The organism is Mesorhizobium sp. P2_E6, from assembly GCF_056403835.1.
This window is the reverse complement of the sequence record NZ_JBFUEQ010000008.1, coordinates 1-55,390: the sequence shown is the minus strand read 5'-3', so window position 1 is coordinate 55,390 and position 55,390 is coordinate 1. Positions and strand designations below refer to the sequence as shown.

55 protein-coding genes, 1 tRNA gene and 1 pseudogene (1 of these 57 cut by a window edge) are annotated in these 55,390 nt (G+C 63.0%); 36 read left to right on the top strand and 21 right to left on the bottom strand.

From position 1 onward, the window contains the following. Window positions 1–738, bottom strand: the 5' portion of a protein-coding gene (iolE, locus tag AC1D08_RS20635) for a myo-inosose-2 dehydratase (RefSeq protein ID WP_457152544.1). The gene continues 162 nt to the left of window position 1, outside the view; only the first 738 of its 900 coding nucleotides appear in the window; the start codon lies at window positions 736–738; its stop codon lies beyond the left edge, outside the window. Continuing rightward, window positions 735–1,853, bottom strand: a complete 1,119-nt coding sequence (locus AC1D08_RS20630) for a Gfo/Idh/MocA family protein (protein WP_477423882.1) — start codon at window positions 1,851–1,853, stop codon at window positions 735–737. The genes iolE and AC1D08_RS20630 overlap by 4 nt, the downstream gene beginning before the upstream one ends. A gap of 98 nt (window positions 1,854–1,951) precedes the next feature. On the opposite strand from AC1D08_RS20630, the gene mocR reads away from it, so the two are divergent. Further along, window positions 1,952–3,403, top strand: a complete 1,452-nt coding sequence (mocR, locus tag AC1D08_RS20625; RefSeq protein WP_457153877.1) for a rhizopine catabolism transcriptional regulator MocR — start codon at window positions 1,952–1,954, stop codon at window positions 3,401–3,403. Between the two features lie 10 nt (window positions 3,404–3,413). Here the strand turns inward: mocR and AC1D08_RS20620 are convergent, their stop codons facing one another. Continuing rightward, a complete protein-coding gene (locus AC1D08_RS20620; protein ID WP_457153878.1) occupies window positions 3,414–4,616 on the bottom strand; it encodes an MFS transporter in 1,203 nt (400 codons plus the stop codon). Between the two features lie 246 nt (window positions 4,617–4,862). Beyond that, the gene (locus AC1D08_RS20615) at window positions 4,863–5,321 is read right to left on the bottom strand and encodes an Lrp/AsnC family transcriptional regulator (RefSeq protein WP_095090987.1); all 459 of its coding nucleotides are present in this window, start codon (window positions 5,319–5,321) and stop codon (window positions 4,863–4,865) included. Between the two features lie 171 nt (window positions 5,322–5,492). Between AC1D08_RS20615 and AC1D08_RS20610 the strand changes: the two genes are divergently transcribed. Next, window positions 5,493–6,227, top strand: coding sequence for an AzlC family ABC transporter permease (locus AC1D08_RS20610; RefSeq protein WP_457153879.1), 735 nt, complete (start codon window positions 5,493–5,495; stop codon window positions 6,225–6,227). Continuing rightward, a complete protein-coding gene (locus tag AC1D08_RS20605; RefSeq protein ID WP_095090988.1) occupies window positions 6,224–6,523 on the top strand; it encodes an AzlD family protein in 300 nt (99 codons plus the stop codon). Before AC1D08_RS20610 ends, AC1D08_RS20605 begins: the two co-directional genes overlap by 4 nt. A 62-nt stretch (window positions 6,524–6,585) precedes the next feature. On the opposite strand, the gene AC1D08_RS20600 is transcribed toward AC1D08_RS20605, so the two are convergent. From AC1D08_RS20600 to AC1D08_RS20580, 5 genes are read right to left on the bottom strand one after another with little or no spacing between them, the layout of a single operon-like run. Then, a complete protein-coding gene (locus AC1D08_RS20600) occupies window positions 6,586–7,644 on the bottom strand; it encodes an ABC transporter ATP-binding protein (protein WP_477423880.1) in 1,059 nt (352 codons plus the stop codon). 46 nt (window positions 7,645–7,690) lie between these two features. After that, entirely contained in the window at window positions 7,691–8,623 is a 933-nt protein-coding gene (kce, locus tag AC1D08_RS20595; RefSeq protein ID WP_457155612.1) for a 3,5-dioxohexanoate:acetyl-CoA acetone transferase, read from the bottom strand. A gap of 31 nt (window positions 8,624–8,654) precedes the next feature. Next, a complete protein-coding gene (locus tag AC1D08_RS20590; RefSeq protein ID WP_095090991.1) occupies window positions 8,655–9,503 on the bottom strand; it encodes a carbohydrate ABC transporter permease in 849 nt (282 codons plus the stop codon). After that, on the bottom strand, window positions 9,500–10,435 hold the full coding sequence (locus tag AC1D08_RS20585; protein WP_477398704.1) for a carbohydrate ABC transporter permease: 936 nt from the start codon (window positions 10,433–10,435) through the stop codon (window positions 9,500–9,502). Before AC1D08_RS20585 ends, AC1D08_RS20590 begins: the two co-directional genes overlap by 4 nt. A 1-nt stretch (window position 10,436) precedes the next feature. Continuing rightward, on the bottom strand, window positions 10,437–11,687 hold the full coding sequence (locus tag AC1D08_RS20580) for an extracellular solute-binding protein (RefSeq protein WP_457155289.1): 1,251 nt from the start codon (window positions 11,685–11,687) through the stop codon (window positions 10,437–10,439). Window positions 11,688–11,836: 149 nt separating this feature from the next. Between AC1D08_RS20580 and AC1D08_RS20575 the strand changes: the two genes are divergently transcribed. The 3 genes from AC1D08_RS20575 to AC1D08_RS20565 all read left to right on the top strand — a co-directional run bounded on the left by AC1D08_RS20575 (window position 11,837) and on the right by AC1D08_RS20565 (window position 15,127). Next, window positions 11,837–12,763, top strand: a complete 927-nt coding sequence (locus AC1D08_RS20575; RefSeq protein ID WP_477423878.1) for a BadF/BadG/BcrA/BcrD ATPase family protein — start codon at window positions 11,837–11,839, stop codon at window positions 12,761–12,763. Beyond that, a complete protein-coding gene (locus AC1D08_RS20570; RefSeq protein ID WP_457152456.1) occupies window positions 12,764–13,786 on the top strand; it encodes an SIS domain-containing protein in 1,023 nt (340 codons plus the stop codon). It begins immediately after the preceding gene. Between the two features lie 114 nt (window positions 13,787–13,900). Then, window positions 13,901–15,127, top strand: a complete 1,227-nt coding sequence (locus AC1D08_RS20565; protein ID WP_457152455.1) for an ROK family transcriptional regulator — start codon at window positions 13,901–13,903, stop codon at window positions 15,125–15,127. A gap of 54 nt (window positions 15,128–15,181) precedes the next feature. On the opposite strand, the gene AC1D08_RS20560 is transcribed toward AC1D08_RS20565, so the two are convergent. After that, a complete protein-coding gene (locus tag AC1D08_RS20560) occupies window positions 15,182–15,817 on the bottom strand; it encodes an FMN-dependent NADH-azoreductase (protein ID WP_457152454.1) in 636 nt (211 codons plus the stop codon). A 113-nt stretch (window positions 15,818–15,930) separates the two neighbouring features. Here AC1D08_RS20560 and AC1D08_RS20555 point away from each other — a divergent pair, with 113 nt between their 5' ends. Further along, on the top strand, window positions 15,931–16,893 hold the full coding sequence (locus tag AC1D08_RS20555; RefSeq protein WP_457152453.1) for a LysR family transcriptional regulator: 963 nt from the start codon (window positions 15,931–15,933) through the stop codon (window positions 16,891–16,893). Here AC1D08_RS20555 and AC1D08_RS20550 read toward each other — a convergent pair. Beyond that, on the bottom strand, window positions 16,823–17,452 hold the full coding sequence (locus AC1D08_RS20550; RefSeq protein WP_095090997.1) for a TetR/AcrR family transcriptional regulator: 630 nt from the start codon (window positions 17,450–17,452) through the stop codon (window positions 16,823–16,825). The genes AC1D08_RS20555 and AC1D08_RS20550 overlap by 71 nt on opposite strands. A gap of 66 nt (window positions 17,453–17,518) precedes the next feature. Here AC1D08_RS20550 and AC1D08_RS20545 point away from each other — a divergent pair, with 66 nt between their 5' ends. Together AC1D08_RS20545 and AC1D08_RS20540 are read left to right on the top strand one after the other, a co-directional pair. Then, window positions 17,519–17,935, top strand: coding sequence for a VOC family protein (locus AC1D08_RS20545; protein ID WP_457152452.1), 417 nt, complete (start codon window positions 17,519–17,521; stop codon window positions 17,933–17,935). 107 nt (window positions 17,936–18,042) lie between these two features. After that, window positions 18,043–18,987: an arginase family protein gene (locus tag AC1D08_RS20540; RefSeq protein WP_457152451.1), complete on the top strand. Its 945-nt coding sequence runs from the start codon at window positions 18,043–18,045 to the stop codon at window positions 18,985–18,987. Here the strand turns inward: AC1D08_RS20540 and AC1D08_RS20535 are convergent. Beyond that, a complete protein-coding gene (locus AC1D08_RS20535; RefSeq protein WP_457152450.1) occupies window positions 18,950–19,897 on the bottom strand; it encodes a S1C family serine protease in 948 nt (315 codons plus the stop codon). The two genes, AC1D08_RS20540 and AC1D08_RS20535, sit on opposite strands and share 38 nt — an antisense overlap. A gap of 214 nt (window positions 19,898–20,111) precedes the next feature. On the opposite strand from AC1D08_RS20535, the gene AC1D08_RS20530 reads away from it, so the two are divergent. From AC1D08_RS20530 to AC1D08_RS20520, 3 genes are all read left to right on the top strand, one after another. Further along, a complete protein-coding gene (locus tag AC1D08_RS20530; protein ID WP_457152449.1) occupies window positions 20,112–20,984 on the top strand; it encodes a S1C family serine protease in 873 nt (290 codons plus the stop codon). An 8-nt stretch (window positions 20,985–20,992) separates the two neighbouring features. Then, on the top strand, window positions 20,993–21,637 hold the full coding sequence (locus AC1D08_RS20525; RefSeq protein WP_457152448.1) for a response regulator transcription factor: 645 nt from the start codon (window positions 20,993–20,995) through the stop codon (window positions 21,635–21,637). A 110-nt stretch (window positions 21,638–21,747) separates the two neighbouring features. Next, window positions 21,748–22,614 carry an SDR family oxidoreductase gene (locus AC1D08_RS20520; RefSeq protein ID WP_457152447.1) on the top strand — a complete coding sequence of 289 codons (867 nt, stop codon included), beginning with the start codon at window positions 21,748–21,750 and terminating at the stop codon, window positions 22,612–22,614. A gap of 108 nt (window positions 22,615–22,722) precedes the next feature. On the opposite strand, the gene AC1D08_RS20515 is transcribed toward AC1D08_RS20520, so the two are convergent. Further along, on the bottom strand, window positions 22,723–23,238 hold the full coding sequence (locus AC1D08_RS20515; RefSeq protein WP_457152446.1) for a TIGR00645 family protein: 516 nt from the start codon (window positions 23,236–23,238) through the stop codon (window positions 22,723–22,725). A 319-nt stretch (window positions 23,239–23,557) separates the two neighbouring features. After that, window positions 23,558–25,792, bottom strand: a complete 2,235-nt coding sequence (locus tag AC1D08_RS20510; protein ID WP_477228102.1) for an OmpA family protein — start codon at window positions 25,790–25,792, stop codon at window positions 23,558–23,560. Between the two features lie 197 nt (window positions 25,793–25,989). Here AC1D08_RS20510 and AC1D08_RS20505 point away from each other — a divergent pair, with 197 nt between their 5' ends. Continuing rightward, window positions 25,990–26,436, top strand: a complete 447-nt coding sequence (locus AC1D08_RS20505; protein WP_095091722.1) for a YcgN family cysteine cluster protein — start codon at window positions 25,990–25,992, stop codon at window positions 26,434–26,436. A 299-nt stretch (window positions 26,437–26,735) separates the two neighbouring features. Continuing rightward, entirely contained in the window at window positions 26,736–27,113 is a 378-nt protein-coding gene (locus AC1D08_RS20500) for a hypothetical protein (RefSeq protein WP_457154048.1), read from the top strand. A 254-nt stretch (window positions 27,114–27,367) separates the two neighbouring features. Here the strand turns inward: AC1D08_RS20500 and AC1D08_RS20495 are convergent, their stop codons facing one another. Continuing rightward, window positions 27,368–28,081 (bottom strand): SIMPL domain-containing protein, encoded by a 714-nt coding sequence (locus AC1D08_RS20495; protein ID WP_457154047.1) that lies wholly within the window; start codon window positions 28,079–28,081, stop codon window positions 27,368–27,370. Window positions 28,082–28,216: 135 nt separating this feature from the next. Here AC1D08_RS20495 and AC1D08_RS20490 point away from each other — a divergent pair. Continuing rightward, a tRNA-Ile gene (locus AC1D08_RS20490) sits at window positions 28,217–28,292 on the top strand. Between the two features lie 387 nt (window positions 28,293–28,679). Here the strand turns inward: AC1D08_RS20490 and AC1D08_RS20485 are convergent. Continuing rightward, window positions 28,680–28,946, bottom strand: a pseudogene (locus tag AC1D08_RS20485) (AtaL-like protein); the annotation flags it as partial. A gap of 30 nt (window positions 28,947–28,976) precedes the next feature. Next, window positions 28,977–29,846, bottom strand: coding sequence for an NmrA/HSCARG family protein (locus AC1D08_RS20480; protein ID WP_477423875.1), 870 nt, complete (start codon window positions 29,844–29,846; stop codon window positions 28,977–28,979). A gap of 103 nt (window positions 29,847–29,949) precedes the next feature. Between AC1D08_RS20480 and AC1D08_RS20475 the strand changes: the two genes are divergently transcribed. Continuing rightward, window positions 29,950–30,840, top strand: coding sequence for a LysR family transcriptional regulator (locus tag AC1D08_RS20475; protein ID WP_477423873.1), 891 nt, complete (start codon window positions 29,950–29,952; stop codon window positions 30,838–30,840). Between the two features lie 21 nt (window positions 30,841–30,861). Here AC1D08_RS20475 and AC1D08_RS20470 read toward each other — a convergent pair whose 3' ends face one another. Further along, window positions 30,862–31,863 (bottom strand): NADP-dependent oxidoreductase, encoded by a 1,002-nt coding sequence (locus AC1D08_RS20470; RefSeq protein WP_477423871.1) that lies wholly within the window; start codon window positions 31,861–31,863, stop codon window positions 30,862–30,864. A gap of 110 nt (window positions 31,864–31,973) precedes the next feature. Continuing rightward, a complete protein-coding gene (locus AC1D08_RS20465; RefSeq protein WP_477423869.1) occupies window positions 31,974–32,789 on the bottom strand; it encodes an oxidoreductase in 816 nt (271 codons plus the stop codon). Between the two features lie 103 nt (window positions 32,790–32,892). Between AC1D08_RS20465 and AC1D08_RS20460 the strand changes: the two genes are divergently transcribed. Then, window positions 32,893–33,459 (top strand): TetR/AcrR family transcriptional regulator, encoded by a 567-nt coding sequence (locus AC1D08_RS20460; protein WP_477423867.1) that lies wholly within the window; start codon window positions 32,893–32,895, stop codon window positions 33,457–33,459. Between the two features lie 140 nt (window positions 33,460–33,599). Here AC1D08_RS20460 and AC1D08_RS20455 read toward each other — a convergent pair whose 3' ends face one another. Then, window positions 33,600–34,622 carry a LacI family DNA-binding transcriptional regulator gene (locus tag AC1D08_RS20455; protein WP_477423865.1) on the bottom strand — a complete coding sequence of 341 codons (1,023 nt, stop codon included), beginning with the start codon at window positions 34,620–34,622 and terminating at the stop codon, window positions 33,600–33,602. A gap of 214 nt (window positions 34,623–34,836) precedes the next feature. On the opposite strand from AC1D08_RS20455, the gene AC1D08_RS20450 reads away from it, so the two are divergent. From AC1D08_RS20450 to AC1D08_RS20430, 5 genes are read left to right on the top strand one after another with little or no spacing between them, the layout of a single operon-like run. Next, window positions 34,837–35,880 (top strand): ABC transporter substrate-binding protein, encoded by a 1,044-nt coding sequence (locus AC1D08_RS20450; protein WP_477423863.1) that lies wholly within the window; start codon window positions 34,837–34,839, stop codon window positions 35,878–35,880. Window positions 35,881–35,914: 34 nt separating this feature from the next. Further along, window positions 35,915–36,952: an ABC transporter ATP-binding protein gene (locus AC1D08_RS20445; protein ID WP_477423861.1), complete on the top strand. Its 1,038-nt coding sequence runs from the start codon at window positions 35,915–35,917 to the stop codon at window positions 36,950–36,952. After that, complete coding sequence (locus AC1D08_RS20440) at window positions 36,949–37,836, top strand: ABC transporter permease (RefSeq protein WP_477423859.1); 888 nt, start codon at window positions 36,949–36,951, stop codon at window positions 37,834–37,836. The genes AC1D08_RS20445 and AC1D08_RS20440 overlap by 4 nt, the downstream gene beginning before the upstream one ends. Next, window positions 37,829–38,620: an ABC transporter permease gene (locus tag AC1D08_RS20435; protein ID WP_477423857.1), complete on the top strand. Its 792-nt coding sequence runs from the start codon at window positions 37,829–37,831 to the stop codon at window positions 38,618–38,620. Before AC1D08_RS20440 ends, AC1D08_RS20435 begins: the two co-directional genes overlap by 8 nt. Window positions 38,621–38,634: 14 nt before the next feature. Beyond that, the gene (locus AC1D08_RS20430) at window positions 38,635–39,555 is read left to right on the top strand and encodes a phosphorylase family protein (RefSeq protein ID WP_477423855.1); all 921 of its coding nucleotides are present in this window, start codon (window positions 38,635–38,637) and stop codon (window positions 39,553–39,555) included. Window positions 39,556–39,905: 350 nt separating this feature from the next. Here the strand turns inward: AC1D08_RS20430 and AC1D08_RS20425 are convergent, their stop codons facing one another. Further along, the gene (locus AC1D08_RS20425) at window positions 39,906–40,934 is read right to left on the bottom strand and encodes a LacI family DNA-binding transcriptional regulator (protein ID WP_477423853.1); all 1,029 of its coding nucleotides are present in this window, start codon (window positions 40,932–40,934) and stop codon (window positions 39,906–39,908) included. Between the two features lie 356 nt (window positions 40,935–41,290). On the opposite strand from AC1D08_RS20425, the gene AC1D08_RS20420 reads away from it, so the two are divergent. The 14 genes from AC1D08_RS20420 to AC1D08_RS20355 all read left to right on the top strand — a co-directional run. Beyond that, window positions 41,291–42,904, top strand: coding sequence for an extracellular solute-binding protein (locus AC1D08_RS20420; protein WP_477423851.1), 1,614 nt, complete (start codon window positions 41,291–41,293; stop codon window positions 42,902–42,904). A gap of 182 nt (window positions 42,905–43,086) precedes the next feature. Continuing rightward, complete coding sequence (locus AC1D08_RS20415; protein ID WP_477423849.1) at window positions 43,087–43,947, top strand: carbohydrate ABC transporter permease; 861 nt, start codon at window positions 43,087–43,089, stop codon at window positions 43,945–43,947. After that, a complete protein-coding gene (locus AC1D08_RS20410) occupies window positions 43,944–44,903 on the top strand; it encodes a carbohydrate ABC transporter permease (protein ID WP_477423847.1) in 960 nt (319 codons plus the stop codon). The genes AC1D08_RS20415 and AC1D08_RS20410 overlap by 4 nt, the downstream gene beginning before the upstream one ends. Continuing rightward, complete coding sequence (locus AC1D08_RS20405; protein WP_477423845.1) at window positions 44,900–45,991, top strand: ABC transporter ATP-binding protein; 1,092 nt, start codon at window positions 44,900–44,902, stop codon at window positions 45,989–45,991. Before AC1D08_RS20410 ends, AC1D08_RS20405 begins: the two co-directional genes overlap by 4 nt. Window position 45,992: 1 nt before the next feature. Then, a complete protein-coding gene (locus AC1D08_RS20400; protein WP_477423843.1) occupies window positions 45,993–47,054 on the top strand; it encodes an ABC transporter ATP-binding protein in 1,062 nt (353 codons plus the stop codon). Between the two features lie 35 nt (window positions 47,055–47,089). Then, a complete protein-coding gene (locus AC1D08_RS20395) occupies window positions 47,090–48,175 on the top strand; it encodes a Gfo/Idh/MocA family protein (protein ID WP_477423841.1) in 1,086 nt (361 codons plus the stop codon). A 56-nt stretch (window positions 48,176–48,231) separates the two neighbouring features. After that, window positions 48,232–49,146 (top strand): sugar phosphate isomerase/epimerase family protein, encoded by a 915-nt coding sequence (locus AC1D08_RS20390; protein ID WP_477423839.1) that lies wholly within the window; start codon window positions 48,232–48,234, stop codon window positions 49,144–49,146. A gap of 25 nt (window positions 49,147–49,171) precedes the next feature. Continuing rightward, window positions 49,172–50,116 carry a sugar ABC transporter substrate-binding protein gene (locus tag AC1D08_RS20385; protein ID WP_477423837.1) on the top strand — a complete coding sequence of 315 codons (945 nt, stop codon included), beginning with the start codon at window positions 49,172–49,174 and terminating at the stop codon, window positions 50,114–50,116. Between the two features lie 58 nt (window positions 50,117–50,174). Further along, window positions 50,175–51,179, top strand: a complete 1,005-nt coding sequence (locus tag AC1D08_RS20380) for an ABC transporter permease (RefSeq protein WP_477424025.1) — start codon at window positions 50,175–50,177, stop codon at window positions 51,177–51,179. Further along, window positions 51,176–51,958: an ATP-binding cassette domain-containing protein gene (locus tag AC1D08_RS20375; protein ID WP_477424023.1), complete on the top strand. Its 783-nt coding sequence runs from the start codon at window positions 51,176–51,178 to the stop codon at window positions 51,956–51,958. The genes AC1D08_RS20380 and AC1D08_RS20375 overlap by 4 nt, the downstream gene beginning before the upstream one ends. Before the next feature lie 10 nt (window positions 51,959–51,968). Next, the gene (locus AC1D08_RS20370) at window positions 51,969–53,150 is read left to right on the top strand and encodes an aldose 1-epimerase family protein (protein WP_069092853.1); all 1,182 of its coding nucleotides are present in this window, start codon (window positions 51,969–51,971) and stop codon (window positions 53,148–53,150) included. 85 nt (window positions 53,151–53,235) lie between these two features. Continuing rightward, window positions 53,236–54,318, top strand: a complete 1,083-nt coding sequence (locus AC1D08_RS20365; protein WP_477424021.1) for a fatty acid desaturase family protein — start codon at window positions 53,236–53,238, stop codon at window positions 54,316–54,318. A gap of 27 nt (window positions 54,319–54,345) precedes the next feature. Next, the gene (locus AC1D08_RS20360; protein WP_477423835.1) at window positions 54,346–54,657 is read left to right on the top strand and encodes a MocE family 2Fe-2S type ferredoxin; all 312 of its coding nucleotides are present in this window, start codon (window positions 54,346–54,348) and stop codon (window positions 54,655–54,657) included. A 40-nt stretch (window positions 54,658–54,697) separates the two neighbouring features. Next, window positions 54,698–55,390: 3-methyl-2-oxobutanoate hydroxymethyltransferase (locus AC1D08_RS20355; protein ID WP_477423833.1), on the top strand; the 693-nt coding region annotated here is incomplete at its 3' end.

Below are 55,390 nucleotides of genomic sequence, written 5' to 3'. Positions count from 1 at the left end.
GTAATCGATGAACCCGTCGCCGGGAACGGTGAATATCCCATCCATGACCGCCCCCATGAAACTCATGTCTTGCGCGCGGGCCCGATCAAGCACGGCCTTGCGCGCGTCCTTGCAATGCACGTGCACGACGCGCTTGACGTGCGCCCTGATCAAAGCCAGCGGATCGCCGCCCGAGAATATCGAATGGCCGGTGTCGTAGAGCAAGCCGACCGCCTCGCCGGTGTGGCGCATCAGCAGGGCCACCTCGGCATCGGTCTCGACGATGGTCCCCATATGGTGGTGAAAGGCCATGCGCACGCCGAAATCCGCCATCCGCTCGGCCAGCGCGGTCAGTTTGCGGCCGTAGGCCGGCCATTCCTGCGGGCTCAGTGCCGGGCGTTGCGAGATCGGTCCCCAGATGGCGTCATGGCGTCCACGCGAGGTGTCGGCATAAACGACATGCGCCGCGCCCATATCCTTCAACAGCTGGAGATGCGGCATGATCGCATCCATTTCCGCGCTGACTTCCTTCTCGTCGCAGCGGCCATCATACCAGCCCGAAATCACGGCAAGGCCATAGCGCTCCATGATCGGCTTCAGCTCGGCCGACCGGCGCGGGAACTTGCCGCCAAGTTCAGTGCCGGAATAGCCGGCCTGTTTGGTCTCGCCGAGACAGACCTCGAGTGGCGTATCGCCGCCGAGTTCCGGCACGTCATCATTGCTCCAGGTGATCGGGTTTATGCCGATGCGAACCGTCACGGGCGAGCTCCTGATTGCTTGAGCTGGGCAAGGTGGCGCCGGGTGAGCCCGGCCAGCAGCGTCATGTCGCGACGCGCCTGCTCGGCGGTGTTACGCACCGGCGTGCCTTCGACGATCGCCGACCAGAAACCCTTCAACTCCTCGACAAACGCCTCTTCGTATCCGCTGCGGATGTCGCGGCTGGATAGCGTGTGGCCGTCGCTGGTGCGCAGGGTCAGCCGTGTCGGTTGGTGGTTGAGATAGGGCGAAGGGAATTCCAGTTCGAGCGAGGCTTGGTCGAAGTAGAGCGTTATGCGCTCTCGGTAGTCGGCGAGCCCAGGTACGGCCAGATGCACCATGTTCCACAGCGCCTGGCCACCGAGCAGCCGCACGGCACCCTGGCCGCCTTCACCCCTGGCAAAAAGCGAGGCGCCGACAATGTCGCCATCCGTGACGCCGAGCGCATCGAGCAGCCCGTGGACGGCGTTAACGTCGTGCACGATCGCTGAACAATAGGCGCCGACAAAACCACGAAAGGCGTCGGGATCATCCAGTCCAGGCACCGCTCGAACCACCTGCTCGCGCTGCCTGGCTTCGGTCACGGCAACCAGATCCACCGCGACGTCGTCACCCCGGCATGTGGAATGGTGCCGGACAAAGGGCCAGGCGTCGGGATCGTTGACCTCGACCGAAATGTAGCGAAGCGTCCGCGCCGTGCCCGGCAGCATCTTCAGCGCCGCCTCGTAGCTCGGATCGAAACGCTTCATGTAGCCGACCTGAAGCACCTTGCCGGCGCGATCCCGGGCGGCGATCAGGTCGTCGATGTCCCCGGCGCTGTAGCAAAGCGGCTTTTCGCAGAAGACGTGCAGCCCCCGGGCGAAGGCGGCGAGAGCCTGTTCCCAGTGCAAGGCATCGGGGGAGGCTATGACTACGGCGTCAAGCGGCATCGCAAGAAGTCCGTCGAGATCGGCGAATGTAGCGAGGCCGAATTCCTCGCCGACAAAGGCGCGGGTTTTGCGCGAAGGATCATAGACGCCGAGGATCTTGAACTGCCGGTGCAATTTGAGCAGATTCGGGATGTGCTCGACCTGGGCGACGCCTCCCGCACCGATCACTCCCACCCTTATGCACTGCATCGGTCAGCCCCACCTGAACCTGAACGCATTTTTCTTGAGCGTAGGACTGCTTTGGTTCCATTGTTAGAACCAGTTTGCATTGATTTTTCGGAACCACGATGAAGACGAGTTTTCCAATCGACGGTATTGCGCTGGATCGCGGCAGTTCCGCCAACCTGCACAGGCAGCTCTACGTCCAGTTGCGCGGTCTGATCGAACGGCGTGTGCTGCCGAGCGGCCACGCGCTGCCCTCGACACGGGTCATGGCGCGTGATCTGCAGGTGGGCCGCAACACGGTGATTGCAGCTTGCGACCAGCTGGCGCTGGAGGGTTATCTGGCGATAAGGCCACGCCGGCCCTCGGTGGTCATGGATCTGCCGACCCGTTCGACCGCGGCGGAGCATGTATCGGTCGAGGGTGAGAATCCGATATCATTGCGCGGGCAGGCCATGCTCGCCCAACCCTATCATCACGGCCGACCCGGCATGCTCGCATTTCATCCCGGCATGCCGGACCCGGATAATTTTCCGTTCAACACCTGGTCGAAACTGCTCAGCCGCCGCGCAAAATTTGCGCATATCGACCTTTTCGGGACCTATCACGTCAAAGGCTATCCACCTCTTTGCGAGGCTATCGCTCGCTATCTCACCGCGTCGCGGGGCGTTCAGTGCACCGCCGAGCAGATCGTCGTGACCAATGGCGCGCAGTCGGCGTTCGATCTCCTGGCCCGGCTGCTGATCGACGAAGGCGACACGGTGTGGATGGAGGAGCCGGGATACTACGGGGCGGGTTCGGCTTTCGTCTCGGCTGGGGCGAAACTGGCGCCGCTGCGCGTGGGCAATGCAGGCTGGAACCTCGATCCGCCTCCTGTCATTCCGCGCATGATTTTCGTGACGCCCTCCTGCCACCATCCGCTCGGCATAACCATGCCGATGGAACAGCGGCTCAATCTCCTGCACATGGCCGAGACCTGGCGGTCATGGATCATCGAGGACGACTACGATGGCGAATACCGTTTTCAGGGGCAACCTATACCGGCGCTGCAGGGCATCGGCGCGTCGAACCGCGTGGTCTATGTCGGTACCTTCGCGAAAATCCTGTTTCCGGCCATGCGCCTCGGCTTTCTGGTGGCGCCCAAGGCGATAGACCACACAATCGTCTCGGCGCTGAGCGTGACCGGCCAGTTCGCCCCATTGCTTGCCCAGGCAGCACTGGCGGACTTCATGAACGAGGGGCACTTTACCCGCCATCTGAGGCGCATGCGACGCCTCTATGCGGACAGGCGGCAGTTCTTCCTAGAGAGCGCTCAAAGGCATCTCGGAGAATGGCTGGATTTTCATTCAACCGAATCCGGCATCCAGGTTGTCGGCATTTTCCGCGATAGATGTAACGACGCGGCGATTGCCGAGGCGTTGCTCCATCAGGGGATCAACGTCTCGGCCCTATCGATCCAGTACCGTCACGGCTCGGAACAAAACGGGCTTGTCATGGGTTTTGCGGCTGCCGATGCGCAGACAACCGAAAAGACGATGCAAAAATTTCGAGCCGTGCTGCAAGCCCATTTCGGCTAGACTCCAAAGATCACGCCGTCTGCAACTCCCGGCGCGGCAGCGGCGGGAAGGCGATCGCGATGCCGACCGCGCCTAGGCCGATGATGGCCGAGCCGATGAACAGCCAGGAATAGTTGGCATAGGCATCGAACACCATGCCGCCGGCCAGCGGACCGAGCGCCATGCCGAGGCTGGACAGCATGGTCGCGGCGCCGAACACGGTGCCCAGGATGCGCTGGCCGAAATACTCGCGCGCCAGCACCGCATAGAGCGGCATCACGCCGCCATAGGTGGCGCCGAAGATGACGGCCAGCATGTAGAACTGCTCGAGCTGGCTGATGCTGAGATAGGCGGCAATGACGATCGCCTGGATTGCCAGGCCCGCGATCAGCACCGGCTTGACGCCGAGCCGATCGGCAAGCACGCCGTAGAGAAGCCGCCCGCCAAGCCCAGCCAGGCCCTCAACGCTGTAGATCGAGACCGCCGCCATGGGCGCCACGCCGCATAGCATGGCATAGCTGACCATATGGAAGATCGGCCCGGAATGGGCAGCACAGCAGGCAAAGAAGGTCAGCCCGAGCACGATGAATTGTGGTGAGCGCAGCGCCTGGCCGGCCGTCAGGCCGGCGCCTTCGGCAACCGGTGCGGAACCGATATCGGCCACGGCTGGCTTCGGCGGCTGGCGGACCAGCAGCACGACCGGCAACAGCAGCACCCATGCGGTGATGCCGATGTCGAACATGGCCGTGCGCCATTCATAGGCCGAGATCAGCCAACGGGCGAAGGGCGAGATCGTCATCGGTGCCACGCCCATGCCGGCCGAGACCAGCGAGACGGCAAGGCTGCGGTTGGTGTCGAACCAGCCTGATGTCAGCGCGATCATCGGCGCGAAGAAGGCGCTGGCCGCGAGGCCGACCAACACGCCATAGGTGATCTGGAAGGTCAGCAGCGAGCCGGCGCGGCTGGCCAGTACCAGTGCCAGCCCGAGCAGCACCGCGCCGATTGTCACGACGATGCGGGCGCCAAAACGGTCGGACAGGGCGCCCCAGGCGAAGCCGCCAAGGCCCATCACCAGGAAGTTGAGGGTCATGGCGCTCGAAATGCCGGCGCGCGACCAGCCGGTGTCGATCGCCATCGGCTCGAGGAAGATCGCCAGCGAAAACATCGTGCCGATGGCGACACAGGACATCAGCGCGCCAGCCGCGACGATGACCCAACGATAGGAAAGGCTCATATTTTTCTCCCATGCCAGAGCGCAGCGCAGCGCGCTGCTTGCGTCCGAAGGACGCTGGCACGGATATCGATCCTACAATCCGGTTGCATTTTTTATCCAGTCTAACTGGCGCCTTTTCCGGTCGCCCCGGCCGCTTTCTACAGGCGGCGTGTCACGCTCCCAGAACCGCTTCACACTTTTGGGCGACATGGTTTTTGGACGCATGTCGTGGTCCCAAAACCGCTTCACACTCTTGGGTGACATGCGTCATAGCGGCAGTTCGGATGTGTATTTGATCGTCTGGCTGGGGACGTCGGTCTTGACGTTCTGCACACCCTTGATGCGGCTCAGATGCTCCGACTGGAAGCGGCGGTAGTCGTCGATGCCGGCCGCCACCACGCGCACCAGGGCATCGCAATCGCCGAGCATCAGATAGCATTCCATCACCTGCGGCAGCTTGGCCACTTCGGTTGCGAAATGCTCGATCGTGTCCTCGTCCTGCTGCTTCAGCCAGATGCGGGTGAAGAAGGTCAGCCCCTTGCCGATGCTGGCTGGGTTGAGCACGGCGACGTAGCGGTCGATGACGCCGGCCTCCTCCAGCAGCTTCACGCGCCGCAGGCAAGGCGATGGCGACAGCCCGACCTCGTTGGCCAGATCATTGTTGGCCATGCGGCCGTCGCGTTGCAGTGCCCGCAGGATGCGTTTGTCGATCTCATCGAGCTTCATGGCTACGGATTCCATTTCTCTGGTGATTTGCGGCACTCAATGCCAAAGATAGATGAAATACAACAATCTTCGCAACCAAATTGCTGGACGGTATCGGTATATTTGCCGCCGACATCACTGATTTCAAACGCAATTGGAAGCGGCGGCCGCGAGGCCGACCGATGGCAAAACATGAGCATTTCACAGGCAGTCGAGGCGGCAGGCGATGGTTCGACGTCCGAGTTCCGCCGTGGCGTGGCGTCATGCGCGCCGGTGTTGTTCGGCACCATCCCCTATGCGCTGGTGCTCGGCGCCCAGGCCACCCAGAAAGGCTTGAGCGTCGTCGAACTCTCGGCAATGACAGGGCTGAATTTTGCCGGCGGCTCGGAATTCGCGGCGATCCAGCTGTGGACGTCGCCGCCACACATCCTGCTCATCGTCGCCATCACCTTCCTGGTCAACAGCCGGCACCTGCTGATGGGGGCTGCATTGGCGCCGTTCCTGCGTCACCTGCCGCCGCGCAAGATGTTTCCGGCGCTGTTCTTCCTATGCGACGAGAGCTGGGCGCTCGGGCTTGCCGACGCCAGGCAGCGCGCCGCGGCTGGTATCACGCCAGCCTTCAGCCCGCGCTACTATATGGGCGCGGCACTGGCGATGTATCTCACCTGGGTGGCCTTCACCACGCTGGGTGCCTTGCTCGGCCCGATGCTGGGCCATGTCGAGACCTATGGTTTCGACATGGCGTTTCCGGCGGTCTTCCTGGTGTTGATGCGTGGCATGTGGAAGGGCGTGGCCGCCGCGCGGCCCTGGCTGGTCAGCCTTGTCGTCGCGGCGCTGACCTATCTCATGGTTCCCGGCGCCTGGTATGTCGCGGCGGGTGCGGTGTCGGGGCTGGTCTCGGCCTGGTTCTTCTGGAGAGAAACATGATCGACGCGACGACCCTTTTCACCATCGTGCTGATGGCCGGCGTCACCTATCTGACCCGGATCGGCGGCTATCTCGTGCTGCGCAACCGCACGCTCAGCGTCCGTGCCACGGCGGTGATGGAGGCTGCACCCGGCTGCGTTCTGATCTCGGTGATCGCACCGGCCTTCGTGTCGAGGAACCCGGCTGACCTTCTGGCGCTGGCCATCACTTTTGTCGCCGCAACACGGTTCTCCATGCTGCCGACCGTGCTGATCGGGGTCGCCTCGGCGGGCATTCTGAGGCATCTGATCGGCTAGGACAAAAAGGGCAGGCGCCGGCGCCTGCCTTTTCTCATCGGTGGCAATGTAGCCGCCGCGATCTATTGGATCGTGGACGTGATGCGCCGACCCTCGGCGTTGAACAGATGGAGCTGTGTCAGGTCCGGGGCCAGGAAAACCTGCTGACCCGGCATCACGCGGATCCGCTCGCGCAGCAGCGCGCTCAGCGTGTTGTTGCCGGCTTTGGCAATGACAAGGGTTTCCGAGCCGGTCGGCTCGACCACTTCGACAACTGCCGGCACGCCGCTGTCGGAAAGCCTGAGATGTTCGGGCCGGATGCCCCAGGCGACGGCGCTTTCGGTCTGTTCCGGCACAGGCAGCGGGAAGACGATGCCGTCGCCAGTGGTGAAGCCGTCGGCGGTGCTGCGCCCTTGCAGGATGTTCATCGCCGGCGAGCCGATGAACTGGGCTACGAACAGGTTGGCCGGCCGGTCGTAGAGGTCGAGCGGGGCGCCGACCTGTTCGACGATACCGCCATTCATGACGACGATCTTGTCGGCCATGGTCATGGCTTCGACCTGGTCGTGAGTGACATAGACGATGGTGGTTCCCAGGCGCTGGTGCAGCGCCTTGATTTCGGTGCGCATCTGCACACGCAGCTTGGCGTCGAGGTTGGAGAGCGGCTCGTCGAACAGGAAGACCTTCGGCTCGCGCACGATGGCGCGGCCCATGGCGACACGCTGGCGCTGGCCACCGGAAAGCTGGCGCGGATAACGCTCAAGCAGATCCTGCAGGCCCAGGATTGTCGCGGCGCGCGCAATCTTGTCGTCGATCTCGCGCTTGTTTTCCTTCTTCAGCGTCAAGGCGAAAGCCATGTTCTCGCGCACGGTCATATGCGGGTAGAGCGCATAGTTCTGGAACACCATGGCGATGTCGCGCGATTTCGGCGCGATGTCGTTGATGACCTCGCCTTCGAGCGCGATCTCGCCGGTGCTGATGTCCTCCAGCCCGGCGATCATCCTCAGTAAGGTCGACTTGCCGCAACCGGATGGGCCGACGAGGGTGACGAATTCGCCCGAAGCAATGTCCACCGACACGCCGTGGATGACCTTCGCCTTGCCGTAGGCCTTCTCGACATCGGTGATGGAAAGCGCGCTCATCGTGTCATCCTTGGGAAAGATCTGGCCTCGGGAAAAGAAAATCGTCTCAGAAAGAGACCTTGTCGCCGCCCTTGAGTTGCAGGATCTGCCGCGCTTCGTCAGGGGTTGCCACCGAGGCGCCGAGCCCCTCGATGATCTGGTGCACCTTGCGCACCTGCTCGGCGCTGGATTTCGCCAGCTGGCCCTTGCCGATCCACAATGAATCCTCCAGCCCGACCCGCACATTGCCGCCCAGGGCGATCGCCTGGGTGGCGATGGGCAACTGGCTGCGCCCGGCGCCCAGCACCGACCAGTGGTAGTCGTTGCCGAACAGGCGGTCGGCGGTGCGTTTCATATGTGCGACATCCTCCGGATGGGTGCCGATGCCGCCGAGGATGCCGAACACGCTCTGGACGAAGAACGGCGCCTTGACCAGGCCGCGCTCGACGAAATGGGCGAGCGTGTAGAGATGGCCGATGTCGTAGCACTCGATTTCGAAACGCGTGCCGTTTTCCGCGCAGGTGCGCAGGATGTATTCGATGTCGCCAAAGGTGTTGCGGAAGATGCGATCGCGCGACCCTTCGAGATATGGCCGCTCCCATTCGTGCTCGAAGGACTTGAAACGCTCCAGCATGGGATAGAGGCCGAAATTCATCGAGCCCATGTTGAGCGAGGCGACTTCCGGCGCAAAGGTCGCAGCCGGCTTGACCCTTTCCTCGACGCTCATCGTCGCGGCACCGCCGGTGGTGATGTTGATCACACAGTCCGAGCGCTGCTTGATCACCTGCAAGAAGGGTGCAAAGGCCTCGGTCGACTGGTCGGGACGGCCATCGGCGGGATTGCGCGCATGCAGATGGACGATGGCTGCACCTGCCTCGGCGGCTTCGATCGCAGCCTGTGCGATCTGCTCGGCGCTTACCGGCAGGTGCGGCGACATCGATGGCGTGTGGATCGAGCCGGTAACGGCGCAGGTGATGATGATCTTGTTCTGGTTGGCCACGTGAAAGGATCCTCGTCTATTTGACCGCGCCCTATTTGACCGCGCCTTGGGTGATGCCCGAGATGAACTGCTTCGAGAGCACGATGTAGAGCAAGGTGATGGGCAGTGCCGCCAGCGTCAGTCCGGTGAACAGCACGCCCCAGTCGGTGGTGAACTCGCCGACGAAGACGGTGAGGCCCTGCGGCAGCGTCTTGAGATCGTCCGACGTGATCAGCACCAGCGGGAAGAAGAAATCGTTCCAGATCGGAACCGCGTTCTGGATCGCGACGATGACCAGAGCCGGGCGCGCCAGCGGCAGCATGATCGAGCGCATGATGCGAAATTCGCTGGCGCCGTCCATGCGCGCCGATTCTTCCAGTTCGCGCGGCAAGGTTCTGAGGAAGCCGGTCATGATGAACACCGCAGAAGGAATGCCCATGGCGACATAGACCAGCACCAGGCCAGCATAGCTGTCGACCAGTCCCAGCGTGTCCAGCTGGATGAACAGGGGGATGATCGCCAGTTTCAACGGCACGGTCATGCCGCTCAGGAAAAACATCAGCACCAGCGCGCTCAGCCTGAACTGGTAGCGGGCGATCGCATAGGCGGCCATGGTGCTGAACAAGAGGATCAGAGCCACCGCCGCCGTGGTTATGCCGACCGAATTGGCGAGGTAGCGGACGAAGTTGGTCTCGGTCCACACACGTTCGGCATTGGTCAGCGAAAAGCTCGACGGCATGGCGAAGGGCGAACTGAATATCTCCGCATTGGTCTTGAAGGACGAGATCACCATGACGAACAGCGGATAGATCATGATGACGGCATTGAGCGCCAGCATCAGCTGGATGGCGCCGTTCTTCAACAATTCGCCGCGGTCCCGGCTGCCGGCTGCTGCGCTCACAGTTCGATCTCGCGACGGCGCAGGTAGCGAAGCGCGATTGCGGTGACGCCGGCAACGATGATGAACATCATCACGGCCAGTGCGCTGCCCTGGCCGAAATCCTGGATGCCCGTCGTCGTACTGCCGAAGGCGGTGCGGTAGAAATAGAGGCCGAGCACATCGGTGGCGCCGCCGGGTGAGCCGGTAAGGCCAGCCATGACATAGGGGATTTCGAACCAGTTGAAGCTGCCGATGAAGGTCAGGATGGTGACGATGGTGACGCTCGGCGCAATCAACGGCCAGATGATCCGGGTCATCAGCACATAGTCGCCGGCGCCGTCGAGACGGGCGGCCTCGATCACTTCCTTGCCGACGCGCTGCATGCCGGCCAGCAACACCAAAGTCGGGAAACCGAGCCAGTGCCAGATGTTGGTGAACAGGATGCTGCCCAACGCGGTCGATTCATTGCCAAGCCACGGGATGGCGCCGATGCCGACAAGCGCCAGCGTCTGGTTCACCAGCCCGAACAGCGGATGCAGGAACAGTTTCCACAGGAAGCCGACGATGACCGCCGACAGCACGACAGGAAGAAAGACGATAACCTGATGGATGCGATGGCCGGGCAACGCCTTCAACAATGCGTAGGCGAGCAGGAACGCGGTGCCATTCTCGAATACCATCAGTGCCACGAAGGCGATGATGTTGTGCTTCAGCGCATTGTAGGTCCAGTCGCTGTACGGCGTCTCGAACAATACCTTGCGGAAGTTCTCGAAGCCGACGAAGCCGGTGGGCTGCAAGCCGTTGAACTCATAGAAGGCAAGGCGGAAGGCCGACAGCAGGGGCCAGAGTACGAACAGCACCATGACCACCAGAGCCGGCGTCAGCAGTGATGCGATCCAGAGTGACCGGCGCCACGGGAAGGCTTTTGCAGTGTGGCGCCGGCCGTTGTTCATTTCACTTGCCCTGGAAAGGCTTGTACCACTTGGCGAGCCCGTTGGTCAGGTCGGCGGCCAACTGGTCCGGGGTGATCGAACCCGACATCATCTTGGTGATGTCGCCCTGCAGCAGCTCCGATCCCGTCGGCTTCTCGAAACGGAAGTAGACGACATTGATATGCGGCATGGCCGTCTCGTTCAACTTGGCGACGTGGGCGAGCAGTTCGTCCTTGATGACGACGCCTTTGATGGGCGAGATGTTGCCGAGCAAGGCCGAGAACTTGTCGCCGAACTCCTTGGTGCCCATCCAGTTGACCAGCTTGAGCGCGGCCTCCTTGTTGGCCGACTTGGCATTGACGGCATAACCGCCGTCGAAGAATTTGGTCACTTGTGGCGTGTCGCCGGCCTTGGCCATTGGTGGGGCAACGAAGTCCATGTTGATCGCCGGGTTCTGGGTCCTGTAGGTGGCGATATCAAAGCTGCCGCCGGCCAGCATCGCCGCCTTGCCGCTGATGAACAGCTGGCCCGCGGTTTCATAGTCTATGCCTTCGAAACCGGGAGGCATGTAGTCGCGCAGCTCGAGCAGCTTGCCGAGTGCAGCGACATAGCGCGGGTCCTTGAAGGTAGTCTTGCCCGAAGTCAGGTCGGTGACAAAGTCCTGGCCGAGGAAGGGGTTGGTGAAGATAGCCACGAACATCTCGTTGAACCAGCTTGTGCCCATGCCGTTGGCCAGGGGATAGATGCCCTTTTCCTTGAGCGCCTTGCTGACGGTGATGAACTCATCCCATGTAGTCGGCGGGGTCAGCCCGGCCTTGGCGAAGACATCCTTGTTGATGAACAGACCGAGCGTCTGCGAGGCGAAGGGCAGGGAATAGACCTTCTTGTCGGCGCGGTAGGTGCCGGCCACCAGTGCATCGGCGGGCTGGTTGGCGAGCGAGGGCACGGTGGTCATGTCCTGCGGCTCGAAATAGCCGGCCTTCACGAACTGCTCCAGCCAGCCATAAGCGTGGGTGTGGATGACGTCACCGCCCTTGCCGGCCGCCAGCGCCGTCGAGACGATCGTCGGATAGTTCTCGTCCGGGAAGGACTCGAACTTCACATGGATGTCCGGGTTGGCCTTGGTGAAATCGGCGAAAAGTTCGTTGTAGGCGGCCTTGTCTTCCTGGCGCCACGTCCAGAACGAGATGTCGGTAGCATGCGCCACGCTTGCTGCGAGTCCCCATGCGAAAGACGCGGCCGCGAGGGCCAGGCCAATCCTTCTCCTGCTCATGTTGCAATCTCCCAATGCGCTTGATGCGCTTTTTACGACGATTATCAAATCATAGTTCTTGCCGTCTGGAAAGATAGTTTGTAAAGTTTCCTAACTAATATGGATTGGACGCGGCAACCCGCTTCGTCCGGCTTGTGCGGTGGATGTCGTTGACCCAGAAAATGATTGCAGGCGTGGATATCGGCGGCACCAAGACGCGCATCATGGTGTGCCTGGGCGAACGTACGATCGCCGACGAGGTGCTGGTGACCGAGACCTGGCGCATCCGTGAGATGGAGGCCGATGCCACGAAGCTGGCCGGCATCGTCGTCAATCTGTGTGGCGGCATGGCGCCCGCTGCCCTGGCGGTTGGCGCACATGGCTGCGACACGGGTGAACAGTGCCTTCGCTTCCAGGCGCTGCTGGCGGCCAGGACCGGCGGCGCGGTGCAGGTCGTCAACGATGCCGAACTGATGGTGCCCGCCGCTGGCCATGTCGACGGCATCGGCGTCGTCTCGGGCACCGGCTCGATTGCGGTCGCACGCACGGCTGAAGGCAAGATGCTGGCTGCCGGCGGATGGGGCTGGATCCTCGGTGACGAAGGCAGCGCGCCTGCCCTTGTGCGTGAGGCGGCCAAGGCAATCCGCCGCGCGCTCGACCGTGGCGAGGATGCCAGCGACCCGCTGATTGGAGCGCTGATGCGCGAACTTGGTACTGACGACCAGACCAAGCTTGGCATCCTGCTCAACGAAACGCGCGGCGCGGCGGTCTGGGGCCGCCATGCCAATGCCGTGTTCGACGCGGCGATCGCCGGCTCGGCGCTGGCTGTCCGTGTGATCAGGGAAGGCGGGGCAGGGCTTGCCGCGTTGGTCGAACTGCTGATCGAGCGCGGCGCCAATCCGGCCCTTGTCGTGGCCGGCGGTGGCGTCATATCTGAGCAGCCGATGTTGATGGCGGCATTCGTCGATGCCATGGCGAAAGTCTCGCCACGGAGCAAGGTGCTGTTACTACGCGAACCGCCGGTGCTCGGCGGGGTCGCGCTGGCCAGGCGGCTACTTGCCGGCCAAGGTGTGTCCTCACAAATCGGAGCCGTTTGAATGATGAAGCGTATCGGCTACCGCCAGGCGGTGGCGCGCCAGACGGAAAGTCTCGAGATCGGCAGGCGTTCAGTGGCCAGGTCGCTCGATGGTCTCGATGTCGACGTCCTTGCCGGCAAGGCGATCGGGCTTGCCGGCATTGGCGCCAGCTATCAGGCCGCCTTTGCCGGGGCGCTTTATCTGCGCGCGTGCGGCATGCGGGCCTTCGCTTACACGCCGACCGATCTCTATGGCCACACGGATGCCGCAGCGGATGCCTTCATCGCGCTTTCGGCCTCGGGGCAGAGCCGCGAAATTTCCGATGTCATGCAAGAGGCGTCGGAGGCACCGCGGCTGGCTGTATGCCGTGGCAGCGACAATCCGCTGGCTGATCTGACCGGCGCCGTGCTTGCCACGGATTCGGGCGCCGACAATGGTGCGAGTTCGACTGGCTATACCGGCACCTTGCTGGCGCTTGGCATGCTGATCGACAGGCTCGCCGGCAACAGCTTCGACTGGGCGCGTTTGCCAATCGCGGTCGCCACTGTTCTTTCCGGTGCCGAGCAGGCGGCCGGCCATGCGGCACGGCTGCTGCAGGGCAGGACATCCATCGATATCGTCGGCGCAGGTGTCAGTTTCGCCAATGCCGGCGAGGCGGCGATGCTGATCCGTGAGGCGGTTCGGGTACCGGCATCGGGATGGGACACGCTGAACTACCTGCATGGGCCGATGGAATCGCAGGATGCGGCGACCGGACTGATCGCCATCGGCGACGGCCGCGAGGTCAAGATCGCCACCGATGTCGCCGGGTTCGGCTGCCCCTCGGTGCTGGTGACGCGGCGGACGGATGTCGCTTCTGCAGACAGGCTGGTGGTGATCTCCATTCCCGCCCTTGGCAACGCCATCGCCGACGCCATCCTGGAGATCATCGCCATCCAGCTTATCGTCGGCGACATGCAGGATGCCGCTGGCCTCACAGATATCGTTTTCCGCTACCGCCAGACCGATATCAAGCTGAAGCCTTGGTCGCCGACCGAAGTCTGACGTGCCCGCCAATTATCGAGAAAATTGCCAAACCGCCCGGCAATGAGGCATTGAAGAGGTGTGAGTCGCGGCGGTGTTCGCTCTCGCGGACAGGGCAAAGCTCGAAAGGCAGAGATGGCGGCTGCGGAAATCCCCAATCTGACCGACAGTGCCCGCGCCGTGCTGCGTGTGCTCGCCGCGCATGGGCCTGTGACGCGGCCGAAGCTCGGAGCGATGCTCGACCTGTCGAAGCCGACCATGTCGGCCGCGGTTTCGGAATTGAGCGAACTGGGGCTTGTCGCCTCGCGCGGGCTGGAGCGCGGCGCCATTGGCCGCACGGCAACCATCTATGGCATCGGTCCGGGCGCGGGCTATGCGATCGGCGTCGATGTCGGCGCGGCCCAGGTGCGCGCTGTCGCTTATTCGATGGACGGGCAGCCGTTGTCGGCGGCGGAAGAGCCGATACCGGAGGCCAAATCCAGCCATCCCGACGAGGTCGGCGCCATCGTGCTGTCGGTTACTCATGCCACCATGGGCAAGGTGGGCAAGAGTTTTCGTGCGCTCCGCGCCGTTGCCGTGGCGGTGCCGCGTATCGTTTCCAACGACCGCTTCGACCGGCCGGGCGGACCGTCGGCCGTGCTTGGCCTGCTGCGGCGCGATGTCGAAGTGCCGATCATCCTGGAAAACAACGTCAACTGCGCCGCCATTGGCGAAATGCATTACGGCGCCGCGCAGGGCCACCAGACCTTCGCCTTCCTGCAAGTTGGCGTGCGGGTTGGCCTTGGCTTCATCACCGAGGGACGGTTGTTTCGCGGCGCCGGCGGCGCCGCCGGCGAAATCGGCCGCATGCCGTTTCCGTGGTCCGTCAACGAGACGCCCTATCGTGAAGGGCTCGAACATTATCTCGGCTCGCGGGCGCTGATCGAGCGATGCCGTGTCGGCTGGCCCTTGCAGGAAGGCGCGCCGCCCGACTCGGCCAAGGATCTGTTCGCGCGCGCCCGGGAGGGTTCGGCGTCTGCGCTGGCGGCTGTCGAGCGTCATGCCGCCGATATCGGCAGACTGGCGGCCGGCTGCATCGGCATGCTCGACCCCGGCCTGATCGTGCTTGGCGGCGGCGTTGGCAGAAACCCGCTGATGACGGAAAACGTCGAGCGCGTCGCGGCAGACCTTGCGTGGCCGACACGCATCGCCGTCAGTTCGCTGGGAGACGGCGGCACCGCGCTTGGTGCGATGAAGCTGGCCGTCGACTACAGTCTCGGGCTCATGCTGCGCGAAGGCCGGCATCCGGCTGTGGTGTTGCCGCCTTTGCCCGAGATCGCGCAAGACACGACGGATATTGTCGCTGAGGCAAAGGACGCCTGACCACAATAAAGGCAGGCGCCAGGCGCCTGCCTTTCAAATTTGACGATTGATGGCTTAAGCGGCCGCAGAGACCTGCTGGCTGGCCGCCACCACGGCATCGACCTTGGCGGTCGCCTTGGCGAGCGCGGCGGTCACCGCGTCAGGGCCCATGCCGACGCCTTCGATGCGGATGACGTCGACATCGGTCATGCCGAGGAAGCCGAGCACGCCGCGCAGATAGGGAATGGCGTGATCGAGCTGCACGGCCGCGCCTTCGGAATAAATGCCGCCCGAAGCCAGCACGATATAGACCTTCTTGCCGGTGACGAGGCCCTTGGGGCCGTTCTCGCCATAGGCAAAGCTCTTGCCGGAGCGAGCGATGTGATCCACCCAAGACTTCAGCGTCGAGGAGATGTTGAAGTTGATGAAGCCGGTGGCGAGGATCACCGTGTCGGCGGCGAACAGTTCGTCGAGCACAACGTCGGAGACGCCGACGACTTCAGCCTGGCGCGGGGTGCGGGCTTCAGCCGGGGTGTAGATGCCGGTCGAATAGTCGGCGTCGATATGCGGCAACGGGTTGGCGACGAGGTCGCGCACGACAAGCGTGTTCGACGGATCGGCAGCGAGGAGCTTTTCAGCGAATTCAGTAGCAATGCGGGTCGAGTGCGAGGCAGTGCCGCGGGGGCTCGATGTAACGAGAAGGATAGACATTTTGGGGCTCTCCAGGGGGTTGGATTAATTTGTCCCGCTGGATATGGGGCCATCGACCCATTTGAAAAACTGGCATATTTTCTATACTTTCCATCTATGAAGTGGATATGGTCATGCAGCCCAACCCGACGCTCGATCAACTTCAGGTCTTTTTGACTGTCGCCGAGGCCGGCAGTTTCTCGGCCGCCGGCCGCAAGCTCAACCGCGCGCAATCCGTCATCAGCTATGGCATCGCCAATCTCGAGGCGCAGCTCGGACTGAAGCTGTTCGAGCGCGAGGGCACGCGCGAGCCGCAACTGACCGAGATCGGCCGGGCGATGCTGGAGGATGCGCGACGCATGGTCGGCGTGCTGCAGCGGATCCGCACGCGAGCCGACGGCTACCATCAGGGGCTGGAGGCGGAAGTCGCGCTGTCGGTCGATGCGGCACTGCCCTCGCCAGTATTGGTTCGGGTGCTGAAGGCATTCGAGGCCCAGTTCCCGACCGTGACGCTGCGCCTGCACATAGGCTCGCTGGGGTTGATCCCGGATCACGTCGTCAGCGGGCAGGCCGATCTCGGCATTGGCGGCCTGCTGGGCGAAGTCGACGATGTGCATCTTGTGCGCATCGGCTTCATGTCGATCGTGCTGGCTGCCGCGCCAAGTCACCCGCTGGCGTTGCTGCCGAAGCCCGTCGCAATCGAGGATGCGCGCGAACACATCCAGCTTGTCGTCACCGACCAGTCCGAACGCACCAAGGGGCGCGACTTCGGTGTCTTCGCCTACCGCACCTGGCGGCTGACGGATATGCGCACCAAGCATATGCTGATGCGCGAGGGGCTGGGCTGGGGCGGGCTGCCGCGCTGGCTGATCGCCGACGACCTGGCCAGCGGCCGGCTGGTGGAACTCGACCTCGAGCCTTTCAGGGAGGCGAACTCGCCACTGTTTGCCATGCATCGCAACGACAGCAGCCCGAAGCCGGCGGCGGCCTGGCTAATCGAGCAGTTCAAACGCCAGCTCGGCTGCTTCAACGAGTTCGAGCCGGGCCAGGTACCTGACGAGGAGGACCTGGAGAGAGCCCATCAATCAGCGCCATGAGCACGGTGCGGTAGTCTTCGGCTGACTCACCGGCCTCGGTGGCCAGGGCCGCACGGTCGAAGGCGGAAGCCAGCAGCGCGGTCAGCGCCTCGACCGGCAATCTCGTCATCGTCTGCGCCCGCATCGCCGCGACAAGCCCCTCGCGCAGCGAGCGGTTGCCATGCCGGTTGTCGATCGCGTCCATGGCGGCGCGGCCAAGCACGGCCGGCCCGTCAAGCAGCAACAGCCGCGTGCGGCCGGGCGCGCGCATGGCGACGAGATAGGCGTCCGAACCGGCGATCAGGGCGTCGCGGGCAAACAACGAGGGCGGCGAGGCGCGCTCGATTTCGTCAGCCACAACTGCCGCTTCCTGTTCAACCACGGCGGCGAACAGCGCTTGCTTGTCGGCAAAGTGGTGGTAGAGCGCGCCGCGCGTGACGCCTGCGGCTGCCACGATCTCGGGGGTGCCGGTCTCGGCATAGGATTTTTCGGTGAACAATTTGCGCGCCGCGGCGATCAAGTCGGCGCGCGTCGCCTCGGTGCGGTCGCGGTTGGAACGGCGCGCGGATTCTCGTTGCATACATGCAGCCTGTATGTTAATTCAATCTACATGCAGACTGTATGTTGTTTGACGGGAGAAGGAAAGATGAAGACCACGAGCTACTACCCGGTGCTGATGACAGGCGATGTTGCCGCCACAAAGGCTTTCTATATCAAGCATTTAGGCTTCAAGCCGCTGTTCGAGAGCGACTGGTACGTGCATTTGCAATCTGCCGATGATCGCCGCGTCAATCTTGGCATCGTCCATGGCGATCATGAAACGATCCCAGAAGAAGGGCGGGGCCGCACGTCTGGTCTGCTGATCAATTTCGAGGTCAGGAACCCAGATGCTGTCTACGAACGGATCACCGCCGCCGGCCTGCCGATCTTGTGCAGCCTGCGCGACGAACCCTTCGGCCAGCGCCATTTCATCACCAAGGACCCCAATGGCGTGTTGATCGACGTGATCAAGCCGATCCCGCCGAGCCCGGAGTTTCAGGCGCAATTTACCGAGGGTGCCTGAATGGGGTCGCTGGCAGGAACTGTCGGCAGAGATGGGCGGCGGCACCGGCTGCGTGACCTGGCGGGCATTCGCGGCCTATGGTGGGCTTGGCAAACCTAGGCTCTTCCATGCGTGAAATCTGCCTTATCCGCGCCCCGTCCAACCTTGGTCTTCGCCCGCTCCGGCCCGGCCATGTGCCAGGGACATGGCGGGCGCCGCAGGCGCTGAGCGAGGCCGGCCTGGTCAAGGTGGTTGCTCCCGCCAAGGTGGTCGATCTCGAACGGCCCGCCTACGGCACCGAACCGCAGCCTGGCACCCGACTGCGCAATGGCCCTGCGATCCGCCGGTTTAATCTGGAGCTTGCCGAGTTTGTCGCCGCCACGATCGGGCAGGGCGAATTTCCACTGATCGTCGGCGGCGATTGTTCGATCCTGCTTGGCGCGCTGGCGGCCGCACGGCGGTCCGGTCCACTGGCCCTGGTGCATGTCGACGGTCACAGCGATTTCCGTCATCCCGGCAACTACGATGCCGATGCCACGCTCGGCTCGGCCGCCGGCATGGATCTCGCGCTCGCCACCGGGCGCGGCGAACCGCTCCTGACCGAGTGGCCTGGCATTGCCGGGCCGTTGGTGGCCGACGAACGGGTGATCCAGATCGGCGAACGGGAGAGCCGTGATGCCGACTTCGCCTGGGCGGACATCAACTCCACCGCCATGACGCTGATCGACGTCTTTGCCGCGCGCGAGCTTGGCGTGGCGAGGGTGCTGGAAAAGACCCGGGCAACGCTGGCGCGGTCTCCCTACTGGCTGCATCTCGACATTGACGTGCTCGACCAGACGGTGATGCCGGCGGTGGATTCGCCCGGCAGTCCCGGCATCGATCCCGACGATCTCGTCGCTATCCTGTCCGCATTGGTTGCCGGTCCTGCCTGCATCGGCATGGACATGACGATCTTCGATCCCGACCTCGACCCGACCGGCGAACTGGCGGCGCTACTGGTGTCGCTGCTTGGGCGGGTGCTCGAGCAGCGAGACCTCAGCTGCGCGCCACCGGCGTCACCGTCACCTGACTGACGCCGGTGCGGCGCACGACGGTGCACAACGTCTCGCGGCCGATGCGCTCGGCGTCGAGCAGGCGCACCAAATCGTCGACGCCGGTGACCGGGCGGCCGTCGATGGCGGCGATGATATCGCCTTCCTTCAGGCCGGCCTTCGCCGCCGGGCCATTCTTCTCGACGCTGCGCAGCCGCACCGCCGTGCTGGTCGAGACTTGCGACAAAAGGGCTGCGCGGCGCGGCAGGTTCGTCGTGTCGGCTGAGACGCCGATGAAGGCTCGGCGCACGCGGCCGAAGCGGATGATCTCAGAGATGACGAAATTGGCGGTGTTCGAGGCGACGGCGAAAGCAATGCCTTGCGCGCCATGGATCATGGCGGTGTTGACGCCGATAACCTCGCCAGCCGAAGACACCAGCGGCCCGCCGGAATTGCCGGGGTTGAGCGCTGCGTCGGTCTGGATGACATCGTCGATCAGCCGCCCGGTGGAGGCGCGCATCGAGCGGCCGAGCGCCGAGACGACGCCTGAGGTGACGGTCCATTCGAAGCCGAGCGGATTGCCGATGGCAATGGCGATCTGGCCGCGCCGCAGCCGCTTGGAATCGCCAAGGGGGGCGACATCGGCAAAGCTGCCGTCGGCACGCACCAGCGCCATGTCGGTGTCGGGGTCGCGGCCAAGCACGCGCCCCTCGCTGGAGGCGCCGTCCGGCATCGAGACACGCACCGTCTTGGCGTCGCCGACGACATGGAAATTGGTGACGACCAGTCCGTCCGGCGCGATGACGAAGCCGGAGCCATGGCCGCCCTGACCGCCAACACGCTCGATGCGGCAGACGGCGGGGCCGATGCGGTCGACGGCGTCGGCAACCGTCGTTGAATAGGCGTCGAGCAGCGTGTCGTCGGTTTGGAGTTTGGCGGCGGCGAGGGCCATTGGCGGGCTCCGTGTTTTCAGGCTTTTTCCTGTGCGTGTCGTTATCCCAAAACCGCTGAGCACTTTTGCGCGACACGCACTATATGTGCGAAGCGGCTGGAACCGTCGCGACCTGACCAGATGGCCAGTCAAACCGCCAACTAGCCGTCAGGCGAGTACCTCCAAGCGCGCTGCCGAGCGATATCTGGGGCATGAAGAAACCCAGGAGACCAACATGAGCGATTTCAATCTGAGCGCGTTTTCCCAGGCCATCGCCGATCTCGCCGCCAAGGCGGCGCCGGCAATTGCAAGTTTCGTCACGCATCATCATCGCACGGCAAGCGCCTTCCATTGGAGCGACGGCTATTTCGTCACCGCCGAGGAAGCCGTCGAGGCTGGCGAGGAGATCGAGCTGACGCTGGCCTCTGGCAAGACGGTGAAGGCCGAACTCATCGGCCGCGATCCATCGACCGGCGTCGCCCTGCTGAAGCCGGCCGATGCGGGCACAGCGCCTGCACTTACCAAGGCCGATGCGGTACGGCCCGGCAACATCGCCATCGCCATCGGCAACAGCCAGGGTTCGGCACTGGCCGTGTCGGGCTCTGTCGGCGAGGTCGGCCCGGCCTGGCGCTCGATGCGCGGCGGCACCATCGACCGGCGCATCAATCTTGCCATCGGCGCCGGCGGCCGTTTCGAGGGCGGTCCTGTGCTCGACGCCAAGGGCGCGCTGATCGGCATGCTGTTGTTCGGGCCGCGCCACCGGGCACTGGTGATGCCTTACGAGACGATCGAGCGGGCGGTTGCGACCTTGCGCGAAAAGGGTCACGTCGCGCGCGGCTATCTCGGCGCCGGGCTGCACCCGGTGCGCGACCGCGACGCGCATGGCGCGATGGTGATGAGCCTCGACGACGAGGGCCCGGCCAAGGCCGCCGGTCTTTCGCTCGGCGACATCATCGTGGCATGGAATGGCGAGGCCGTGCATGGCCCGCGCGACCTGATCCGCAGGCTCGGGCCTGACAGCGCCGGCGTTGCCGTGACACTCGGTGTCGTGCGCGGCGGCGAACAGCGCGATGTCGCGCTGACGATCGGCGAAAAGCCGCTTTCCTGAGAGGAGTGATGGACACGATCACCAGCGACCCGATCATGCATGACGGTGCCGCCTCGCGGCGGCTGGTGGTGCTGATTGCGCTTGGCGACGCGGCACGCGCCGAGCGCCTGGCTGCGTCGTTTGCCGCGAGCGAAGACCTGCTGCCTGTCGTGGCCGGCGGCGGCACGGCCGATGTCGCCATCGTTGACGACACCAGCGGTGATGCCGTGCCGGCCTCCACGCCACGGGTGCTGCTGTCGGGCAGCGGCGAGCGGCCTGCCGGCGAGGTGTTGGCCGTAATGCCTGCGGGCGCGGACGATCTGTTGATCGCCGCGGCAGCGCGGCTGGCGGCGGCCGGCTATCGCGTAACGAGCGATGGCGGACGCGGGCGCCATGAGGATTTCCATGCCAGCGATCGCGAGGCCGGCGATGGCGAGCCGTTTGACGACGAAGCCTCCGACGAGCACGCCGCCCGGCCTTCGCTGTCGCCGCGCGAGGCGGAAGTGCTGGCGCTGCTGGCCGAGGGCGCACCCAACAAGGTGATCGCGCGGCGGCTGAACATTTCCGTGCACACGGCGAAGTTCCATGTTGCCGCGATCCTGATCAAGCTGGGTGCCGCCAACCGCACAGACGCGATCGCCATCGCGATGCGCCAGGGGCTGGTGCTGGTTTAGTCACAAACCCTACGCAGCGTAACTCGACGTCCAGCGCGTCGGACCTTGCGCTGTGGTCGCCTGCCGCGCAAAGGTTCGCGCCTGCTGTGTTGCAAGGGAGGCGCAAGGAAATGTCGCTCAAGGGAAAGACGCTGTTCATCTCCGGCGGGTCGCGCGGCATCGGGCTGGCGATCGCGCTGCGCGCCGCGCGTGACGGCGCCAATGTGACGATCGCCGCCAAGACCGCCGAGCCGCATCCGAAGCTTCCGGGCACGATCTACACCGCGGCTGAAGAGATCGAGCAGGCCGGCGGCAAGGCGCTGCCTGTGCTGTGCGACATCCGCGAGGAAGCACAGGTTGCCGAGGCGATTTCAAGGACCGTCGAAAAGTTCGGCGGCATCGACATCTGCGTCAACAATGCCAGCGCCATCCAACTCACCGGCACGCTGGAAACCGACATGAAGCGCTACGATCTGATGCACCAGATCAATACGCGCGGCACCTTCCTGGTCTCCAAAATGTGCATTCCGCACCTGAAGTTGGCTAATAATCCTCACATTCTGAATCTGGCGCCGCCGCTCGACATGGAGGCCAAATGGTTCAAGAACCATGTCGCCTACACGATGGCCAAGTTCGGCATGTCAATGTGCACGCTGGGCATGAGCGCCGAGTTCGCAAAGGACGGCATCGCGGTCAATTCGCTGTGGCCGATCTCGACCATCGACACGGCGGCGGTGCGCAATCTGCTCGGCGGCGCAACTGTGGCGGCGATGAGCCGTTCGCCCGACATCATGGCCGATGCCGCGCATGCGATCTTCATGCGGCCATCGCGCGAGGCGACCGGCAATTTCTATATCGACGAGGAGGTGCTGCGCGCCGAGGGCGTCAGCGATTTGTCCATCTATGCGCCGGGCGCGACCGGGCCGCTGGCTGGCGACTTCTTCGTGCCGGACGAGGTGTTTGCGCGGACGGACACGAAGATCAAGCGGATCTACTAGAGGCTCGAGGCCGCTAGCCGCCAATCCTTGAGCTGCGGAAAATCCTGCTTATGCAAGGCGATAGGGCGCCGATCCTGCTGGATTGATTCAACGCCAGCAGGCGTCACCTCACGCCTCGTCCTTCTTGCCTTTGCTCAGGCCCATCAGCCGGTCGATATAGGCGAGCATGAAGGCCGAGACGACGAAGGCGAGGTGGATGATGGTCAGCCACATCAACTGGTCGGTCGAATAGGAAGACGAGTTGAGGAACACCTGCAAGAGGTGGATGGAAGAGATGGCAACGATGGTCGAGGCAACTTTGACCTTCAGCGAACCGACATCGATCGTGCCCAGCCAATGCACGCCACCGTCTTCATCGTCGAAGCGGCTGACGAAGTTCTCGTAGCCCGAGATGATGACCATCACGACCAGCGAGGCGACCAGTGCGGCATCGATCAGCCCCAGCATCTTCAGGATCGTGTCGGTGTCGCCAAGCGTCAACGCCACGGTGACGAACTCGTAGAGCTTCTTGCCGAAGGACAGCGCATAGATTGCCAGCGCCACGCCCAGCCCGAGATAGAAAACGACCAGCAGCCAGCGCGAGGCAAGGATGATCGATTCGATGGCCAGTTCGAGACGCTTCATGGAGTGGTTCCGGGGTTCTCTTGGGATAGTGGGCCGCGAGGTGGTGGCTCGTATTTCGGTCAGGTCGTCCCTGTTTGCAAGACAAAAAACCCCGCCGGTGAGGGACCGGCGGGGCTCAATGCGTCCCGCTGGAGTCGGGACGGGGCAGGGAACGCCCTGTCAAGAATCTGGGGTAGGTGAACCCACGATTCAATGAGCCGGCGCTAATGCCGGTACAATTCTTGTTGAACCTGACATGTCGAGCCATCCCCGGCAGGACCGGGGATGGCTGCTTCTCGTGCAGAGTCCGCAAACCAGGTCATGGTTTTGAAATCATGACCTAATTGTTGCTGGCGACGGGCGCCACCAGCGAGGTGATGCGGCGAATGGCGACGCGTCGGTTCTCGCGGTTGGGCGCGGCCGTGTTGACCTTCAGATACTCCTCGCCATAGCCCTGCGTCGTCAGGTTCTCCGGCGGAATGCCGAAGGCATTGGTGAGGGCCTCCGCCACCGCTTCGGCGCGACGATCGGACAAAGCGAGGTTGGCCTCTGGCGTGCCGACGGCATCTGTGTGGCCTTCGATCAGGAAGGTCTCGGCCGGGTTCTTCTTCAGCAGCTTGTCCATCGCGCTGGCGACACCCTCGAGCTTCTGCACCTCGGTGTCGGAGATCGAGGCCGAGCCGAATTCGAAGTTCAGCGTGTCGAGGTCGACACGGCGTGCGATGTCGCGCACGCGGGCCGAACGCTTGACCTCGTCGATCGAATAGAGGCGCTGGACCTTCTCCACCGGCGGCTGTTCGAGGAAGGTGTAGTAGTCGTCCGGGCTCTCGACGTCCTCGGAATCGAGGATGTACTGCCGGCGCGGGATGGTCAGTCGCATCGGCGGCAGGTCGTCGCCGGGATCGCGCCAGTCGCCCTCATCCTGATAGTCCTGCTCGTCGACATAGCTCAGCACGTATTCGCGCCCGTCAGGGGTGATGCGCGAACGCTGGATGACATCGCCGTAGCGGTTGCGGATGGTGACGATCTGGACGCCATTGCCGCGCTCGACCGTCTCGCGTGTGCGGCCTTGCGGCAGATCCTCGTAGTAGACGTCCTTGGCGCCACGGTTCATGCGCGGACCGTCATTGCTCTGGACGATCGTCTGGTTGTTGAGCTGGATGATGACGCGGTCGCCGATTTCCTTGAGCACGTCGACGCCCTTGGGACGGCGGCGGTCGCGGATGTTCTCGTCAGGTGCACGATCGACGCGCTTGCCTTTTTCCTCCGTCACAGGGACCATTTTTTCGGGCTTGATCTCCTGCTGGGCGGCCTTGTCGTCGGTGGGCGGTGGACCCTGATCGACAGGCGCGACCACGGGCTTGCGGCCCTGATCGCCACCTTGCTGGGCGTTCTGCCCACCATTCTGCTGCTCGCCATTCTGCTGGCCGTTCTGGTTGGCGGGCTTCCTGCGGCCCTGGTCCTTGCCACCCTTGCGCTCGGCATCCTTCTGGCTGTCCAGTATGGGAGCGGTGTTCGGATCGGCAGGTGCCTCGCCCTGGACAGGCGCCGCCTTGCCGCCATTGGCCGGTTGCTCGGCTATGGCAGGCTTTTCGCCATTGGCCGGTTGTTCGCCCGTGGCAGGCTGCACGCCGGTGACAGGCTGCTCACCAACCGGTTTCTTACCGTGCTTCTTGGTCTTGTCCTGCGGCTGCTCGCCCTGGGCCGCTGGCTGTTCGCCGGCGGGAGCCGGTTCGACCTTGGGCTTCGCCACTTCGGCCGGAGCTTGCTTCTCGGTCGGTGCCGGGGCGGCTTCCGGCACGACGGCCGGTTTGGCCGTTTCGACAGGCTTCTTCTGCTTCTCAGGCTTCTGTGCGGGCTCGACGGCCGGTGCTATCGTGGTCGGCTCGGCCTGCTGATCCTGCTTGTGCCTCTTGCGCGGCTTGGCTTGCTCGCCCTGCTGGTTGTCGTTGGCCGGTTCGGCCTGGCCGGCAGGAGCCGCTTCGGCTGGCGCCTGCTCAGTCTGCTGCTGCTCGCGCTTTTTCTTGCGCGGCTGCTGCGCTTCGGCGGCTGGAGCGGCCTGCTCTGCGGGTGCCGCTTCGGCCGGCGCCTGCTCGGTCTGCTGCTGTTCGCGCTTCTTCTTGCGCGGCTGCTGCGCTTCGGCGGCTGGAGCGGCTTGCTCGGCCGGCGCCTGCTCAGTCTGCTGTTGCTGCTGCTGATCGCGCTTCTTCCTCCGAGGTTGCTGCTCTTCGACAGCCGGAGCGGCCTGCTCGGCAGGGGCGGACTCGGTCTGCTGTTGCTTCTCACGCTTCTTGCGCGGCTGCTCCTGCTCGGCGGGCTGCTCGCCCTGGGCTGCGGGCGCCGCCTGCTGCTCTGGCTCGGCCTTCTTCCGCTCCCTTTGTTTCGGCTGCTTCTGCGCACAAGCTTCGGCCGATTCGCCCTCGGCGCACGCTGCCTGCGCCAAAATGAACGCGGCTGACGTGTGCTGGGCAGGGTCGAAGGCGGCACTTCCCTGAAGCGGGAACGCGCCCAACGGCGCGGATGCCATCAGCAGGCCAAGTGCGGTGCCTGCCAGAATCCGTGGTTGGCGTTTCATCGAAAACTCTCCTTATGGGGTCCCATCCTTGCCGAAACCGATCTTGCGCCGATTGGTTCCAGTTTGGTTGCGATAGACGCCGTACGGGGCGATTGGCCGGCCTTTTGAAGGCAACTTCGTGTCATTCACCCGGCGATCGCCGCATTCCGGCCGTTGCCGCGCTTGACCTTGCCGGCGGCTGGGGCCACATGCCGGGAATGGAAACGCCGTTCTGGAAAACCAAGGCGCTGGAGGCGATGAGCCCGGCTGAGTGGGAGTCGCTGTGCGATGGTTGCGGCAAATGCTGCCTGTCAAAGCTCGAGGACGAGGACACCGGCGAGATCTACTGGACCAGTGTCGGGTGCCGGCTGTTCGACGCGCAGAGCTGCCGCTGTTCGGACTACGCCAACCGGCTGGCGCGCGTTCCCGACTGCGTGGGGCTGACGCCGCAGAACGTTCGCACCATCAGCTGGCTGCCCAGCACCTGCGCCTACAGGCTGGTGGCCGAGGGCCATGACCTCTACTGGTGGCACCGGCTCGTGTCGGGCAGCGCCGAGACCGTGCATGAGGCCGGCATGTCGATGCGCGGGCGGGTCAAGGCAAGCGAGACCGATCTCGCCGAGCCGGAAGACTATTTTGATTACCTGCTGGACGACGAGCCGTAGGGCTCGCATGGAGACGACGAGCCATAGGGCTCGCATGGAGACGACCAGCCGCAGGGCTCCGCGTTGGAACGAACAAGCTGGTCTTCAGCCAAACTGCTGGATTGGGATCCGGGCACTGAGTGAGGCGTTTTGGAGCATTCACCCCTGCCGTGGACGATGGTAGATGGCCGGCGAAATCCTTTTCCGCCACATGAACCGGAGATGAACGGCCGGTTCGCAATGAGTTCAGACAGCCAAGTGCATTCTCCCCCCATCGGTTCACGAGGACGGGCGAAAGCCCGCAACAAGGAGAGAAGACAATGTTCAACACGATCAAGACGGCAGCCCTTTCGGCTCTGGTCGGTCTCGGCACGCTGGCCGCCATCCCGGCCCATGCCGACAGCCTCTATCTCGGCTTCGGCAACAACAACGACACGCGCTTCGGCGTCTATGCCGGCGACGACGGCTATCGCCACCGCCGTGATGAACGTCGCGGCTGGGGTGATGAACGCCGCGGCGAATGGCGTCGTGGCTGTTCGCCGGACCGCGCGCTCGACAAGGCCGAACGCATGGGTCTCCACCGCGTCCGCATCCTCGACGTCAGCCGTCGTACGGTGAAGGTGATGGGCCGACAGTACGGCGACCGCGTCGTCGTCGTGTTCGCCAACGACCGCGGCTGCCCGGTTATCTATCGCTGAAGCCGGGTCCGGCTTGAATACAAGGGCATGATCTCCTTCAAAGATCAGCCTGGCGGCATGCCCCTCATCGAGGGTTAGCCGGGCAGCATGATCTTCTGCGAAGATCATGCTGGGAGTAGCCGAGCCCCTTTCCTGCTGGAAGGGCGTGGCTCGAAAAAACCCCGCGGGAGCAATCCCGCGGGGTTTTTCATATAGGGCGTTGGCTGAAGGCTCGATCCATGGCCGAGCAAGCCCCACCATGGATCGTCAGGCGCTTACTTCAGTTCGAAGGTGACGGTGACCTGGACGTTGTAGGAATTCTCGCCGGCCTGTACCGGAGCCGCAGCGCCCGCTGCGGCATCGAAGGCCTTGGCGTTGATCGGCATTGGTGTCGGCGCGATGTTCTGGTCGGTGATCTCGAGCACCCGTCCGAGGCTGACGCCGGCGGCCTCGGCAAGCGTCTTGGCCTTGGCCACGGCGTTGGCCACCGCCTTCTTGCGGGCCTCGGTGACGGTCGCTGCCGGGTTGTCGTTGGTGAAGGTTATGCCGCCACCCTGGTTGACGCCGAGCGATACCGCCTTGTCCAGAATCTCGCCCGTCTTGTCGACATCGCGCACCCGCACCGACAGCGTGTTGGTCACTTGATAGGCGACGAGTTCGGCTTCCTGGCTGCCATCAGGCTTGTTGGTGTAGTTGTAGCGCGGGTTGATCTGGATGCCGGCGGTCTGCAGGTCGCGGTCCTTGATGCCAGCCGACTTCATGGCGGCGATCACGGCGGCCATGGCGTCGTTGTTGGCGTCGAGTGCCGCGCGCGCGGTCTTGGCTTCGCGCATGACGCTGAGCGTCAGGATCGCCAGATCGGGGGCTACGGTTGCTTCGCCTTCGCCCGACACAATGATGCGGGGCGGCGTCGGCAAATCGGTGGCTCCAGCCATCGCCGGAAAAGCGATTGCAGCGGCGAGCGCGAGAGGCAAAAGGCGTCTGGTCATGAAAATCTCCTTGGTCCGCGATCAAAGTCGCAGAGGTCGCGTAGAGCGCGATTATGGGTTGATTTGGGCGATCCGTGGAAGCCTGACGGGAAAGCCTTGTGCGGCGATGCGAAAAACATTAATCCAGCCCGCGTGGGGCCTGTAGCTCAATGGTTAGAGCCGGCGGCTCATAACCGCTTGGTTGGGGGTTCGAGTCCCTCCAGGCCCACCAAAACGACCGCTTGAGTGACTGATTTTTATGAGTTTTTCAGATTTTGCCCACGACGTGGACTCGAACCCCCTAGTTCTGACCAAGGACTTGAATAGTTGACCATCCGCTACACCGCGATGTGGTCGCATATTTTCCGGGCTTTGAATTGGCGAATCTAATCAGGGGGTTGTGACTTGGATGCTGAGAATACGAGCCAAGCGAGGCTCAACAACTGATTCAAGTTCGGCGTCTGAAGACAGGAGCAATCCCATGTTCTGAGAACGTCTTCAAATAATCCTTCCAATCCACACGAGGTGACTGCTCTGCGCCTCATCTCCGCCATTGGGACGGGCTTCCCTGTTTCTCAGAAGGGGACACTATTGTCCCACATGGGCCATGCGACATGCACTCGCGCGGACCGGCCGCCTGGAAGAAGGTGACCTTGCTTTCCGGCTCGAGCGTGACGATCTCGCGCAGGTCGTGGCCACCGATCGTGGCTTCACGCACGAAGTGGGTAGCGCTTTCCTCAACAACTTCACAACGGGTGCAGAGACCTGGAACGAGGAACAGGCGCGCGTCGCGTGCTTTGAGTTCAAGACCCTTCCACGCCTGAGCGCGCGTCAACCAAGGTTCGCTTTCCGGGTTTACCGGAAGAATCGCGGTTGAATAGATCATGGCGGAAGTGCTTTCGAGACAGCAGTTGCTTCAGGCGGAAGCAGCGACGGCTGAGGCGAAGTCTCGATACTGGCGCAGTGGGCGGCCCAGGAGCGCAGTCAGGCGCTCGATGTCCCCGGCCTCGGGCAACATCCCATCGGTCAAGAAGCGCTCGCCCATTAGGCGCATGTCGTAGGCCGTCCAGGCGGGCAAGAACTGCTTCAGATTTTGCTCAAAGCCCTCGGTATTGTCGCCGCCGTAGTGGATCGGCCGGGCGAGCACGTCGGACCAGATGGCAGCGATTTCCGTCCCAGTCAGTGTCTGCGGACCGACGAGGTTGATCCGGTCCAGCGCAAGCGGCTCTGCGGACTGTTCGCGGCGCAGCAGCTCTAGGGCGGCGATCTCTGCGATATCACGGACGTCGATCATGGCGAGACCCTTGGCGCCGATCGGCATTGGGTAACTGCCATAGCCGGTGATGACGTTTTCGATCATCAGATCGTTCTGGATGAAGTAGGCCGGCCGCAAGATCGTAGCCTTGAAGTCCATCTGCTCGATCATGCGCTCGACGCCGAACTTGCCCGCGAAATGCGGCACGTTCACATAGACGTCAGCGTGGATCACCGACAGATAGACGATGCGCTCGATGCCGGCCGATCGGGCGACGTTCAGCGCAATCAGCGCTTGAGTGAATTCGTCCGGCACCACGGCGTTCAAGAGGAACAGGGTTGAAACGCCTGACATGGCTTTGCGCAGCGAATCGACATCGAGAAAGTCGCCTTGCACGACGGATACGCCTGCCGGGAAGCTGGCTTTCGACGGATCGCGAACGAGAGCACGCACATCAGCGTCGTGCCTGACGAGGTGTTCGACGACTTGGCGGCCTATATTGCCTGTGGCGCCGGTAACGAGAATGGTCATGAAATTTCTCCTCTTGGGTTGCTTGACACCTCCAATATGTGTGGCTCACTGAGGGGCCAATAGATGGGAATTTTAGACGCGCCGTCTCAGTGATGGAACACACATGGATCTTCTTGCCCTCGCCGATTTTAATCTCGTCGCTCGCCATGGTGGCTTCGGCAAAGCGGCAAGGGCCACCGGCCGGCCCAAGGCAACCCTGTCCCGGCGCGTTGGAGACTTGGAAAGCAGTCTTGATCTGCGCCTGTTTGAACGGGGTGCGCGTAACCTGAAGCTGACCGAAGAAGGACGAGCGCTTTTCGAGCGGACGGGAGCGCTGCTTGCCGAACTGGACGAGACGGCTTCGGCGATTGCGTCGGGCGGTCAGAGACCGAAGGGCAGATTACGGGTCAGCGCGCCTTTACATTTTTCGCAGACCGCAATGGGGAGGATCGCTGCGGGGTTTGCCCTTAAATATCCGGAGGTGAGGCTTGAGGTGACGACTGAGGATAGGTATGTCGACATGATCGAGGAAGGCTACGATCTCGTAATCCGGGTGAATCCAGATCCCGACGAAAGCCTGGTTGGCCGGGCGTTTCTTCGCGATCGCCTGGTCGTTGTCGCGAGCCCCGACCTTCCTCGCACGACCGGTCAGCTCGCCGCTCCTGGCGTTGCGCGCGGGGCAGGCGAGCGGCAAACATGGCACGTGAAGACACCAGGTGGCGGGTCAACAATTAGAATCGAACCTGTCCTCACTTTGTCGACGCTCATCATGGTCCGGGATGCGGTGCGGGCCGGCGTCGGTGCAGGACGTCTTCCCATTTCGTTGGTGGCTCACGACTTGGCTGACGGCACACTTGTAAATTGGGGGGATATTGACGGCCCCGAGATCTCTATATGGACGCTCTACCCATCTCGGCGGCTGCTCAGCGCGCGCGTGTCGGCGTTCCTGGGTTTTCTAAAACAGGCTTTCCCGAATGGGACGCCGGACGAACTGGCCGCCTATATTGGCAGGTGATGACCGAAGCCGCTTGAATTGTTATCTGACCTTGATCACGACCTTGCCCTTGGCGCGGCCTGTCTCGACATAGGCCAGGGCCTCGTTGGCCGCCTCGAAGGGAAAGACCTGATCGACAACCGGGCGGATCGCTCCGCATTCGATGAGGGCGGTGATCTTGCCCAGTTGATCGCCGTGCGCCCACATGAACAGGAACGAGAAGCTGACGCCACGGCGCCTGGCCCTGGATCGAATGCGGCGGCTTAGCAGGCGCAGGAGCGTCCTCAGCACCAGGTTCAACCCCTTTTCCCTGGCAAATTCGGGATCCGGCGGGCCGGAGATGGAGATGAGCTTGCCGCCGGGTTTCAGCACAGTGAGCGACTTCTCGAGCGTCTTGGCGTCCTGGCTGTTCAAGACGACGTCGTAGCCCGACAGGATTTTTTCGAAGTCGTCCTTCCGGTAGTCGACGACGACATCGGCGCCGAGACTTTTGACCAGACGGGCGCTTGCCGTGCTCGCCGTCGTCGCAACGGTCGCACCGAGATGCTTTGCCAACTGAATGGCGAATGTGCCGACTCCGCCGGAGCCGGCCTGGATGAAGACCTTCTGTCCTTTCCGCAAGTTCGCCCTTTCGACGAGCGACTGCCAGGCGGTAAGGCCGACCAGGGGAATCGAGGCAGCTTCTTCCATGCTGAGGTTGTTGGGCTTCAAGGCGACGTCGGCTTCGTCCATGGCAATGAATTCGGCGAAGGCCCCGATGCGGCCATCACGCGGCCGCGCATAGACCTCGTCGCCGGGTTTGAACTTGCGGACCTTCGATCCGACGCGGATGACCTTGCCGGCGACGTCATGGCCCAGGATGAAGGGCCGGCCATAAGGCAAGATCAGCTTGAACTCTCCGGTCCTCACCTTGGAATCGAGGAGGTTCACCGCTGCGGCATGGATCTCGACCAGGACATCGTTGTCCCCGAGCTTCGGCTCCGGCATCTCGGCCAGCCGCAGGATGCCCTTCTTGTTATACTTGTCGACAACGAATGCCTTCATGGCAGTGACTTTCCGAAAATGATTTGCGTGTGTCGCATGGCGGGAGCCTTCGCCTCGCCGGTGCTCAGACCGGCAGGCGGAACTGCTTGCGCTAGCTTATCCAGCCCGCTTCAGGCCGGCAGTTCATTGAACTTCCGCAGGCTTCTGTCGACCATGGATTCGGGGAGGAAACGGCGCAGGAACCTAACCTGGCCCGCCTGTTTTCCTGCTGTGTAGCGCCTGCGTGGTGTCGCATCCGTCGCGGCTTTCACCACTGCACTTGCGACAATGTCGGGGGCATCGCCAGCTTCGACCCACTTCCGCATCAGCGCTTCCATGCGAGGGCGCACCGAATCATAGATGGGAAGCAGCCGATCAGGTTTCGTGACATTCTCTTCGAACGATGTGCGGGTAACGCCGGGCTCGACCAGCACCACCCGAATGCCGAACGTGCGCAGCTCGTGGTCAAGCGATTCGGAATAACCTTCGATGGCATGCTTCGTCGACGCATACAGCGCGTTAAACGGAGAAGGTATCAGACCCAGAATCGAACTCATGTTGACGATCCTGCCCTTTCCTTGACGTCGCATGATCGGCAACACCGCGTTCGTCACCCGCAATACGCCGAAGACATTCACATCGAACAGCGCATGAGCTTGGGCGCTTGAGGACTCCTCCGCACCTCCGAGCAAGCCGATGCCGGCATTGTTGACGAGCAGGTCAATCCGTCCGGCCTTGGCCAGCACCTCATCGACAAGTTTTGCCACAGAGGCCTCATCGGTCACGTCGCAAGCCAGCATGGTCACCCCGTCCGGGCTGTTGCCGGCCGCGCGGCGGCTTGTCCCGAAGACGGTAAATCCTGCCCGCACCAGGGCCTCGGCGCTGGCGCGGCCGATGCCCGAGGAGGCTCCGGTCACGACAGCGGTTTTCCCGGAATTCGCATTCATGTCATGCTCCAAAATCACGAGGGCCGGCTCTTTCCAGCCAATTAAATTACGTCTATAATATCATATTATGATCGTAATGCAATAGCCGAAAGGACGTGCAGCCATGCGCTATGAAAAAGGCAGGAAGGACGCCTCACGCGGCCGGATCATGGAAGTCGCCGCCGAACGTTTTCGAAGCGACGGCATCGCCGCGTCCGGACTGGCGACCATCATGAGCGACGCCGGGCTGACGAACGGGGCCTTCTATCCGCACTTTCAATCAAAGGCGGAGCTTGTCCGCGAAAGCGTGGCTGCGGCCCTGGATGCCCAGGCGCAGCAGATACAGGAATTGTTGGCCGCGGGCGGTCCGGAAATGGCCATAGAGGCGTATCTGTCGGCCGAGCACCGGGACAATCCGGACAAGGGCTGCGCCTCCGCCGCGCTGCTGCCGGAGATCGCGCGCCAGCCGCCCGAGACGCGCGAAGTCTATACCGAACGCTTCCTGTCCCTGGTCAGCCAAGTGTCGGCCGCGCTGCCGCAGGGCAAGGACCCGGAAGGCGTGGCGCTGGGTGTGTTTGCAACGCTCATCGGCGCGCTGCAACTGGCGCGCGTCGTGCAAGGGACGGAGTTGTCGGACCGCATCCTCTCGGCGGGAGCGGATGCCGCAAAGGCGCGGATTCAGCCGGTTTAAGACGAAGATAGCCGCCTGAACGCCGTATCTCCGAAACGGAAAAGACTCGGTATCATTGGCGGACTGCACTGTGAGGGTCGCCCAGGGTCAAACCAGATAGTTGTCGGGGCAATACGGGCTGGCCTCTTTGAGTACCTGCCTTACTCTGACTTCTTCCGATCCGAATCTTCGCCAGGGTGGAACTCACCTTCGAACAAGACTGACTCCACCGCCCTGAGCGGATTGGCGATCCGGCTCTCCAGGACCTCGATGAGCTTGTGCCCGACATCTGCCATGTCGACGGAATGAACGCCGATCTTCGCCGGCAGGAAGCGCGCCAGACGCGTATTGTCACGGGTGACGATATGGATGTCGCGGCCCAGCTCAAGACCGCGCCTGCCGAGCGTGTGCAGCGCTCCCAGAAGGCCCAGTTCGTTGGCGCATGCCAGGCCCGTAGGCGGATCTGCCGACGCCAGCAGGCGATCGAACCAGGCCGCGCTCGATTCCATCGTGAACGTCCCGTCACCGATCAGCGACGGGTCGAGCGGGATGCCGGCCTCGGCCATCGCCCTTCGATAGCCGGCGAGGCGCATGGCGCTCGCCTGATCCTTCTGCACGAGAAGCTGTAGCGCGATGCGCCGGCAGCCCTTGTCCATGAGCCGCCGGGTCGCGTCGTAGGCGATCTGCTCATTGTCGATATCGACATAGGGATAGGCGATGTCCAGGTCGGTTCTTCCAAATGCAACGAACGGTATGCGTTGATCCAGCAGCAGCTTGACGCGCGGATCGCCCGAGACCATGCGCGTGATGATCAGGCCGTCCGCGCTGCGCGTCTGGAGCAGGCGCTGCACGCTTTCGAGGGGATCGTCGTCGGGCGTGGTGGAATAGATGGACAGGCTGTAGCCCACCTGCCGCGCCGCCAGCGTCATGCCTTCGATCAAGGGAAGCTTCGCCAGATCGGACAGGTAGTCGCGTGTTTCCATCGGCAGGACCGCCGTCAGCGTCAGGGTTTGTCCGGTCTTGAGCGCGCGGCCGTGATGGTTCGGGACATAGCCGACCCGCTTCGCCACCTCCTTGACGCGCGCCACGGTCGAGGCATGCACTTCCGGCCCGTCCTTCAGGGCGCGCGATACCGTGGTCACCGAAAGGGAAAGTTCCGCCGCGATCTGTTTTAGATTGGCCATGTCGCCCGACTGATTTCGCGAAAGCGCCGGCTGATTTTGCTGAGCATCGTAACGTTACCGGATTCGACCCGTGGGTCAAATCCAGGCACCACGAAACTGGACAGGTCCGCCTGAAAGCCACTTGACTCCGAGGCATTTAACGGCAATCGTAACGTTACGATTATAAAAAAAGCCCACATAAGGCGACATTTCGACGAATCCTGGAGGAGAACACATGTCCCGGTTACTACGCATTTCGCTGACAGCAATCGCAGTCTCGGCTGCCGTGCCCGTCTATGCCCAATCAGTCACCATCACGACCGCGGGCGGCGACTATGGCAAAGCCATGAAGGAGGCGATGTGGGCTCCCGCCGCAAAGGAACTTGGCTATGACGTCCGCGAAGAGACGCAGAGCGATGGCCTAGCCGCCCTGAAGATGCAGGTCACCGCGGGTGCGGTCACCACCGACATCATCCATCTCGGCTCGCCGGAAGGCGCGCAGGCGGCCGCACAGTCGCTGCTGGAGCCGCTTGACTACAAGATCATCGATCCCAACTCCGTGCCGGCCGGCGCAAAGTCCGACTACTGCTATCCGTTCGACTCCTATGGCACCGTCATGTCGTGGAACACCAAGACCTACGGCGAGACTCCGCCAAAGACCTGGGCGGAGTTCTGGGACGTTGCCAAATTCCCGGGCCGTCGCGCGCTGCGCGCCAATGCGCAGGACCTTATCGAGATCGCGCTTCTCTCCGACGGGGTGGCGCCGGCGGACGTCTACCCCACGCTCAGCACGCCCGAGGGCCTGGCGCGCGCCATCAAGCGGCTTGAAGCGATCAAACCGAATGTCTCGGTGTGGTGGACCTCCGGAGCGCAGTCGGCGCAATTGCTGAAAGACGGCGAGGCGGATCTGGTCGTTACCTGGAATGGGCGAGCCCAGACGGTGAAGGCGGATGGCGGCGCTGTCGACTACACGTTCAAAGGTTCCGTCATCGGCACGGACTGCCTTGGGGTGCCGAAGGGAGCGCCGAACAAGGAAGCGGCCATGAAGCTCATCGCGGCGATGTCGCAGCCCGCACGGGTGGCGAAGCTGACCGACTTCATCGCCTATGGTCCGGTGAACCCTGCCGGCTATCAGGGTGGTCTTATCCCCGAAGACCGTCTGAAAACCCTGGCGACGGCGCCTGAAAACGCCGGCACTTCAGTGTTTTCGAACGCCGACTGGTGGGTCAAGAACGGCGAAGCGGCTCAAAAAGCCTTCGATGAAATGATGAGCCGCTAAGTCTGTGCGTCAGCTCTAAGAGTTCGAGCCCATCATGAAGTCGCTCCCGATCACCATCGACAGCGTGCGCAAGGCCTATGGGTCCTACGTCGCGCTGGACGATGTTTCGCTCGACATTCAAGCTGGCGAATTCCTCACTTTGCTGGGGCCCTCCGGGTCGGGCAAGACCACTTTGCTCATGGCTCTGGCCGGGTTTGTCCGGCCCGATTCCGGCAAGCTCCTGTTGGGGGACCGGGACATCACCCGCCTGGCCCCCAACAAGCGCGACATCGGCATCGTATTCCAGAATTACGCCTTGTTTCCCCACATGAACGTCCTGGCGAATGTCGAGTATCCGTTGGCGCTGCGCAAGACGCCGAAGGCTGAGGCCCGGCAGCGGGCGCTTGACACCTTGGCCCGCGTGAAGCTGGAAGGTCTGGCGGAGCGCAACATTGCCGCGCTGTCCGGCGGCCAGCGCCAGCGGGTGGCGCTGGCACGGGCCATCGTCTTCGAACCACGCGTGATGTTGATGGACGAGCCATTGTCGGCGCTCGACAGGAATCTGCGCGAAACCATGCAGTACGAGATTAGGCGTCTGCACGATGATCTGGGCATCACCACGATCTATGTGACGCATGATCAGCGCGAGGCGCTGACCATGTCCGACCGGGTTGCGGTGATGAATTCCGGCCGCATCCAGCAGATCGATACGCCGCAGCGAATTTATGATCGTCCATCGACCCGCTTCGTCGCGCAGTTCATGGGCGAGGCCAATATTCTGGCCCCTGGCTCGGTGCGGACAATCGGCGGCGGCGATGCATTGCGCGAGACCCTGATGATCCGCGCGGAAAGCTTCCACCTGGATGCGAAGCTCGCCGGGTCAGACGCAGTGGCGCTCGAAGGAATGCTGCACGCCAAGGCGTTTCGCGGCGAGAACTGGCTTTTGACGCTGGCACCTGACGGTGGGCAGGAGGTTCTTGTCTGCATTCCGTCGGCACTCGCCGGCGGCTGCGCCGAGCTTGCCACCGGTCAGCGGGTGACCGTGTATGCATCGGCAGCGAAAGTTCACGCCATACCGGGAGCGGTAGCGTGACCATCGCAGCCGATCCCGCGCTCGCCGCCGATGCGCGAAGCGAGCGGCGGTTCTTCCTTGCGCTTTCGCTGCCGGCGCTTCTGATCGTCGGACTGGCGGCGATACTGCCCATCCTCTGGATCATCCGGCAATCCTTCCTGACCACGGGGGGCGAGTACACCGTCGGCAATTACGAGAAGGTGCTTTCGAGTGGACTGACATGGTCGGCACTCATAACAACCGTCGAGCTGTCCTTGGGGACGCTGGCGTTCTGTATCCTTCTCGGCACCCCCTTGGCGCTCGCCCTGGCCAGCGCCAGGCCAAGGGTGGCCAATTTGCTGATGGCCTTCGTCATGCTGCCATTGTGGACCTCCATTCTGGTGCGCACCTATGGCTGGCTGGTGCTGTTGCGGCGCGATGGCCTGATCAACGCGGCTTTGACGGGCTCGGGCCTGACAGCGGAGCCATTGCCGCTGGTCTACAACTTCACGGGAACGCTGATCGGCATGGTCCACTACATGCTGCCGCTCTTTCTGCTGCCCGTTTATGCCGCGATCCGCGATATCGACGCAAACCTTGTTCGCGCGTCGGCGAGCATGGGAGCCACGCTCGGGCAGGTGATCCGCACCGTCATTCTGCCCCTTTCGGCCGGCGGCATCTTCTCGGGTTCGATGATCGTTTTCATCTACACCATAGGTTTTTTCATCACGCCGGCGGTGCTGGGCGGCGGCAAGGTAAATCCTCTCTCCATACGCATCGAGCGAACGCTGTCGACCTTTCAGGATTGGGGGGCGGCGAGCGTCCTGGGTATTCTCCTACTCATTTTGATGGCGTTGATGGGTGTGATGTTCCTCGCTGCACGGCGGCTGATTGCCGGGCGCAAAGTAGGTGCCCCCCATGCTTGAAGCCTATCCAGACAACAGGCTGGCCCGCATTCTTCTGTGGAGCTTTTGCGCGCTCGTAATGACGTTTCTGATGCTGCCGACGCTGGTGGTCGTGCCGCTCTCCTTTTCGGCGTCCGATCTTCTCGAATTTCCGCCGCGCGCATACTCGTTGCGCTGGTACGAGAATTTCTTCGGTTCGGCGACATGGATGGCCGGGCTCAGGACGAGCCTGATCCTTGGGACGTTGACGGCGATGATCGCGGTGCCCCTAGGGCTGCTGGCCTGCATCTCGATGAACCGGCTTGGCGGAAAGACCGCCTCGGCCATCCAAGGCGTCCTGCTCGCTCCTTCGATCGTGCCGGGAATCCTGCTTGCGATCGGCCTCTTCTTGGTGCTGGCGGCGCAAGGCCTGGTCGGAACGCTGTTCGGCGTGCTGGTCGGGCATGTGGTGCTGGCGATTCCGGTCGCGTGCATCGTGCTGTTGCCCRCCGTGGCCCGCTTTGACTGGAACCAGGTCCAGGCGGCGCGCAGCCTTGGCGCGGACTGGGCGAGGGCCATTGGCGGAATAATCGTTCCGCAACTTCAAATCAGCCTGTTGTCTGCGACACTGATGGCCTTCCTGACGTCGCTCGACGAGTCCGTTATTTCGATCTTCGTCGCCAGTGGTCGCAACAGCACCCTGCCGAAGCTCATGTTCCTGTCGCTACGCGATCAGATCGATCCGACCATCGCGGCGATCTCGACATTGTGGACCGCCATCGTCGTGGTCGCCGTCCTGATCGTGACCCTTCGCCAAAAATCCTGACCGAGACTGGAAACATGCCCGCCAATCATCACGCAACCGCCGAGCTGACCGATCAACCGACGGATATACCCCAGGTGGGGTTGGCGATCATCACCGGGTCGGCAAACTGGGGGCTTGCCTTCCCGGAAGATGTCCAGGTCGATGGCGTGCGCACCTTGCAGCGCGACATGAGTTTTGAAACGCCTTTCGGCCGCACCGACAACTGGAAGCTGCTGGAGTTCGATGCGTCGATTACCGCCGAAGGCAAAACGAAACGCGCCTTGTGCATGTATTCGCACGGCAATCCTCGCGACCATATCGACCATTCCTGCCATCGCCGCGCGTTCTGGGTGTTGATGCGCGCGGGGGTACGACAGGTCCTGTCCTGCTCGACCATTGGCGCCGTCAACAAGGCGATCAAGCCCGGCGACATGGTGGTGAACGCCGATATCATCGAACTGACGCAGACCCCGTTTTCGTTGCTTCCCGGCCGACAGAGCTTCGACTGCTCGGGCAAGCAGATTGTTTGCCCGAGATGCGCGGCGGTTCTGGTCGAAACCGCCCGCCGTCATTGGCCGGCCGAATGCCGCGTTCATGGCATCGAGCAGCAACTGGTCGCTGGCCACTGTTACGGGCCGCGACTGACGACCCCGGCAGAAGCCCTGGCGTTTCGCAGCATGGGGGCGGATGTGCTCAACCATTCGATCGCCCCCGAAGCCACCTTGTCGCGCGAGATCGGCGCGTGTTTCGTGCCTTTGGCGTTCGTGACGGCGGGCTTCAACGATTACATGGACCGAAATCGCCAGAAATTGCTGCAGGAGGACGTTTTGCCGAACCTCTCCATGACAGCCTCGCGGGTCGCGCTCGAAACCGCCGCGCGACTTCCGGTTAATCCGGAATGCTCTTGCCACGGTTTGAAGTCGCCTCAACCTGAAGAACGTTCCAGCCGGTTTTGAACCAGCGGGAGAGTCTGCATGGTTGCGCACCGCGATGCTCTTGCAGAAGGGCGGATGTCTTGCCCCCGTTAGGCTTCGGGACGCATTTTCAGACTGCCACAATGCGCGGCGATGAAGTCAAGCACCTTCGCCCGGCTCAGCCGCCTCGAGAAACGCCGCGACCACGTGAATCCGAACCAGGAGCATGGAACACATTCTTCGCAATATCCAAACCGATCGTAGTATCTTCAGGCACGGACGCCTCCCTCGAATGGTTGCAACACTCCATTCTGGCACAGCGATGCCGTCGGGGGCGTCCACCCCATCAGCCTTGCGCCTCAAGTGGATTGCTTGCGCTTGTATTATCGCATTCAAATCTCCGGGATGCTCTCGCGAAAAATCACCTGCAGCCGTGGCTGGTGCAGTTCGTAGGACAGGCCCCTGACGGAATGGGAGAGGATGTTGAGCGCCTCGCGCGCCTCGACGCGCGGGTTCTGGTCGATCACCGCATCCAGTGTGCCGTCGAGCAGCAATTCCTTGGTGCCGTCCGTCACCTCGTGGCCCAGGAAGATGATCTCCTTCGCGCGCCCGCGTTCCTTGAGTGCACGGGCGATGCCGGTGTTGCCGGCGCCGACATTGTAGATCGCAGCGAGATCCGGATGCCGCTCGAGCAGGGCTGACGCCTCTGAATAGGCCTTCTCGCGGTCGTCGAGCATTTCGCGCATCTCGACGATCTCGAGGTTGGGAGATTCCTCGGCGACGATATGGCGAAAACCCATCTCGCGCTCCTCGTGGCCGCGATAGGCGAGCGAGCCGGCGAAGAGCGCCACCTTGCCGGGGCGCTCCGGCCCCATGAAACGGTTGAGCAGATAGCCGGCCAGCCGCCCGGCGGCGCGGTTGTCGATGCCGATATAGGCAACCCTCGGCACATGCAGGATGTCGGAAGCGATGGTCACCACCTTGATGTCGTTGGCCGACAGCGAGCGGATCGCCTCGCGCACCGTCGGATGGTCGAGCGCGATGACGCCGACGCCTTGCGTCTGTCCGCGCAAATCCTGTAGCAGGCGGGCGAGCCGGTCGGGATTGAAGCCTTCTATGGTGGCGATGTGGACGTCGAGATCCGGTCGCGCCAAAGCCTGCGCCTCGATGTGCCGGTGCAGCATCTTGATGAAGGAATTGGTGCCGGCTGGCAGCGCGAAGTCGAGCCGGATGACCTCGCCGTGCAAAGCACGAGGCGGCACCCCGTTCGGGCTTTCGGCGATGTAGCCGAGGCGCTGCGCCATCTCGAGCACGATTTCGCGCGTGCGTGCCCGTACGCCAGGCCGGTTGTTGAGCACGCGGTCGACGGTGGCGGCGGAAACGCCGGCTTCCCGGGCAACGTCAGTCAGGGTGGTACGCACCGTTTTTCATCTCCTCAACGCATCAGGATCACCCAATGCCGGCAGCCGGCTGATGGCCACGATTCCTCGCCATCGGCGATTCTGATGGGAAATGATGTATCCGGCCTTGGCCGAAGCGCAAGCCGTCGGGCGAAATCAGCTCGACTGGCACGGCTATTCCGGGATGGGAAGATACATTTCCCATCAAATCGAGGCATCTGGAGCGGTGTATGGACCCCGGTATGACGCATTTCCTCGCCCCATTGCGATGTTGTGAGGTGTTTTGATTATTTATGATGTTGACAGCCTTCCGATACTRCCGTCAATATCCCTCATGGGCTCGTGGAGGAAACGTGAGCCCTGAGGGAGGAAACCCAATGTCTGATCTGATCCGCATATCGCGACGCCGGTTGCTGGCGTCCGGAGGAAAGGCGGCGGTGTTCGTTGCCGCCACAGGTATCGCACCGCAATTCATTCGTCCGGGCCGTGCCTTCGCTGCCGACGCATTGGCGCCAGGCATGATCGGCGGCCCGACCGGCTTCGAGGGCGCTGAGCGTTATCAATATGGCGCCGACACGCCGGAAGGCCGCGCCATCGAGGCGGCCAAGGCGCTTAAGGGCGCCGGCAAGGCGCCGGCGAAGATCGTGCTCGGCCTGTCTGATGGCTCGATCGGCCAGCTGACTCAGCCTTTCCCGGCCGGCGCGCCGTCAATCAAGGATCTCTGGGAAAAAGAGACCGGCATTCCGATCGAAATCGTCGGCCTGCCGAACGGCCAGGAATTCACCAAGACGATGCAGGACATCTCCACCAAGGGTGGGGCCTATGACATCTATTCGACCGAATGGAATCGCCTCGGCGACCTCGCCGAAACAGGCGGCATCGCCAAGCTCGATGACTTCGTTGCCCAATACAAGCCTGAATGGGATAATCCCAAGACCGGCTATGTCGACGGCGCCAAAGGCGTGTCGCTACTCAACAAATATCGCGGCTCGAACTATGGCGTGTCGCTCGACGGCGACTTCCAGACCTGGGTCTACCGCACCGACCTGTTCGGCGACGCCGCCGAACAGAAGGCCTTCAAGGACAAATATGGCTACGATCTGGCGCCGCCGAAGACCTGGAAACAGCACGGCGATATCGCCGCCTTCTTCCAGCGTCCGGACAAGGGCCTGTTCGGCTCGACCGATTTGCGCAACCAGGGCTGGGGCTACACCAATTGGTACCAGCGCTATGTCTCGATGGCCTCGCCCAATCAGTTCCTGTTCGGCGACGATGGCAAGCCGCTGATCAATTCCGAGCACGGTATCGCCGCCACCAACGAATATGTAGCTTCGCTGGCGCACCATTCCCCGGATGCGATCTCGTGGGGCTGGCCGGAGCAGTATGGCGATTTTGCCAAGGGCGGAGCGGCGATGACCTGCGCCTTCTCCAACCTGCCGAAATTCCTCGACAATGCCGGCAACAAGGATTCGGCTGTCACCGGCAAGATAGGCTCGATGCTGCCGCCCGGCCGCGAGATCGACGGCAAGCTGATCAGCCGCTCGGTGCTGTGGTTCTCGCTGACCGGCATGGTCTCGTCGCAGTCGAAAAACCCTGAGGTGGCCTACCTCCTGCTGCAATGGCTGGGCTCTGCCCGCATCTATGCCTGGATGAGTGCTAACCCGGGCGGCTATCTCGATCCGTTCCGGCTTTCGGATTTCTCCGATCCGCTGGTGCGCCAGACCTATCACGCCTACCACATGGACGTGGTGCGTGAGACTGTCGCCCGCACGGTGCCGACCATCAACTATCCCGGCGCCACCGCCTTCCACAACGCGCTCGACGAAAACCTCATGGCCTCGCTGACCAAGGCCAAGACCGCTGAACAGGCGATGGCCGACACCGAGGCCGAGTGGAAGAAGATCGCCCGGCGCATCGGCGAAGACAAACTGCTCGAAGCCATCAGAACCAACAAGGAGGCGTGGCCGACCGTTCTCGATCCGATCAGCTGATCCGTCTCCCTGGATCAGAGCCGGAGGGGAGGGGCGAAAGCTCTTCCTCTCCGCACTAGAGCATGATCCCGAAAAGTGGGATCAGGTTTCCGGAAAAGATAATGCTCCAACAAAGAGTTAGATCAGGATGACGATACAACGAAATATCATCTTGATCTAACGCCACCAGCAAAAGCAGCCAGATGAAGCGTTCCGTTCCTTTCGAGATATTCCGCTACGCCGCGATCCTCGCGGCGATGGCGGTGACGCTGGTGCCGATCCTGTGGATGGTGTCGATGGCCTTCAAGCCGATCGCCGAATGGTCGGCGACCGGCGCCGACCTGACATGGTGGCCGAAGAACCCGACGCTCAGCAATTTCCGGTTCGTCTTCGGCGAATCCACCAACAGCCTGATCGTCGCGCTCGACCGCACCGCGCTGAAGCCGATCCTGTCGTCGCTGCTGTCGGCGGTGTTAGGGACGGCGATCGCCATGTCGGCGGGCACGGCGGCGGCTTACGGGCTGTCGCGCTTCGGCTCGGGCCAAAACCTGCCGCTGGCGCTGATCCAGCTCAGGCTGTTTCCGCCGATGGCGGTGATGATCCCGGTGATGATCATGTGGTCGTTCCTGAACTTCACCGACAGCTGGTGGGGCCTGGCGCTGATCTACGGCATCGTCACTCTGCCGTTCGCCTTCTGGCTGATGAAGACATTTTTCGACGACATGCCGCGCGAGATCGAGGAAGCGGCTTTGGTGGAAGGCTGTTCGCGGCTGCGCGTCTTCACCCGCATCACCTTGCCGATGATGCGTGCTCCGCTCGCCAGTGCCGCCCTCTTCGTCTTCATTCTCAACTGGTCGGACTATCTGATCGCGCTGCTTTTGACGACGCGCGAATGGGTGACCATCCCGGTCTACATGGCGTCGCTGTCGTCATCGATGACCGGTCAACTCTACGGCGCCAAGGCAGCTCTGGGGGTCATCGCCGCCGTGCCGCCCGTCATCATGGGCATCGCCATCCAGCGCCATCTGGTGCGCGGGCTGACCTTCGGGGCGCTCAAGCAATGAGCGCGGTGACCGTGACTGTTTCGGAGGACGACATGGGCGCCGCGCTTGCGAAGCCGGCCCTGCGTGACGAAGGCGCGCGGCTGGGCTTCCGGCTGACGCTGCCGGCGCAGGTCCTGGTGCTGTTCATCTCGGTCTTTCCGCTGCTCATGCAGCTCTACATCAGCGTCACCGACTGGTCGCCGCTTTCGGGTCTCGGATGGTGGAATGCCTGGGAGATGTGGAACAGTTTCGCGAACTACACCGACCTCGCCGCCGATGCCCGCTTCTGGAGCGCGCTGAAACGTACGGCTATCGTCATGATCGTCTGCGTGCCGGCGGAGTTCCTGCTGGGGCTCGCGCTGGCGACGCTGTTCGCCGACGACTTCCCGGGCAAGCGCATCTTCTATTCGATCCTGCTGATGCCGATGATGGTGGTGCCGGCGGTGGCCGGCTACATGTTCTTCATGCTGTTCCAGTCGGGCGGCCCGGTGAACGACATCCTGTCCGCCATATCGGGCACGCAGGTCACCATCGCCTGGCTATCGGATCCGACCCTGGCGCTGATCGCGGTGATGATCGCCGATATCTGGCAGTGGACACCGCTGATGTTCCTCATCCTGCTTGCCGGCCTGGTCGGCGTGCCGGAGGACCAGATCAAGGCGGCAACGCTGCTTGGCGCCAACCCATGGCGGCGCTTCGTCACCATCGTGCTGCCGAAGATGAAGACCATCATCATAATCGCGCTGGCGATCCGCGTGATCGAGAACTTCAAGATCTTCGACACGCTCTACATCATGACCGGCGGCGGCCCTGGCGTCGCCACCGAAACGATATCCGTCTACATCTACAAGGTCACCACGCAGGATTTGATCTGGGGCTATGTGGCGGCGATCGCGCTCGCCATCCTGATCGTGCTCTCCATCGTCGCCGTGTTCGCCATGAAGCGCATGGCGCGGGCGAGGGAGGTTGCGGCATGAGCGCGATCCAGCTGCGCAACCTCACCAAGACATTCGGCGACTTCACCGCGCTGAAGACGATGGACCTCGATATAGCGGATGGCGAGTTCATGGCTTTGCTCGGGCCGTCCGGCTGCGGCAAGTCAACGACCATGAACATGATCGCCGGCATGGAAGAGCCGACCAGCGGCAAGATCCTGTTTGGCGAGCGCGACATGGCCGGCGTGCCGATGGGCCGGCGCGGCGTCGGCTTCGTCTTCCAGAACTATGCCATCTTCACCCATATGAGTGTGCGCCAGAACCTGGCCTATGGGCCGAGAATGCGGGGCGCCGCCAAAGCCGAGATCGACCGCCGCGTCGGCGCCATCGCCGAGCTGCTGCAACTGACGGCGCTGCTCGACCGCAAGGCCGACCGGCTGTCCGTCAACATATTGCAGCGCGTAGCGATCGGCCGCTCGGCGATCATGGAGCCGGCGATCTTCCTGCTCGACGAGCCGCTGTCCAATGTCGATGCCGCCTTCCGGGCTGTCATGCGCACCGAGCTGAAACAGCTGCAGCGCCAGTTCAGCCAGACCATGGTCTATGTCACCCACGACCAGCTCGAAGCGATGACGATGGCCGATCGTATCGCCGTCATGGATCATGGCGTCCTGCAGCAGGTCGGCACGCCGCTCGAAGTCTACAACAATCCGGCCAATGTCTTCGTCGCCCGCTTCATCGGCGCGCCGGGCATGAACCTGCTCCACGGTAAGCCGGCGGAGAGCGATCGGGGCCTTGTCATCGATCTCGGGCCGCTGGGCATCACGCCGCCGTTACCGGACGAATTGGCGGCATCCTTGCGCGGTGCACGTGGCAACGTGCTCTACGGCTTCAGGCCGGAGCAGGTGGCTTTGGCGCAAGACGGGCGTGGGCTCGCCATGCCGGTCACCTTTGTCGAGCGCATCGGTGCGCGCACCATCGTCCATCTCGGCGAGGGCGGGGGCGCCGTGAAGGCGGTCTTCGACAATGATTTCGGGCTGGCGATCGGGCAAACCGCGGTTGTCGCCCCCGACGCGTCGTCGGTACGCGTCTTCGATGCCGCCTCTGGCGTTGCGATGAAGGCAGGTTGAGATGGCCGACATCGTCTTTCGCAATGTCACCAAGCGCTACGGCAACACACTCGCCGTCGACGACGCCTCCTTCACCGTCAACGACAACGAATTCTTCTGCTTCTTCGGGCCGCCTCTGTCGGGCAAGTCGACGATCCTGCGCCTGGTGCTCGGGCTGGAGGCACCGGACACCGGCGAAATCCTGATCGGCGGCAAGCCAGTCAACACGGTGTCGCCGGCCGAGCGCAATGTGGCGATGGTGTTCCAGAACCTGGCGCTGTTCCCGCATATGAGCGCGCGCGACAATGTGCGCTTCCCGCTGGTCGAGCGCAAAGTCGCCGAGGCCCAAATTGAAAGGCGCGTCGCCGATGTCGCCGCCAAGCTGCATATCGGCCATATCCTGCACAAGCCGCCGGCGCAGCTTTCGGGCGGCGAGCGGCAGCGCGTGGCGATCGCGCGTGCGCTGGTGCGCGACCCCAACGCCTATCTGATGGACGATCCGATCTCGGCGCTCGATGCGCGGCTGCGCGAGGAGACACGGGTCGAGCTGAAGCGCATCCAGCGCGAGCTCGGCAAGACGCTGATCTATGTCACCCACGACCAGGAAGAGGCGATGTCGATCGCCGACCGCATCGCCATATTGGAGAATGGCAGGATCAGGCAGATTGGCGCGCCGGCCGAAATCTATGACCGGCCGGCCAGCACCTATGTGGCGCGGCTGCTCGGATCGCCTGTCATGAACATCCTCAAATCGGCCCGGGGCGAGGGCGGCGTCGAAGCGGCCGAAGGCACGATCCGCATTGCCGACAAGGCGGCTCCCGCCGATGCCGTCGAGATCGGGTTGAGGCCGGAGGATATCAAGGTCAGGCCGTGGGCGGATGGGGGCCAGGGCCGCCCGGCGCGGGTGTTCGAGGTCGAGCCGCTCGGCGGCTACACCGTCGTGACACTCGCCGCCGGGCAGGCGCGGCTGAAGGCGCTGTTGCGCGGCCAGCCTGACATCAGGCCTGACGCGATGGTGGCGATATCCTGCGAGCCGGCCCGCGTGCATTATTTCGGGCAAAGCGGAGGCGCGTTGGCGAGATGACTGCGGCCGCGAGGACAGAGTTTCGGGAGGAAAGCATGACAGCCAAAGGCTTCGAGCCGGACGTTAAGGTCCGCACCAAGGAATACAGGATCGGCTGCGTCGGCGCCGGCATGATCATGGCCGAGTGCCATCTGGCTGCTTACAAGGAGGCAGGCTTTCCCGTGGTGGCGATCGCGTCGCGAACACCTGCGAACGCGCAAAAGGTCGCGACACGCTGGGGCATCCCGACCGTGCATGACACGCCGGAGCAGCTAATCGAGGACGAAACAGTCGAGATCATCGACCTGGCCTTTCCGCCCGACCTGCAGCCGGCGCTGATCCGCCATGCGCTGAAGCAGAAGCACATCAAGGCGATCCTGGCGCAGAAGCCCTTGGCGCTGTCGGTCGAGGAAGCGGTCAAGCTGCGCGACGAGGCGGCGAAGGCCGGCAAGATCCTCTCGGTCAACCAGAACATGCGCTACGACCAGTCGATGCGTGTCTTGAAGCAGATCATGGACAGCGACGCGCTGGGCGACATCGTCTTCGCGCAGATCGACATGCATGCCATCCCGCACTGGCAGACTTTTCTCGAGGATTACGATCGGCTGACGCTTGCCAATATGAGCGTGCACCATCTCGACGTGCTGCGCTTCCTGCTTGGCGATCCCGACGACATCACCACGCTGACGCGCAAGGATCCGCGCACGACATTCGACCATCTGGACGGCATCACGGTGTCGACGCTGCGCTTTCCATCCGGCGTGCTCGCCGTGTCGCTGGAGGACGTCTGGTCCGGCCCGCGCCAGGACGGCTACGAGGACGATCAGCACATCAACTGGCGCGTCGACGGCACCAAGGGCGTCGCCAAGGGCACGATCGGCTGGCCGACCGGCGTCGCCTCGACGCTGACCTATGCCTCGACAAAGACGACAGGCGGTGAATGGGTGACGCCCTGTTGGGACACGATGTGGTTTCCGCATGCCTTCATCGGCGTCATGGAGCAGCTGCAATATGCGGTGAAGACTGGCACGCCACCGGCCCTCTCCGTTGCCGACAACGTCAAGACCATGGCGCTGGTCGAGGCCGGCTACCGCTCGATGGCGTCGGGCCGCACGGTCAAGCTTTCCGAAATCGCTATCTGATCACCACAACTGAAACACCAGACAACTGAATCGCTTACCAGGGAGGAATTCACACCATGATGCAGGCAGGTATTTTCACGGGCTATTTCCCGTATGGCCTCGAAGAGACGGCGAAGAAAATCCGCAGCCTCGGTTTCAACACGGTGCAGCTCGACCTGCACTTCAAGGATGTTGACCTGTCGGCCGGCCAGATCACCAAGGACAAGGCGAAGAAGGTGCGCGACGTCTTCCGCGACCACAATCTGCCGGTCTGCTGCGTGTCGGGCTATACCAACATCATCCATCCCGACAAGGCCGAGCGCGACAAGCGCGTCGGCTACTTGAAGGAAATCATCCGCAACGCGCGCCATTTCGGCTCGCCTTACGTAATCTCGGAAACCGGCACCTACAACACCGAGTCCGACTGGGTGCATCACCCCAGGAACAAGACCGAGGAAGGGTTCGAGGAATGTCGCAAGGTGATCGCCGACCTTGCCCAGACAGCCTACGACCACGGCGCGGTCTTCCTGCTCGAAACCTATGTCAACAACGTCGTCGGCTCGGTCGAGGAAACGGTGAAGATGTTCGCGCAGGTCGACCATCCCGGCCTTGGGTTGCTGATGGATCCGACCAACTATTTCGAGACCCACAACATCGACAAGATGGACCAGATCCTCAACCAGGTGTTCGACACGCTGACCGACAAGATCAGGATTGCGCACGCCAAGGACGTCAAGCGCTCGGGCGGCGACAAGTCGGAAAAGCACGCCGATATCGGCGACGAGGATGCACTGGAGAGCCACACCTTCCGTGGCGTCGGCGAGATCGAACTGCCGGCGCCCGGCCTCGGTTCGCTGAACTACGATCTCTACCTCAAGCGGCTGTCGGAAAAGCATCCGAACATCCCGGTCATCATCGAGCATCTGTCGGAAGACGACGTGCCGCGCGCCAAGACATTCCTCGACGGGAAGTTTCGCGCCAACGGGCTTTGATGGTTCCAAACAGAGGGAGGAAAGAATGTTGAAATTCGCATTGAAATTGGCGGCCGCCGCGACAGTGCTTGCCGGCGTCGCCCTCGGTACGCCGGCGCAGGCGCAGGACGGCCAGAAGACCTTTTATCTCTTGTCGCATGGCGGGCCGTCCGATGCGTTCTGGATCGACTGGAACGCCGGCGCGACCAAAGCCTGCGACCAGCTCAAGGTGACCTGCAAGATCTCCTTCAGCGGCGGCGACATGGCGGCGCAGAAGGAGGCCTTCAACTCGGCGCTTGCCGCAAAACCCGACGGCATAGCCACCACGTCGGCACAGCCGGGTCTGTGGACCGAGGAAGTGAAGGCGGCCAAGGCGGCCGGCATCCCGATCGTGTTCTTCAACACCGACGATCCGCCGACGGGCCGGCAGGCCTATGTCGGCGCCGACCTCAAGGAGGCCGGCGTCATCTGGGCCAAGTACCTGGTCGACCATAAGATGGTGAAGCAGGGCGACAAGGTGTTCCTGCCGGTCGAGGTCCCCGGCGCCAGCTATCAGCAGCTGGAAACCGAAGGCATCGCCAGCGTTTTCGATCCGTTGGGGATCAAATATGACGTGGTCGATTGCGGCACCGATCCGGCCGGGATTATCGCCAAGATGACCGACTATATGGTTGCCAACAATCCGCCGGCCATCATCGCGCTCGGCGATTCCGTGGCGGCCAGTGTCAAGCGGGTGTTCGACGGTGCGGGCGTGCCGGCGGGCAAGATCCCGGTTGTTGGCTGGGGCAACTCAAAGGAGACGGCGCAGGCCGTCAAGGACGGCTTCGTCAACGCCGCCGCCTGGCAGTACCCGTCAGCGCAGGGCTTCATGCCGGTGGCACTGCTCGGGCTCGCCGCGTCGGGCGAACCGATCGGCTACGACATCCACACTTTCGGTCTCTACGACGCCTCCAGCGTCGACCCGATCCTGAAGCTTTACGACAAGAAGTGAAAAAAGCAGCGCCCGCTGTGCAAGCGGCGGGCGTCTTTCAAGCATGGTTCAAACAGTCATGACGATCGCCGCAGAAGACGAGATGCCTGTCGGGAAACGCAGATCGAGCCTGATACGCTCGCCGCAATTCTCCTCGCTCGTCATCCTCATTGTCCTGCTGGCGGTGTTCGCCATCGCCGACCGCAACTTCCTGTCGCCGCTCAACATCTCCAACATGATGGCGTTCCTGCCCGAGCTCGGCATCATCGCGCTCGGCATGACGTTGCTTCTGACGGCGGGCGAATTCGATCTCTCCGTCGGCGCGGTGTTCGGACTGGCGCCGGTGGTGGTAATGCTTCTGGTGCAGAACGGCGGCTGGGATATCGGCTTCGCCTTGCTGGCCGGGCTTCTGCTCTGCATCGCGATCGGCGCGATCAACGGGCTGATCGTTACCAAGATCGGCATTTCGTCTTTCTTGGTGACGCTGTCGATGCTCCTCGTCGTACGCGGCGCGGCGCTCTACATCACGCAAGGGTTTCCGCTGAAATCCTGGGACCAGCCCGGCTTCTTCGTGACGCTGCTGGCCGGCAGCTTCAATGTCGGCTCGTTCCGCTTCTACACCTCGCTGTGGTGGTTCATCGGCCTGTCGCTGTTTGCCATCTACATCCTGCGCTACGCCAAGCTCGGCAACTGGATCAGCGCCATCGGCTCCAATCGCAACGCGGCGGTGGCGCGCGGCGTGCCGGCGGACGCCGTCAAGATCTGGCTGTTCATCGCGACTTCGGTGCTGGCCGGTCTTGCCGGCATGATCAGCGCCTTCCGCATCTCCGCCGCCTCGCCGGTGGCCGGTACCGGCTACGAGCTGGAAGTCATCGCCATGGTGGTGGTCGGCGGCACGGCGCTGACCGGCGGGCGCGGCACCATCCTCGGCACCATCGTCGGCACGCTGATGCTGCGCGCCATCCGCAATGGCATCGTGCTGATCGGTGTGCCGGGCCTCGCCTACAACATCTTCGTCGGCCTCATCATCCTCGCCATGCTCATCCTGCACGCTCTGCTGCAGAAGAACGCCGCAAGGAGCTGACGATGGAAGTGCTTCGGCTGCAGAACCTGCAAAAATCCTTCGGCAGCGTGCGCGCACTGAAGAGTGCCTCGCTGACGCTGAGGGAAGGCGAGGTGGTGGCGCTGCTCGGCGACAATGGCGCCGGCAAATCGACGCTGATCAAGGCGATCTCGGGCGTATTCCCGGTCGATCGTGGCGACATCTTCGTACGCGGCGAGAAGGTCTCGATCCGCTCGACCCGCGACGCGATGAACCTCGGCATCGAGACCATCCACCAGGACACGTCGCTGGCGCCGGACCTCAGCATCGCCCGCAACCTCTTCCTCGGCCGTGAGCCGGTCAATTTCGGCTGGCTCGGCGTGTTCGCGCCGCTCGATCTGGCGAAGTTGCGCAAGGCCGCTTCCGAACTGCTCAAGCGCGTCGGCATCTCGAAGAAGCTCGACGCCGATGCGCTGGTCTCGACGCTGTCGGGCGGCGAACGCCAGTCGATCGCCATTTCGCGCGCCATGCAGTTCGCCGCCAAGGTGATCATCCTCGACGAGCCGACCAACAATCTCGGTGTCGAGGAAACCCATGGCGTTCTGCGCTTCGTCAAGGAGGTGCGCGAGGCCGGCCATTCGTTGCTGCTCATCACCCACAACATCCACCATGTGTTCCAGGTCGCCGACCGCATCATCGTCATGCGCCGCGGCGAAATCGTCGCCGAACAGATCGTCGCCGACACTGACCTCTTGACCGTGGAAAGCATCATCACCGGCGCCGACATGTCGGCCTTGCTCAAGGAGGCGAGGGCAAAGTGAAGGGCGTCGCATGGTAGAGCTTTACGGCAAGACGCTGTCGCGAAGGCAAGTGGCCGAGCGGTCCGGCATGCTGTCGCAATTCGCCGGCGTGCGGCTGATGACGCTGGGCGACGGCGTGGAGCGCGGCATCCGCATGCTGGAATTCCGCACCGGTTCGGGCCTGCGCTTCACCGCGCTGGTCGACCGGGCGCTTGATATCGCCGATTGTGACTTCAAGGGTCAGGCGATCGGCTGGCATTCGCCGAGCGGCTTTCGTCATCCCGGCCTGCACGATTATGAGGGGGAGAGCGGGCTCGCCTGGGCACGCTCCTTCTCCGGCCTGCTTGTCACCTGCGGCCTCGACCATATACTGGGCCGCGAAGAGGTGCCGGCCGAAAACTACAACTACCCCGGCAAGAAGACCGTCACCCATTCGCTGCACGGCCGCGTCGGCACCATCCCGGCGCGGCTGACCGGCTATGGTGAGCGCTGGGACGGCGACCGCTGCGTACTGTGGGCCGAAGGCATCATCCAGCAGGCGGCGGTGTTCGGCGAGGATCTGCATCTCATCCGCCGCATCGAGGCTGATGTCGGGGGCAACGAGATCCGGCTTACCGACCGTGTCGTCAATCACGGCTTCAACCGCACGCCGCATATGTATTTCTACCACGTCAATGTCAGCCATCCCTTGCTCGACGCGGGCTCGCGCTATCTGGCGCCGATCCGCGACGTCGTCTGGGCCGGCCATGCCGGCGAGCGCTACGAGGCGCAGAAGGTCGGCTACCGCACGGCGCCGGCGCCGCGAATGGGGTTCAGCGAGCAGGTCTGGCAGCATGAGATGGGTGCCGACGCAAAGGGGGAAGTGCCGGTGGCGGTGGTCAATGACCGGCTCGGCCTCGGCTTCGAAGTGGTGACGCGCAAGGATCAGCTGCCTTGCGCCTATCAATGGCAGAATTTCCAGGCCGGGCAGTATGCGCTGGGCATAGAGCCCTCGACCCATCATGTGCTCGGCGATCTCGCTGCACGTGACCGCGGCGAGATGATCTGGCTGGAGCATGGCGAAGCCCGTGCCTACGATGCGGTGTTTCGCGTGCTCGACGGTGCCGGCGAGATTGCAGCGGCCGAGGGCAGGATCGCGGCCATCGCCCGCCAGCCTGAGCAGGATTATCCTCAGCCTTCCGGCAGCTTTCCAAGACTGGTGGGCAGGGCATGAGCGATACCCTTATCCGGAGCAAGCCCTCCGGCCGGCGGACCGGATTGCCAGCGGTGCGTGACGATTGGAGGTCGATGTGACGACGATGGCAAAAAAGCGCGATTACAGCCTGGTCGGCGAAAGCACGCGGGCCGCGATCGAGACCGGCCTGGCCTCGGCCGAGTGGTACCACACCGACGTGCCGCGCAAGACGATGAAGGAGCTGATGCAGCGCTCGGACGGTCCGGCGATCCGCGACACCATCATCTGGCTCGCCGCCATCCTGGGCTCGGCCGCCGGCATCGTCTGGTTCTGGGGCTCGTGGTGGGTGGTGCCGTTCCTGTTCGTCTATGGCGTGCTCTACGGCTCGTCGAGCGACTCGCGCTGGCACGAATGCGGCCACGGCACGGCCTTCCGCACGCGCTGGATGAACGATGTCGTCTACCACATCGCGTCGTTCATGCTGATGCGCAATCCCGTGCAATGGCGCTGGAGCCATGCCCGCCACCACACGGACACCATCATCGTCGGCCGCGACGCCGAGATCGCGGTCATGCGCCCGCCCGACCTGTTGAAGGCGGCGCTCGCCTTCACCGGCATTCTCGATTTCCGCTATTCGCTTCCGACGCTGGTGCGCCAGGCCTTCGGCACGCTGTCGGAGGAGGAGAAGAGCTACATCCCCGAGATGGAACAGCACAAAGCCGTCGTCGCCGCCCGCTGGCACATGGCCGTGTACGTTGCGACGATCGCTTTCGCGATCGCACTGGGATCATGGCTGCCGCTGGTGCTGGTCGGCCTGCCGCGCCTCTACGGCACCTGGCACATGGTGACGACCGGCCTGCTGCAGCATATCGGCTTGGCCGACAACGTCGTCGACCACCGGCTCAACACCCGCACCGTCTACATGAACCCGGTCAGCCGCTTCATCTACTGGAACATGAATTACCATGTCGAACATCACATGTTCCCGATGGTGCCGTATCACGCGCTGCCCAGGCTGCACGAACTGATCAAGCACGATCTGCCCGAGCCGAACCCGTCGATGTGGCATGCCTATCGCGAGGTCTGGCCGGTGCTGCTGCGGCAGCTGAAATACGAGGATTATTACCTCAAGCGCGAATTGCCGCCGACGGCCAGGCCCTATCGCGGCGAGTTCCACGAGGTCGATATGTCGGCTGCGGCCGAATAGCGATCGCGAATTTTGCGGGAGACCGGGATGGCCGATTGGGTTGAAGCGTGCGCGGTGGACGATATCGAAGAAGAGGATGTCATCCGCTTCGACCATGGCGGTCGCACCTTCGCCATCTATCGCAGCCCGGATGACGAATTCTTCGCCACCGACGGCTACTGCACCCATGAGAAGGCGCATCTGGCTGACGGGCTGGTGATGGACGACATCATCGAATGCCCCAAGCACAATGGCCGCTTCAACTACAAGACAGGTGCGGCCAGGGGCGCACCGGTCTGCGTCAATCTCGCGACCTATCCGGTCAAGATCGAGGCCGGTAAGGTGATGATCCAGATTTGACGCGCGGCAACCGATCCAGCATCACAGAGGGGACGTTTTAATGAGCCGAAAGAGACCGACCGTCGCCGATCTGCGCGCGATGAAGGGCAAGCGCCAGCTGACCATGCTGCGCGTGCTCAACCTGGACGAGGCGGAGGCCGCCGAACGGGCAGGGGTCGACATCGTTTCGGTGCCGCCCGAGCTGGTGCTCAACCCGCAGTATCGCGATGCCGCGCCCAGCCTGTTCACCATGCCGGGCGAGAATTTCTTCGAGATCGGCACGGCGGACGATTTCCTGCGCTGGGCCTTCCGGCTCTACAAGGCCGGCGCAGACGCGGTCTATTGCAGCGCCGGCTACGCCACGATCAAGCGGATGGCCGACGACGCCATCCCGGTCATCGGCCATGTTGGCCTCATTCCATCGCGCGCCACCTGGACGGGCGGCTTCAAGGCGGTTGGCAAGACCGCCGACACCGCCATGGAGGTCTTCGCAGCGGTGAAGCAACTGGAGGCCGCCGGCGCCATCGGCGCGGAGATCGAAGTGGTGCCGGTCGAGGTGGCGAAGGCGATCTCGGAGCGGACGTCGCTGATCATGCTGTCGATGGGGGCGGGGACCGGCTGCGACGCGCAATATCTGTTCGCCGACGACATTCTCGGCCAGAACCGTGGGCACATGCCTCGCCACTCCAAGGTCTATCGCAATTTCGCCGCCGAATATGATCGTTTGCAGGCTGAGCGGATCGCGGCGTTCTCC

Excerpts from the sequence above, each read along its gene's own strand:
- AC1D08_RS20430 (WP_477423855.1), top strand. The coding sequence starts at position 38,635 with ATGCCCGCCAATCATCACGCAACCGCCGAGCTGACCGATCAACCGACG.
- AC1D08_RS20390 (WP_477423839.1), top strand. The coding sequence starts at position 48,232 with ATGATGCAGGCAGGTATTTTCACGGGCTATTTCCCGTATGGCCTCGAA.
- AC1D08_RS20415 (WP_477423849.1), top strand. The coding sequence starts at position 43,087 with ATGAAGCGTTCCGTTCCTTTCGAGATATTCCGCTACGCCGCGATCCTC.
- AC1D08_RS20445 (WP_477423861.1), top strand. The coding sequence starts at position 35,915 with ATGAAGTCGCTCCCGATCACCATCGACAGCGTGCGCAAGGCCTATGGG.
- AC1D08_RS20510 (WP_477228102.1), bottom strand. The coding sequence starts at position 25,792 with ATGAAACGCCAACCACGGATTCTGGCAGGCACCGCACTTGGCCTGCTG.
- AC1D08_RS20630 (WP_477423882.1), bottom strand. The coding sequence starts at position 1,853 with ATGCAGTGCATAAGGGTGGGAGTGATCGGTGCGGGAGGCGTCGCCCAG.
- AC1D08_RS20610 (WP_457153879.1), top strand. The coding sequence starts at position 5,493 with ATGAGCATTTCACAGGCAGTCGAGGCGGCAGGCGATGGTTCGACGTCC.
- AC1D08_RS20565 (WP_457152455.1), top strand. The coding sequence starts at position 13,901 with ATGGCGGCTGCGGAAATCCCCAATCTGACCGACAGTGCCCGCGCCGTG.
- AC1D08_RS20470 (WP_477423871.1), bottom strand. The coding sequence starts at position 31,863 with ATGAAGGCATTCGTTGTCGACAAGTATAACAAGAAGGGCATCCTGCGG.
- AC1D08_RS20450 (WP_477423863.1), top strand. The coding sequence starts at position 34,837 with ATGTCCCGGTTACTACGCATTTCGCTGACAGCAATCGCAGTCTCGGCT.
- AC1D08_RS20370 (WP_069092853.1), top strand. The coding sequence starts at position 51,969 with ATGGTAGAGCTTTACGGCAAGACGCTGTCGCGAAGGCAAGTGGCCGAG.
- AC1D08_RS20360 (WP_477423835.1), top strand. The coding sequence starts at position 54,346 with ATGGCCGATTGGGTTGAAGCGTGCGCGGTGGACGATATCGAAGAAGAG.
- mocR (WP_457153877.1), top strand. The coding sequence starts at position 1,952 with ATGAAGACGAGTTTTCCAATCGACGGTATTGCGCTGGATCGCGGCAGT.
- AC1D08_RS20460 (WP_477423867.1), top strand. The coding sequence starts at position 32,893 with ATGCGCTATGAAAAAGGCAGGAAGGACGCCTCACGCGGCCGGATCATG.
- AC1D08_RS20420 (WP_477423851.1), top strand. The coding sequence starts at position 41,291 with ATGTCTGATCTGATCCGCATATCGCGACGCCGGTTGCTGGCGTCCGGA.
- AC1D08_RS20500 (WP_457154048.1), top strand. The coding sequence starts at position 26,736 with ATGTTCAACACGATCAAGACGGCAGCCCTTTCGGCTCTGGTCGGTCTC.
- AC1D08_RS20520 (WP_457152447.1), top strand. The coding sequence starts at position 21,748 with ATGTCGCTCAAGGGAAAGACGCTGTTCATCTCCGGCGGGTCGCGCGGC.
- AC1D08_RS20505 (WP_095091722.1), top strand. The coding sequence starts at position 25,990 with ATGGAAACGCCGTTCTGGAAAACCAAGGCGCTGGAGGCGATGAGCCCG.
- AC1D08_RS20535 (WP_457152450.1), bottom strand. The coding sequence starts at position 19,897 with ATGGCCCTCGCCGCCGCCAAACTCCAAACCGACGACACGCTGCTCGAC.
- AC1D08_RS20525 (WP_457152448.1), top strand. The coding sequence starts at position 20,993 with ATGGACACGATCACCAGCGACCCGATCATGCATGACGGTGCCGCCTCG.
- AC1D08_RS20545 (WP_457152452.1), top strand. The coding sequence starts at position 17,519 with ATGAAGACCACGAGCTACTACCCGGTGCTGATGACAGGCGATGTTGCC.
- AC1D08_RS20480 (WP_477423875.1), bottom strand. The coding sequence starts at position 29,846 with ATGACCATTCTCGTTACCGGCGCCACAGGCAATATAGGCCGCCAAGTC.
- AC1D08_RS20400 (WP_477423843.1), top strand. The coding sequence starts at position 45,993 with ATGGCCGACATCGTCTTTCGCAATGTCACCAAGCGCTACGGCAACACA.
- AC1D08_RS20555 (WP_457152453.1), top strand. The coding sequence starts at position 15,931 with ATGCAGCCCAACCCGACGCTCGATCAACTTCAGGTCTTTTTGACTGTC.
- AC1D08_RS20365 (WP_477424021.1), top strand. The coding sequence starts at position 53,236 with ATGGCAAAAAAGCGCGATTACAGCCTGGTCGGCGAAAGCACGCGGGCC.
- AC1D08_RS20550 (WP_095090997.1), bottom strand. The coding sequence starts at position 17,452 with ATGCAACGAGAATCCGCGCGCCGTTCCAACCGCGACCGCACCGAGGCG.
- AC1D08_RS20605 (WP_095090988.1), top strand. The coding sequence starts at position 6,224 with ATGATCGACGCGACGACCCTTTTCACCATCGTGCTGATGGCCGGCGTC.
- AC1D08_RS20585 (WP_477398704.1), bottom strand. The coding sequence starts at position 10,435 with ATGAACAACGGCCGGCGCCACACTGCAAAAGCCTTCCCGTGGCGCCGG.
- AC1D08_RS20580 (WP_457155289.1), bottom strand. The coding sequence starts at position 11,687 with ATGAGCAGGAGAAGGATTGGCCTGGCCCTCGCGGCCGCGTCTTTCGCA.
- AC1D08_RS20465 (WP_477423869.1), bottom strand. The coding sequence starts at position 32,789 with ATGAATGCGAATTCCGGGAAAACCGCTGTCGTGACCGGAGCCTCCTCG.
- AC1D08_RS20395 (WP_477423841.1), top strand. The coding sequence starts at position 47,090 with ATGACAGCCAAAGGCTTCGAGCCGGACGTTAAGGTCCGCACCAAGGAA.
- AC1D08_RS20540 (WP_457152451.1), top strand. The coding sequence starts at position 18,043 with ATGCGTGAAATCTGCCTTATCCGCGCCCCGTCCAACCTTGGTCTTCGC.
- AC1D08_RS20600 (WP_477423880.1), bottom strand. The coding sequence starts at position 7,644 with ATGAGCGCGCTTTCCATCACCGATGTCGAGAAGGCCTACGGCAAGGCG.
- AC1D08_RS20530 (WP_457152449.1), top strand. The coding sequence starts at position 20,112 with ATGAGCGATTTCAATCTGAGCGCGTTTTCCCAGGCCATCGCCGATCTC.
- AC1D08_RS20475 (WP_477423873.1), top strand. The coding sequence starts at position 29,950 with ATGGATCTTCTTGCCCTCGCCGATTTTAATCTCGTCGCTCGCCATGGT.
- AC1D08_RS20615 (WP_095090987.1), bottom strand. The coding sequence starts at position 5,321 with ATGAAGCTCGATGAGATCGACAAACGCATCCTGCGGGCACTGCAACGC.
- AC1D08_RS20515 (WP_457152446.1), bottom strand. The coding sequence starts at position 23,238 with ATGAAGCGTCTCGAACTGGCCATCGAATCGATCATCCTTGCCTCGCGC.
- AC1D08_RS20405 (WP_477423845.1), top strand. The coding sequence starts at position 44,900 with ATGAGCGCGATCCAGCTGCGCAACCTCACCAAGACATTCGGCGACTTC.
- AC1D08_RS20495 (WP_457154047.1), bottom strand. The coding sequence starts at position 28,081 with ATGACCAGACGCCTTTTGCCTCTCGCGCTCGCCGCTGCAATCGCTTTT.
- AC1D08_RS20385 (WP_477423837.1), top strand. The coding sequence starts at position 49,172 with ATGTTGAAATTCGCATTGAAATTGGCGGCCGCCGCGACAGTGCTTGCC.
- AC1D08_RS20560 (WP_457152454.1), bottom strand. The coding sequence starts at position 15,817 with ATGTCTATCCTTCTCGTTACATCGAGCCCCCGCGGCACTGCCTCGCAC.
- AC1D08_RS20410 (WP_477423847.1), top strand. The coding sequence starts at position 43,944 with ATGAGCGCGGTGACCGTGACTGTTTCGGAGGACGACATGGGCGCCGCG.
- AC1D08_RS20570 (WP_457152456.1), top strand. The coding sequence starts at position 12,764 with ATGATGAAGCGTATCGGCTACCGCCAGGCGGTGGCGCGCCAGACGGAA.
- AC1D08_RS20620 (WP_457153878.1), bottom strand. The coding sequence starts at position 4,616 with ATGAGCCTTTCCTATCGTTGGGTCATCGTCGCGGCTGGCGCGCTGATG.
- AC1D08_RS20380 (WP_477424025.1), top strand. The coding sequence starts at position 50,175 with ATGACGATCGCCGCAGAAGACGAGATGCCTGTCGGGAAACGCAGATCG.
- AC1D08_RS20455 (WP_477423865.1), bottom strand. The coding sequence starts at position 34,622 with ATGGCCAATCTAAAACAGATCGCGGCGGAACTTTCCCTTTCGGTGACC.